Annotated in this window: 51 protein-coding genes and 3 tRNA genes (2 of these 54 running past the window's edge); 32 read left to right on the top strand and 22 right to left on the bottom strand. The window is 71.5% G+C overall.

What is annotated here, in order from left to right; all coding sequences use genetic code 11:
• The 3 genes in view from sdhA to sdhC are tightly spaced (at most 29 nt apart) and all read right to left on the bottom strand, a layout consistent with a single transcriptional unit that may run on beyond the window.
• Window positions 1–608, bottom strand: the 5' end (the start) of a protein-coding gene (gene sdhA, locus C1A17_RS06675) for a succinate dehydrogenase flavoprotein subunit (RefSeq protein WP_101652061.1). Its footprint begins 1,153 nt before the window's first position; 608 of the gene's 1,761 nt are visible here — the first part of the coding sequence; its start codon is at window positions 606–608; its stop codon lies beyond the left edge, outside the window.
• Between the two features lie 29 nt (window positions 609–637).
• Window positions 638–1,090, bottom strand: coding sequence for a succinate dehydrogenase hydrophobic membrane anchor subunit (locus C1A17_RS06670; protein WP_101652059.1), 453 nt, complete (start codon window positions 1,088–1,090; stop codon window positions 638–640).
• Between the two features lie 6 nt (window positions 1,091–1,096).
• Window positions 1,097–1,474 carry a succinate dehydrogenase, cytochrome b556 subunit gene (sdhC, locus tag C1A17_RS06665; protein WP_101652057.1) on the bottom strand — a complete coding sequence of 126 codons (378 nt, stop codon included), beginning with the start codon at window positions 1,472–1,474 and terminating at the stop codon, window positions 1,097–1,099.
• Window positions 1,475–1,780: 306 nt separating this feature from the next.
• Here sdhC and C1A17_RS06660 point away from each other — a divergent pair, with 306 nt between their 5' ends.
• The 5 genes from C1A17_RS06660 (at window position 1,781) to C1A17_RS06635 (ending at window position 7,165) form a co-directional block, all read left to right on the top strand.
• On the top strand, window positions 1,781–2,893 hold the full coding sequence (locus tag C1A17_RS06660; protein WP_425427316.1) for a mannose-1-phosphate guanylyltransferase: 1,113 nt from the start codon (window positions 1,781–1,783) through the stop codon (window positions 2,891–2,893).
• Between the two features lie 133 nt (window positions 2,894–3,026).
• Window positions 3,027–4,196 (top strand): amidohydrolase, encoded by a 1,170-nt coding sequence (locus C1A17_RS06655; RefSeq protein WP_101652053.1) that lies wholly within the window; start codon window positions 3,027–3,029, stop codon window positions 4,194–4,196.
• On the top strand, window positions 4,193–5,395 hold the full coding sequence (locus C1A17_RS06650) for a BMP family lipoprotein (RefSeq protein WP_146000591.1): 1,203 nt from the start codon (window positions 4,193–4,195) through the stop codon (window positions 5,393–5,395). The genes C1A17_RS06655 and C1A17_RS06650 overlap by 4 nt, the downstream gene beginning before the upstream one ends.
• Window positions 5,396–5,513: 118 nt before the next feature.
• Window positions 5,514–6,620: an adenosine deaminase gene (locus tag C1A17_RS06645; RefSeq protein WP_101652049.1), complete on the top strand. Its 1,107-nt coding sequence runs from the start codon at window positions 5,514–5,516 to the stop codon at window positions 6,618–6,620.
• Between the two features lie 68 nt (window positions 6,621–6,688).
• Window positions 6,689–7,165: a hypothetical protein gene (locus C1A17_RS06635; RefSeq protein ID WP_180953238.1), complete on the top strand. Its 477-nt coding sequence runs from the start codon at window positions 6,689–6,691 to the stop codon at window positions 7,163–7,165.
• A 51-nt stretch (window positions 7,166–7,216) separates the two neighbouring features.
• Here C1A17_RS06635 and C1A17_RS06630 read toward each other — a convergent pair whose 3' ends face one another.
• From C1A17_RS06630 to C1A17_RS06620, 3 genes are all read right to left on the bottom strand, one after another.
• A complete protein-coding gene (locus C1A17_RS06630; RefSeq protein ID WP_245873540.1) occupies window positions 7,217–7,927 on the bottom strand; it encodes a hypothetical protein in 711 nt (236 codons plus the stop codon).
• 105 nt (window positions 7,928–8,032) lie between these two features.
• On the bottom strand, window positions 8,033–8,818 hold the full coding sequence (locus C1A17_RS06625; RefSeq protein ID WP_101652039.1) for a tyrosine-protein phosphatase: 786 nt from the start codon (window positions 8,816–8,818) through the stop codon (window positions 8,033–8,035).
• Window positions 8,815–9,309, bottom strand: coding sequence for a MarR family winged helix-turn-helix transcriptional regulator (locus C1A17_RS06620; RefSeq protein WP_101652037.1), 495 nt, complete (start codon window positions 9,307–9,309; stop codon window positions 8,815–8,817). The genes C1A17_RS06625 and C1A17_RS06620 overlap by 4 nt, the downstream gene beginning before the upstream one ends.
• A 595-nt stretch (window positions 9,310–9,904) precedes the next feature.
• Between C1A17_RS06620 and sucC the strand changes: the two genes are divergently transcribed.
• On the top strand, window positions 9,905–11,077 hold the full coding sequence (gene sucC / locus C1A17_RS06610; protein WP_101652033.1) for an ADP-forming succinate--CoA ligase subunit beta: 1,173 nt from the start codon (window positions 9,905–9,907) through the stop codon (window positions 11,075–11,077).
• A 24-nt stretch (window positions 11,078–11,101) separates the two neighbouring features.
• Window positions 11,102–11,998, top strand: a complete 897-nt coding sequence (sucD, locus tag C1A17_RS06605; RefSeq protein ID WP_101652031.1) for a succinate--CoA ligase subunit alpha — start codon at window positions 11,102–11,104, stop codon at window positions 11,996–11,998.
• Window positions 11,999–12,132: 134 nt separating this feature from the next.
• On the opposite strand, the gene C1A17_RS06600 is transcribed toward sucD, so the two are convergent.
• Together C1A17_RS06600 and C1A17_RS06595 are read right to left on the bottom strand one after the other, a co-directional pair.
• On the bottom strand, window positions 12,133–13,137 hold the full coding sequence (locus C1A17_RS06600; protein ID WP_101652029.1) for a PDDEXK family nuclease: 1,005 nt from the start codon (window positions 13,135–13,137) through the stop codon (window positions 12,133–12,135).
• 275 nt (window positions 13,138–13,412) lie between these two features.
• Complete coding sequence (locus tag C1A17_RS06595; RefSeq protein ID WP_101652026.1) at window positions 13,413–13,805, bottom strand: universal stress protein; 393 nt, start codon at window positions 13,803–13,805, stop codon at window positions 13,413–13,415.
• 140 nt (window positions 13,806–13,945) lie between these two features.
• Here C1A17_RS06595 and C1A17_RS06590 point away from each other — a divergent pair, with 140 nt between their 5' ends.
• The 4 genes from C1A17_RS06590 (at window position 13,946) to C1A17_RS06575 (ending at window position 20,815) form a co-directional block, all read left to right on the top strand.
• Window positions 13,946–15,823, top strand: coding sequence for a class I SAM-dependent methyltransferase (locus tag C1A17_RS06590; RefSeq protein ID WP_101652024.1), 1,878 nt, complete (start codon window positions 13,946–13,948; stop codon window positions 15,821–15,823).
• Window positions 15,824–15,870: 47 nt separating this feature from the next.
• Window positions 15,871–17,670: an N-acetylglutaminylglutamine amidotransferase gene (locus tag C1A17_RS06585; protein ID WP_101652022.1), complete on the top strand. Its 1,800-nt coding sequence runs from the start codon at window positions 15,871–15,873 to the stop codon at window positions 17,668–17,670.
• 61 nt (window positions 17,671–17,731) lie between these two features.
• Window positions 17,732–19,426, top strand: coding sequence for an N-acetylglutaminylglutamine synthetase (ngg, locus tag C1A17_RS06580; RefSeq protein WP_101652020.1), 1,695 nt, complete (start codon window positions 17,732–17,734; stop codon window positions 19,424–19,426).
• Window positions 19,427–19,519: 93 nt separating this feature from the next.
• Window positions 19,520–20,815: an osmoprotectant NAGGN system M42 family peptidase gene (locus C1A17_RS06575; protein ID WP_101652018.1), complete on the top strand. Its 1,296-nt coding sequence runs from the start codon at window positions 19,520–19,522 to the stop codon at window positions 20,813–20,815.
• Window positions 20,816–20,941: 126 nt separating this feature from the next.
• Here the strand turns inward: C1A17_RS06575 and C1A17_RS06570 are convergent.
• A tRNA-Leu gene (locus C1A17_RS06570) sits at window positions 20,942–21,023 on the bottom strand.
• A 167-nt stretch (window positions 21,024–21,190) separates the two neighbouring features.
• On the bottom strand, window positions 21,191–21,658 hold the full coding sequence (gene bcp / locus C1A17_RS06565; RefSeq protein ID WP_101652017.1) for a thioredoxin-dependent thiol peroxidase: 468 nt from the start codon (window positions 21,656–21,658) through the stop codon (window positions 21,191–21,193).
• 123 nt (window positions 21,659–21,781) lie between these two features.
• Here bcp and C1A17_RS06560 point away from each other — a divergent pair, with 123 nt between their 5' ends.
• The 3 genes from C1A17_RS06560 to C1A17_RS06550 all read left to right on the top strand — a co-directional run bounded on the left by C1A17_RS06560 (window position 21,782) and on the right by C1A17_RS06550 (window position 22,579).
• A complete protein-coding gene (locus C1A17_RS06560) occupies window positions 21,782–22,069 on the top strand; it encodes a DUF3618 domain-containing protein (protein WP_101652015.1) in 288 nt (95 codons plus the stop codon).
• 22 nt (window positions 22,070–22,091) lie between these two features.
• On the top strand, window positions 22,092–22,385 hold the full coding sequence (locus C1A17_RS06555) for a GroES family chaperonin (RefSeq protein ID WP_180953347.1): 294 nt from the start codon (window positions 22,092–22,094) through the stop codon (window positions 22,383–22,385).
• A gap of 118 nt (window positions 22,386–22,503) precedes the next feature.
• Window positions 22,504–22,579: transfer RNA gene (locus C1A17_RS06550), tRNA-Lys, on the top strand.
• Window positions 22,580–22,767: 188 nt separating this feature from the next.
• On the opposite strand, the gene C1A17_RS06545 is transcribed toward C1A17_RS06550, so the two are convergent.
• Window positions 22,768–23,097, bottom strand: a complete 330-nt coding sequence (locus C1A17_RS06545; protein WP_101652010.1) for a hypothetical protein — start codon at window positions 23,095–23,097, stop codon at window positions 22,768–22,770.
• An 878-nt stretch (window positions 23,098–23,975) separates the two neighbouring features.
• Complete coding sequence (locus C1A17_RS06540) at window positions 23,976–25,421, bottom strand: hypothetical protein (RefSeq protein ID WP_101652009.1); 1,446 nt, start codon at window positions 25,419–25,421, stop codon at window positions 23,976–23,978.
• A 462-nt stretch (window positions 25,422–25,883) separates the two neighbouring features.
• Here C1A17_RS06540 and C1A17_RS06535 point away from each other — a divergent pair.
• Window positions 25,884–25,959, top strand: a tRNA-His gene (locus tag C1A17_RS06535).
• Window positions 25,960–25,995: 36 nt separating this feature from the next.
• Here C1A17_RS06535 and C1A17_RS06530 read toward each other — a convergent pair.
• The 3 genes from C1A17_RS06530 to C1A17_RS06515 form a co-directional block, all read right to left on the bottom strand.
• Entirely contained in the window at window positions 25,996–26,295 is a 300-nt protein-coding gene (locus tag C1A17_RS06530) for a hypothetical protein (RefSeq protein ID WP_101652007.1), read from the bottom strand.
• Window positions 26,296–26,445: 150 nt separating this feature from the next.
• Complete coding sequence (locus C1A17_RS14480; RefSeq protein WP_245873538.1) at window positions 26,446–28,350, bottom strand: metal ABC transporter permease; 1,905 nt, start codon at window positions 28,348–28,350, stop codon at window positions 26,446–26,448.
• Between the two features lie 64 nt (window positions 28,351–28,414).
• A complete protein-coding gene (locus C1A17_RS06515; protein ID WP_245873536.1) occupies window positions 28,415–29,554 on the bottom strand; it encodes a metal ABC transporter substrate-binding protein in 1,140 nt (379 codons plus the stop codon).
• Between the two features lie 205 nt (window positions 29,555–29,759).
• Here C1A17_RS06515 and C1A17_RS06510 point away from each other — a divergent pair, with 205 nt between their 5' ends.
• Together C1A17_RS06510 and C1A17_RS06505 are read left to right on the top strand one after the other, a co-directional pair.
• Complete coding sequence (locus C1A17_RS06510; protein ID WP_101652006.1) at window positions 29,760–30,164, top strand: acyl-CoA thioesterase; 405 nt, start codon at window positions 29,760–29,762, stop codon at window positions 30,162–30,164.
• A gap of 106 nt (window positions 30,165–30,270) precedes the next feature.
• Window positions 30,271–31,227: a phosphotriesterase family protein gene (locus C1A17_RS06505; RefSeq protein ID WP_101652004.1), complete on the top strand. Its 957-nt coding sequence runs from the start codon at window positions 30,271–30,273 to the stop codon at window positions 31,225–31,227.
• 2 nt (window positions 31,228–31,229) lie between these two features.
• On the opposite strand, the gene C1A17_RS06500 is transcribed toward C1A17_RS06505, so the two are convergent.
• A complete protein-coding gene (locus tag C1A17_RS06500) occupies window positions 31,230–32,471 on the bottom strand; it encodes an aminotransferase family protein (RefSeq protein WP_101652002.1) in 1,242 nt (413 codons plus the stop codon).
• A 132-nt stretch (window positions 32,472–32,603) separates the two neighbouring features.
• Here C1A17_RS06500 and C1A17_RS06495 point away from each other — a divergent pair, with 132 nt between their 5' ends.
• Window positions 32,604–33,548 carry an NADP-dependent oxidoreductase gene (locus C1A17_RS06495; protein ID WP_101652000.1) on the top strand — a complete coding sequence of 315 codons (945 nt, stop codon included), beginning with the start codon at window positions 32,604–32,606 and terminating at the stop codon, window positions 33,546–33,548.
• A gap of 98 nt (window positions 33,549–33,646) precedes the next feature.
• On the opposite strand, the gene C1A17_RS06490 is transcribed toward C1A17_RS06495, so the two are convergent.
• Both C1A17_RS06490 and C1A17_RS06485 read right to left on the bottom strand, forming a co-directional pair.
• Window positions 33,647–34,552 (bottom strand): DMT family transporter, encoded by a 906-nt coding sequence (locus tag C1A17_RS06490; protein WP_101651998.1) that lies wholly within the window; start codon window positions 34,550–34,552, stop codon window positions 33,647–33,649.
• Complete coding sequence (locus C1A17_RS06485) at window positions 34,474–36,282, bottom strand: glycosyltransferase family 2 protein (RefSeq protein WP_101651996.1); 1,809 nt, start codon at window positions 36,280–36,282, stop codon at window positions 34,474–34,476. The genes C1A17_RS06490 and C1A17_RS06485 overlap by 79 nt, the downstream gene beginning before the upstream one ends.
• A 185-nt stretch (window positions 36,283–36,467) precedes the next feature.
• Here C1A17_RS06485 and C1A17_RS06480 point away from each other — a divergent pair, with 185 nt between their 5' ends.
• Window positions 36,468–37,406 (top strand): SCO6745 family protein, encoded by a 939-nt coding sequence (locus C1A17_RS06480; RefSeq protein ID WP_101651994.1) that lies wholly within the window; start codon window positions 36,468–36,470, stop codon window positions 37,404–37,406.
• Here the strand turns inward: C1A17_RS06480 and orn are convergent.
• On the bottom strand, window positions 37,390–37,995 hold the full coding sequence (gene orn, locus C1A17_RS06475; protein ID WP_101651992.1) for an oligoribonuclease: 606 nt from the start codon (window positions 37,993–37,995) through the stop codon (window positions 37,390–37,392). The two genes, C1A17_RS06480 and orn, sit on opposite strands and share 17 nt — an antisense overlap.
• A gap of 212 nt (window positions 37,996–38,207) precedes the next feature.
• Between orn and C1A17_RS06470 the strand changes: the two genes are divergently transcribed.
• From C1A17_RS06470 to C1A17_RS06460, 3 genes are read left to right on the top strand one after another with little or no spacing between them, the layout of a single operon-like run.
• Window positions 38,208–39,848 carry a DUF8094 domain-containing protein gene (locus C1A17_RS06470; RefSeq protein ID WP_245873534.1) on the top strand — a complete coding sequence of 547 codons (1,641 nt, stop codon included), beginning with the start codon at window positions 38,208–38,210 and terminating at the stop codon, window positions 39,846–39,848.
• 40 nt (window positions 39,849–39,888) lie between these two features.
• Window positions 39,889–40,848, top strand: coding sequence for a tetratricopeptide repeat protein (locus C1A17_RS06465; RefSeq protein ID WP_245873532.1), 960 nt, complete (start codon window positions 39,889–39,891; stop codon window positions 40,846–40,848).
• An 8-nt stretch (window positions 40,849–40,856) separates the two neighbouring features.
• Window positions 40,857–42,569, top strand: coding sequence for a DUF8094 domain-containing protein (locus C1A17_RS06460; RefSeq protein WP_101651990.1), 1,713 nt, complete (start codon window positions 40,857–40,859; stop codon window positions 42,567–42,569).
• A gap of 37 nt (window positions 42,570–42,606) precedes the next feature.
• On the opposite strand, the gene C1A17_RS06455 is transcribed toward C1A17_RS06460, so the two are convergent.
• Both C1A17_RS06455 and C1A17_RS06450 read right to left on the bottom strand, forming a co-directional pair.
• Window positions 42,607–43,020: a hypothetical protein gene (locus C1A17_RS06455; RefSeq protein WP_101651989.1), complete on the bottom strand. Its 414-nt coding sequence runs from the start codon at window positions 43,018–43,020 to the stop codon at window positions 42,607–42,609.
• A 17-nt stretch (window positions 43,021–43,037) separates the two neighbouring features.
• Entirely contained in the window at window positions 43,038–43,388 is a 351-nt protein-coding gene (locus C1A17_RS06450; RefSeq protein WP_101651987.1) for a hypothetical protein, read from the bottom strand.
• A 194-nt stretch (window positions 43,389–43,582) separates the two neighbouring features.
• Between C1A17_RS06450 and C1A17_RS06445 the strand changes: the two genes are divergently transcribed.
• A complete protein-coding gene (locus C1A17_RS06445; protein WP_101651985.1) occupies window positions 43,583–44,485 on the top strand; it encodes a glutamate ABC transporter substrate-binding protein in 903 nt (300 codons plus the stop codon).
• 19 nt (window positions 44,486–44,504) lie between these two features.
• On the opposite strand, the gene C1A17_RS06440 is transcribed toward C1A17_RS06445, so the two are convergent.
• Window positions 44,505–45,842, bottom strand: a complete 1,338-nt coding sequence (locus C1A17_RS06440) for an MFS transporter (protein ID WP_101651983.1) — start codon at window positions 45,840–45,842, stop codon at window positions 44,505–44,507.
• Between the two features lie 112 nt (window positions 45,843–45,954).
• On the opposite strand from C1A17_RS06440, the gene C1A17_RS06435 reads away from it, so the two are divergent.
• The 9 genes from C1A17_RS06435 to gatB all read left to right on the top strand — a co-directional run.
• Entirely contained in the window at window positions 45,955–47,157 is a 1,203-nt protein-coding gene (locus C1A17_RS06435; RefSeq protein ID WP_101653558.1) for a cysteine desulfurase family protein, read from the top strand.
• On the top strand, window positions 47,154–48,344 hold the full coding sequence (gene mnmA, locus C1A17_RS06430; protein WP_101651981.1) for a tRNA 2-thiouridine(34) synthase MnmA: 1,191 nt from the start codon (window positions 47,154–47,156) through the stop codon (window positions 48,342–48,344). Before C1A17_RS06435 ends, mnmA begins: the two co-directional genes overlap by 4 nt.
• A gap of 77 nt (window positions 48,345–48,421) precedes the next feature.
• Complete coding sequence (locus C1A17_RS06425; RefSeq protein ID WP_101651979.1) at window positions 48,422–50,389, top strand: prolyl oligopeptidase family serine peptidase; 1,968 nt, start codon at window positions 48,422–48,424, stop codon at window positions 50,387–50,389.
• Window positions 50,386–51,447, top strand: a complete 1,062-nt coding sequence (locus tag C1A17_RS06420) for a hypothetical protein (RefSeq protein WP_101651977.1) — start codon at window positions 50,386–50,388, stop codon at window positions 51,445–51,447. The genes C1A17_RS06425 and C1A17_RS06420 overlap by 4 nt, the downstream gene beginning before the upstream one ends.
• A gap of 75 nt (window positions 51,448–51,522) precedes the next feature.
• Window positions 51,523–53,871, top strand: a complete 2,349-nt coding sequence (gene ligA, locus C1A17_RS06415) for an NAD-dependent DNA ligase LigA (RefSeq protein ID WP_101651975.1) — start codon at window positions 51,523–51,525, stop codon at window positions 53,869–53,871.
• A 252-nt stretch (window positions 53,872–54,123) separates the two neighbouring features.
• Complete coding sequence (locus tag C1A17_RS06410) at window positions 54,124–54,552, top strand: magnetosome magnetite crystal formation protein family (protein ID WP_101651973.1); 429 nt, start codon at window positions 54,124–54,126, stop codon at window positions 54,550–54,552.
• A gap of 189 nt (window positions 54,553–54,741) precedes the next feature.
• Window positions 54,742–55,047, top strand: coding sequence for an Asp-tRNA(Asn)/Glu-tRNA(Gln) amidotransferase subunit GatC (gene gatC / locus C1A17_RS06405; protein WP_101651971.1), 306 nt, complete (start codon window positions 54,742–54,744; stop codon window positions 55,045–55,047).
• Between the two features lies 1 nt (window position 55,048).
• Window positions 55,049–56,566, top strand: a complete 1,518-nt coding sequence (gene gatA / locus C1A17_RS06400) for an Asp-tRNA(Asn)/Glu-tRNA(Gln) amidotransferase subunit GatA (protein ID WP_101651969.1) — start codon at window positions 55,049–55,051, stop codon at window positions 56,564–56,566.
• Between the two features lie 8 nt (window positions 56,567–56,574).
• Window positions 56,575–57,007 carry the 5' end (the start) of an Asp-tRNA(Asn)/Glu-tRNA(Gln) amidotransferase subunit GatB gene (gene gatB, locus C1A17_RS06395; protein ID WP_101651966.1) on the top strand. 1,049 nt of this gene lie beyond the right edge of the window, so only the first 433 of its 1,482 coding nucleotides appear in the window; the start codon lies at window positions 56,575–56,577; the stop codon falls past the right edge of the window.

Raw genomic sequence — 57,007 nt, 5'->3', positions numbered from 1 at the left:
CCGGTGGCGAACACCACGGCCTTCGAGCGGAAGACGTGGATCTCTCCGGTGGCGAGCTCGTAGGCGACCACGCCGGCCGGGCGGCGGACCCCGTCGACCTCGGTCATGACGAGATCGAGGACGTAGAACTCGTTGTAGAACTCGACCCCGTGCTTGACGCAGTTCTGGTAGAGGGTCTGGAGGATCATGTGCCCGGTGCGGTCAGCGGCGTAGCACGCGCGGCGCACCGGCGACTTGCCGTGGTCGCGGGTGTGTCCGCCGAACCGGCGCTGGTCGATCCGGCCCTCCGGGGTGCGGTTGAACGGCAGACCCATCTTCTCGAGATCGAGGACGGCGTCGATGGCCTCCTTCGCCATGACCTCGGCGGCGTCCTGGTCGACCAGGTAGTCGCCGCCCTTGATCGTGTCGAAGGTGTGCCACTCCCAATTGTCCTCCTCGACGTTGGCCAGCGCAGCGCACATGCCGCCCTGGGCCGCGCCGGTGTGGGAGCGGGTGGGGTAGAGCTTGGTCAGCACCGCGGTCCGGGCGCGCTGCCCGGACTCGATGGCCGCCCGCATGCCCGCGCCGCCGGCGCCGACGATGACGACGTCGTACTCATGTACCTGCATAGAATTCAGATCTCCTTGTAGGGCCTGCGTCAGCTGGCGGTGCAGAAGGACGCGAGAAGTGACGGGTCGGCGTTGACCGGGCAGGGCTCGAAGGTGAAGATCACCAGGGTGCCGAGCGCGATGATGACGGCCGAGGCGACGTAGAGCACTATCTGGAGCGCGACCCGGGTGCCGGGCTTCTCCGCGTAGTCGGAGATGATCGTGCGCATGCCGTTGGTGCCGTGGATCATCGCGAGCCACAGCATGACGAGATCCCAGATCTGCCAGAACGGGTTGGCCCACTTGCCGGCGACGAAGCCGAAGTCGATGCGGTTGACGCCCTCACCGAGCCACAGGTTGACGAACAGGTGGCCGAAGATCAGCACGACGAGCACGATGCCCGACAGGCGCATGAAGAGCCAGGCGAAGAGCTCGAACTTCGAGCGGGTGGACTTGTGGCGCGAGTAGCCGGTGCGCGGGGCCGGGATGGTCGAAGCAGTCATCTCTCATCAACCTCCGAAGATGTGCATGAGCTGGCGGGGCAGGAAGCCGATCATCACGACGAGCCACAGGATCATGGCGCCCCAGAACAGCTTCTTCTGGTTCTTGGGTCCGCCCTTCCAGAAGTCGACGAGGATGACGCGCAGGCCGTTGAAGGCGTGGTACACGATGGCTGCGACGAGAGCGATCTCACCGATGCCCATGAGGGGGGTCTTGTACGTCGCGATGACGGCGTTGTACGCCTCCGGCGAGACGCGGACGAGGGCTGTGTCGAGCACGTGCACCAGGAGGAAGAAGAAGATGCCGACGCCGGTCACGCGATGTGCGACCCACGACCACATTCCCTCATTCCCTCGGTACAGAGTGCCCGTAGTCGCTTTGGCCACGGGGCATCCTCCAAGTGGATACGAGCAATTGAGTTACCTTCCGAAGTTACGCCGGTTTTCCCACCGGTGCCAATCGAAACGCCCCGCTTCCTGCGAATTCCATGAGCGGAGCCGGGGAGTGCGGTCCACCATCCGGACTCCGCGTGTCCAGGCCCGAATTACGCGACGTCGGCCTGTCGTATTCATGAGTGCGGTCCGGCGGCCTGCGGCGGGTCGATGCGGTCCGCGGGGCCGGTGGCCGGGACAATGGAGGGCGTGACCACCGACGACCTCCATCGCATCCCGCAGACCGCAGCCGTTCCGCTCGTGCCGGGCGCCCGCTTCCACGCCGTGATCCCCGCCGGGGGCTCCGGCACGCGGCTGTGGCCGCTCTCCCGAGCCGGCTCGCCGAAGTTCCTCCACGACGTCCTCGGCGTCGGGCGATCGCTCCTCCAGTCGACATGGGACCGGGTCGAGCCGCTCGTGTCCCCGGAGCGGATCACCGTCGTCACCGGCGCGCAGCACGTGGCCGCGGTGCGGCAGCAGCTCCCGGGGCTGGTCCCCGGACGGATCGTGGCGGAACCGAGCCCCAAGGATTCCGCTGCCGCGATCGGTCTCGCCGCGATGCTCATCGCCGACGAGGACCCCGAGGCGATCATCGGATCCTTCTCCGCCGACCACTCGATCACCAACGTCGACGAGTTCTCCGCGGTCATCGCCCAGGCGTGCGCCGCGGCCGCCGGGGGCGACATCGTCACCGTCGGCATCACCCCGACCTATCCGGCGACCGCCTACGGCTACATCCGCACCGGGCCGCTGCTCGGGCTGTCCGCCGCGCCGACCGCCCGGCGCGCCCTCGCATTCGTCGAGAAGCCCGAGGCCGGGCTCGCCCGCGAGTACACGTACTCGGGCCGGTACCGCTGGAACGCCGGGATGTTCATCGCCCGGGCGTCCGCGCTGCTCGAGGTCATGGCCGAGCAGGCGCCCGATCTCCACGCCGGGCTGCGGACGATCGCGGACGCACCGGTCGGCGCCGAGCGGGAACGGGTCCTCGCCGAGGTCTGGCCCCGGCTGGAGAAGAAGGCCATCGACTACGTCGTCGCCGAGCCCGCCGCGGCGGCCGGGCGCGTCGTCGTCATCCCGGGCGACTTCGGCTGGGACGACGTGGGCGACTTCGACTCGGTGGCGAAGCTCCGCCAGCCCGTGCGCGGCGAGGAGCAGGGGATGTTCACCGTGGGCGAGGACGTCGATGTCGTCGACATCGACGCCTCCGGGGTCGTCGTGTCCGACCAGGGGCGGCTCGTCGCCGTCGTCGGGCTCACCGACGTCATCGTCGTCGACACCGCCGATGCGCTGCTCGTCGCCGACCGTGGCCACGCCCAGGACGTCAAGAGGGCCGTCGAACGGGCTCGCGAGATCGGCCGGGAGGACGTCCTGTGACGTTCGCCGGGCGCACCGCGGGGAGCGGCGGAGCGGGCGGGCTGTCATCTGGCGTCATCTGCCGTCATCCGGTGCCGTTCGGCGGACTAGACTCGGTGACCACGTTGCCGTCCATCCGAAAGCCCGATGCCGCGTGATCCGTACCGCCCTCGCTCCCCACCTCGACGCCCTCATCGGGTTCCGCCGCGACATCCACGCGCACCCCGAGCTGTCCTTCCGGGAGTTCCGCACCACCGACCGGATCGTCGCCGTCCTCGAGGAGGCCGGTCTGCACCCCCGCCGGCTCGAGGGCACCGGCGTCGTGTGCGAGGTCGGTGAGGGACCGCTCGCCGTCGGCCTGCGGGCCGACATCGACGCGCTCCCGCTCGACGACCTCACCGGCACCGACTTCGTCTCGACCACCCCCGGCGTGGCGCACGCCTGCGGACACGACATCCACCTCAGCGCGCTCGTCGGCGCCGGCCTCGCCCTCCACGACATCCACCGCTCGCGGCCGGGCGGTCTCGGCGGGACCGTGCGCCTGATCTTCCAGCCCGCCGAGGAGGTCACCCCCGGCGGCGCCCTCACCGTCATCCAGCAGGGCGTGCTCGCCGACGTGCCGCAGGTGTTCGCGATCCACTGCGATCCCAACGTCGACGTCGGACGCGTCGGCTCGCGGATCGGGGCGATCACCGCAGCCGGGGACACGGTGATCGTGCGGCTACGCGGCCACGGCGGCCACACCTCGCGCCCGCACCTCACCGAGGACCTCGTCTACGCGCTCGGCAAGGTCGCCACCGACCTGCCCGCGACGCTCCACCGGCTCATCGATCCGCGCCATGCGATCTCCCTCGTGTGGGGAGCGATCGAGGCCGGCCACGCCGCGAACGTCGTGCCCAGCGAGGGGTCGATCATGGGCACCCTGCGCTGCCTCGACGTCGACGGCTGGAACCAGGTGGCCGAGGTCCTCCCGGAGCTCGTCGACCGGATCACCGGGCCCTACGGTGTCGAGGTCGAGCTCACCCACCGTCGCGGTGTGCCCCCGGTGGTCAACACCGAGCCCGAGGTCGCGATCATCGAGGCCGCGGTCAAGGAGGAGCTCGGCGAGGACAGCGTGCAGCTGACCCCGCAGTCGATGGGCGGCGAGGACTTCGCCTGGTACCTCACGCACTGCCCCGGTGCGCTCGTGCGACTCGGCACCCGCACGCCGGGCGGCGTGACCTACGACATCCACCAGGGCGACTTCCTCGTCGACGAGGGCGCCCTCGAGATGGGCGCCCGGGTGTTCGCGGCGACCGCGCTCAAGGCGGTCGGCCTCCGGTGAGGCGGATCGGCCGGGCGGCGGGCGCGGTGGCGGCGGCGATGCTGCTCACCGCGTGCGGCGGCCAGCCCCCGGAGACGGCAGAGCCGGTGACGACGAGCGGCTGCATGGTGTCCGCCCCGGCGGGCTTCGCCGACCGGTCGATCGGACAGCTGAGCTTCGGCGAGATGTCGAACGCCCGGTCCGCCGGCTTCCTCGCCTCGACCTCGTCCCAGCGCGTGAGCACGACCGACGGCACCGGCGAGGCGCTCTCCCGGTTCGCCGCCGCCGGCTGTGACCTCGGCGCGCTCGTCGGACCAGGCGGGGCGGACACGCTCTCCGCAGTGGCCGTCGATTCCCCGGACACGGTCTGGCTCGCCGTCGCCACCGGCGGCACCGACTACCCGGACAACGTCGTCACGATCGACTTCGACCTCCGCGAGCCCGCGTTCATCGCCGGGTACTCCGCGGCGGCGAGCTCGGAGACCGGCACCGTCGCGATCTTCGCCTCCCGCGGGTTCGCCGCCGGCGACGCGCTGCTCGCCGCCTTCGACGCCGGGGTCGAGCAGCGCAACGCCGATGCGGGCACCGCGGTCGAGGTGCTGCGCGCCGGATCGACCGAGCGCCGGACGGTGGACGACACGCAGGCGGCCGGTCGGGAGTACACCGAGGACGCGCTCGACGCCGGTGCCGACGTCATCGTGCCGTTCGCCTCGGGAGCGGCGAGCGGCGTGCTCGAGGTGTTCACCGCGTACTACGGGATCGCGGACGCCGACGCGGCGCCGGACCCCACCGCGGTGCCGGACCCGGCCGCCGACGGGGCCGCGGGAGCAGCGGAGGGCGACGCCGCTGAGGAGGAGCCGCCCTTCACCCCGACCCTCGTGTGGTACGGCACCGACGGCTCGCAGACGCTCGGCGGGGTGCTCGGGGACCACGTCATCGCCTCGACCGTGCCGAACGTCGCCGCCGGGTTCCAGTCCACCGTCGCCGGCTGGCCGGAGACCGGGTTCGCCGGTGAGCTCGGGGAGCCGCCGGGCGACGAGCGGACGATCGGCGACATCGCGGTGCGCGCGCCGGAGTACACCGGGACGATGGACAACGGCGGGGTCGAGATCGTCGCCACCGACGGGCTGCTGAGCTCCGTGGCGGGCCTGGGCCGGGACATCGCCGAGGTGCGCGAGCGGATCGCCGAGGGCGAGGTCGAGGTGCCCGGCGCGGACTGAGCCTGATCCGCGGTGCCGGAGTACCTCTCGGGCGCGCGTCCCGGGCGGACCTCCCGGACCGCTCGTGCGCGTCGCTCGCGACGACCGGCGGGCGCGGCCGGTGGCGTATGCTGGTGGGGTGGATCAGACACTCTTTCCGACTCCCCGCGGAGTCGACGCCGACGACCCCGTCCTCCGACTCCCCAAGGTGTCGCTGCACGATCATCTCGACGGGGGGCTGCGGCCCGCGACGATCATCGATCTCGCCCGGGAGATCGGCCACGACCTCCCCGCAGCGGACCCGACGGACCTCGGGGCGTGGTTCTCCGAATCCGCGGACTCCGGGGACCTCACGCGCTACCTCGAGACCTTCGACCACACGATCGCCGTCATGCAGACCGCCGAGGCGCTCACCCGGGTCGCCCGGGAATGGGTGCTCGACCAGGTCGCCGACGGCGTGTTCTACGCCGAGGCGCGCTGGGCCCCCGAGCAGCACCTGCGCGCCGGGCTCGACATGGACGCGGCCGTGATCGCAGTCCAGGCCGGACTCGACGAGGGCGAGGCGATCGCGGCCGAGGCGGGGCGGTTCGTGCGGACCGGCCAGGTCCTCACCGGCATGCGCCACGCCCGGAACTCGCTCGCGGTCGCCGAGCTCGCCATCCGGCACCGGGACACCGGTGTCGTCGGCTTCGACATCGCCGGCGGCGAGGCGGGCAACCCGCCGGCCGAGCACCTCCAGGCCTTCGACTACCTCCATCGTGAGTGCTTCCCGGTCACCATCCACGCGGGCGAGGCGGCCGGTGTGGAATCGATCCTCGAGGCCGTCCAGGTGTGCGGCGCCCAGCGCATCGGCCACGGAGTGCGGATCGTCGAGGACATGGACGTCGTCGACGGCAACGGGACGCTCGGCAGGCTCGCGGCGTGGATCCTCGACCACCAGGTGCCGCTCGAGATGTGCCCCTCGTCGAACCTCCAGACCGGCGCGGCCGGCTCGATCGCCGACCACCCGATCACCGGGCTCAAGGACCTCGGGTTCGCCGTCACCGTCAACCCGGACAACCGGCTGATGTCCGCGACCTCGGTGAGCCGCGAGATGCGCCTCCTCATCGACGAGGCCGGATGGGACCAGGCCGATCTCGAGTGGGCCACCGTCAACGCGCTCGGCTGCGCCTTCATCCCGCTCGACGCCCGCGAGCGGTTCATCGACGAGATCCTCATCCCCGGTTTCGAGCGGATGACCCTGTGACGGACCGCGAGCGGACCTCCGGGGCGGCAGGCTCCGGAGCCGGCGGTTCGGGAGCAGCCGGTTCCGGAGTGGGTGGTTCCGGAGCGGGCGGAGGGACGGCGGCACCCCTGCCGCTGCCGGCCCGCCCCTGGACGCTGTGGGCGGCGATCGCGATGCTCGTCCTCGAGATCGCGGCGCTCGTCGTGTCCGCAGTGTTCTTCGTCACGCTCGCCCGTGCCGGTGAGCCCGCGCTCACCACCTCGCTCCTGTCGCTCGCGGTGATGTTCGCGATCCTCGCGCTCGGACTCGCCGGCGTCGCCGTCGGCCTCCACCGGATGCGCCGCTGGGCCCGGCCGGCCACGGTCGCGTGGCAGGTGCTGCTCATCCTCTTCGGGCTCTCGGTCCTCGGCTCCGGCTGGCTGCTGCCGGTGGCCTCGATCGCGCCCGCGGTGCTCGGGCTCATCGCGCTCTTCGCACCTCCCACCCTGCGCGCCTACGAGACCGCGCTCGCCGTCCACGAGGAGAACGACCGGGCGGCGACTGCGGACGGTGCTCCCGGGCGCTAGGCGCCCCTGGCAGCCGCGCTCCCTGGCAGTCAGGCGGAGCGCGCGGCCTGCTCAGCCGAGGTAGGCGCCGCAGGCCTCGGTGAGGAAGTCGCCGGCGGCCTCGCCCTCGGAATCACCGAGCGTCGCCGCGGTGCGCTGGATGCCCCACCACACCTCGGGCGCGCTGGCCCACAGGAGGCGGAGCTCCTCCCGAGACCCGGGATCGTCGGCGAGCTGCTGCGCGGCCTGCTGGATCCGCTCGTTCGCGTCCTCGGCGGTGCACCGCTCCTCGGTGCTCGGGCCGGTGGGGCGGACCTCGGCGATCTCCTCGGTGTCGACGACCTCGAGCGCATACGCCGAGGAGCCGACCTCCTCGGCGGAGAACGTGCCGAGGATCCGGTAGAACGGAGCGCGCTCGGCGTCGACCGCCTCCGCGGGGAGCGTGATGCTCATGCTGTTCGGGGTCGAGGGGGTGAGCGTGACCTCGCCCTCGTCCCCGGGCTCCTGATAGCTGTGGATGTGGACGTCGAGGTAGGCATCCTCGCCCTGCTCGGCTGCGGTCTGCAGACCGGCCCACACCGGGTCGACCTCGACCGCGCCGCCGGGGGAGACGTCGACGAGCGTGACCGCGGGCGCGGAATCGGGGGTCTCGACCGGAGTTGCGACCTCGGGGCTCACCGAGGGCTCGGGATCGGGCCGCTCGGTGCCCGTGACCTGGCACCCGGTGAGGGCGAGCAGCGCGCACGCGGCGGCTGCGGGAACGGTCAGGAAGCGCTGGCGCACACTCATCACCTTCAGCAGGGGTCGTCGTCTCCACCCGATTCTAGGGGCGCACATCGCCCGGCCCCGGGAGCGACACCGGGCGGCGGCTCAGGCCGGCGGGACGGATCAGGCCGGCGGGGCGGGTGCGAGGAGCCCGCGCAGGGCCGTCGTCTCCTCCGGGGTGAGCCCGAGTGCCGGAAGGGCGGTGCCCGCCGGGTGGGCGCGGAGGAACACGCCGAGCGCGCGGGTGCGGGACTCGGCCCAGGGTTCGAACACCTCGGGCGGCTCGTGCTTCTCCACCGGGTGGTTCGAGGTCCGGTGGTACTCGTTGACCCAGTCGAGCGAGCGGCGGTAGTCGGCGACGATGTCGGCATCCGCGACCCCAGCGAGCTGGAGCAGCCAGGCCGAGACGAGGCCCGTGCGATCGCGCCCGGCCGAGCAGTGGACGTAGACGCCGGCGCCGTCCGCGGTCCCGGCGGTGCGCGCGATCTCCGAGAGCAGGCGCATGACTGCGGCGAGCTCGTCGGGGAAGTGGTCGAGGAGGAGACGGTAGTGCCCGGGATGGTTGAGGTACGGGTGGTCGAGCGCGGCGGTATAGGCGCGGACGCCGAAGTCCTCGACGGGCATCGGGTGGATCTCGAATCCGGCCCATGCCGCCGGGTCGACCCGCGGGTCCGTGTCGCGCCGGCTGACCTCGGCCGGGGTGCGCAGATCGATGACGTGTCCGATCCCGTGGGCGGCGAGCTGCCGCCAGCCGCGGGCGGTCAGGCGCTCCCGGCGCCCGCCGCGCACCACACGGTGGAAGCGGGTGGTGCCGTTCGGGATCGGCAGTCCGCCGAGGTCGCGGAGGTTGAGCGCGCCGTCGACGGCGAGGTCGCGGCCGTCCCCGGGCTCCGAGCGGCTCGAGGTCATTCGTCCTCCGCGTCGAAGCCGCTCGAGAGCTGCCGCAGGAGCTCGCTGAGCTTGCGGCGCTGCGGGGCGGAGAGCTGTCCGAGGAGCTCCGCCTCGAGGACGAGGAGCTCGGCGAGGGAGTCGTCGACCTTCGTCTGGCCGGCCTCGGTGAGACGGACGAGGACGCCGCGGCGGTCGGCCGGGTCGGGATGGCGCGACACCCAGCCGGCGGACACGAGGCGGTCGATCCGGTTCGTCATGGTCCCCGACGTCACCATCATCTCGCCGATGAGCTGGGAGGGGGAGAGCTGATAGGGCGCGCCGGACCGCCGGAGAGCGGACAGCACGTCGAAGGCCCAGACCTCGAGGCCGTGGTTGTGGAAGGTGACCTTGCGCGCCTTGTCGAGCTGCTTGGCGAGCCGGGAGACGCGGGAGAGGACCTCCATCGGGGACACGTCGATGTCGGGGCGCTCGTGGCGCCACGCGGCGACGATCCGGTCGACCTCATCCATGTGTCCATGGTACTTCCGGCGTCAAGATACTTTGGCGAAAAGATTCTTGACGCCAAGCGGCAGCGGGCGGGCGGTGCAGCGGGTCCGGTGCCCCGCAGCCATGCTCGGTGTCGCGACTCCCGTCGGCCGGTCCGTCGACGCGGATGCCGTCCTCCGCGCTGCTGCTCGGCTGGGGGGCGGTGGCCCGGATGAGGACGGCGCCTCGGCCGGGTGCTGCGGCTGGCGCCTCGGTTGAACGCCGAGGTCCAGCATGATGCCGTGGTCGGCGCTTCGGCTGGGTACCGAGGTCCGGCAGGGTCACGGTGCTTGCACCTCGGCCGGGTGGCCTGCCCAGGCACGGTGACCGGGCCGGCGCCTGGGCCGGGTGGCCTGCCCAGGCACGGTGACCGAGCCGGCGCCTCGGCCGGGTGGCCTGCTCCGGCACGGTGACGTGGCCGGCGCCTCGGCTGCGCGGCGGGGCCGGTGTGACCACGCTCGCGGATGGGACTAGGGTGGGAAGCGGTTGATTCGCTTCATACCCACCCGCAAGCGGCGCGCCCGCGCGGTCCTGTTCGATCCGGGCCCGGCGGAGCGCGCACGGACGTTAGGAACACACGTGGATCTTTTCGAGTATCAGGCGCGTGACCTCTTCGAGAAGCACGGCGTGCCCGTGCTCCGCGCTCAGGTCGCCGAAACCCCCGAGGAGGCGCAGGCCGCGGCCGAGGCGCTCGGCGGCGGCACCGTCGTCGTCAAGTCGCAGGTCAAGATCGGCGGCCGCGGCAAGGCCGGCGGCGTCAAGCTCGCCCACAACCCGGCGGAGGCCAAGGAGAAGGCCGAGGAGATCCTCGGCCTCGACATCAAGGGCCACATCACCAAGAAGGTCATGATCGCCGAGGGCGCGGACATCGCGGAGGAGTACTACTTCTCGATCCTCCTCGACCGCGCGAACCGCACCTACCTCGCGATGTGCTCGACCGAGGGCGGCATGGACATCGAGACCCTCGCCGAGGAGCGCCCCGAGGCGCTCGCGAAGGTGCCGGTGTCCCCGCTCACCGGGATCGACGAGGCCAAGGCGAAGGAGATCGTCGAGGCCGCCGGCTTCGAGCAGTCGATCGCCGGCAAGGTCGCCGCAGTGCTGCAGAAGCTGTGGACCGTGTTCGATGCCGAGGACGCGACCCTCGTCGAGGTCAACCCGCTCGTCTCGACCGCGGCCGGCGACGTCATCGCGCTCGACGGCAAGGTCACCCTCGACGGCAACGCCGAGTTCCGCCACGAAGACCACGCGGACCTCCAGGACATCGACGCCGAGGACCCGCTCGAGCTCAAGGCGAAGAAGCTCGACCTCAACTACGTCAAGCTCGACGGCCAGGTCGGCGTCATCGGCAACGGCGCGGGACTCGTCATGTCCACGCTCGACGTCGTCGCCTACGCCGGCGAAGCCCACAACGGCGTCAAGCCCGCGAACTTCCTCGACATCGGCGGCGGCGCCTCGGCCGAGGTCATGGCCAATGGCCTCGACGTCATCCTCGGCGACGAGCAGGTCAAGAGCGTGTTCGTCAACGTGTTCGGCGGCATCACCGCATGCGACGCGGTCGCCAACGGCATCGTCAAGGCCCTCGAGATCCTCGGCGACCAGGCGACCAAGCCGCTCGTCGTGCGCCTCGACGGCAACAACGTGGAGGAGGGCCGAGCGATCCTCGAGAAGGCCGGCCACCCGCTCGTGACCCTCACCGACACGATGGACGGCGGGGCCGACAAGGCCGCTGAACTCGCCGCCGCCGCGAACTGATAGCCCGAAAGGTCCTCAAACACTATGTCGATTTTCCTCAACTCCGAATCGAAGATCATCGTCCAGGGCATCACCGGCGGTGAGGGCACCAAGCACACCGCGCGGATGCTCGCCGCGGGTGCGAACGTCGTCGGCGGTGTCAATGCGCGCAAGGCCGGAACCACCGTGAGCCACACCGACGCCTCCGGCGCCGAGGTCGAGCTGCCGGTGTTCGCGTCCGTCGGCGAGGCCATGGAGGCCACCGGCGCGAACGTCTCCGTCGCCTTCGTCCCGCCGGCCTTCTCCAAGGATGCCGGCTTCGAGGCGATCGATGCGGGCATCGAGCTGCTCGTCATCATCACCGAGGGCATCCCCGTCCAGGACTCCGCCGCGATCTGGGCGCACGCCACCGAGAAGGGCAACGCGACCCGGATCATCGGTCCGAACTGCCCGGGCATCATCTCGCCCGGTGAGTCGCTCGCCGGCATCATCCCGGCGAACATCACGCAGAAGGGCAAGCTCGGGCTGGTCTCGAAGTCCGGCACGCTGACCTACCAGATGATGTACGAGCTGCGGGACCTCGGGTTCACCACCTGCATCGGCATCGGCGGCGACCCGGTCATCGGCACCACCCACATCGATGCGCTCGCCGCATTCGAAGAGGACCCGGAGACCGAGGCCATCGTGATGATCGGCGAGATCGGCGGCGACGCCGAGGAGCGCGCGGCAGAGTTCATCAAGGCCAACGTCACCAAGCCGGTCGTCGGCTACGTCGCCGGCTTCACCGCTCCCGAGGGCAAGACCATGGGCCACGCGGGTGCGATCGTGTCCGGCTCGTCCGGCACCGCCGAGGCGAAGAAGGAGGCCCTCGAGGCCGCCGGCGTCAAGGTCGGCAAGACCCCCTCGGAGACCGCGCAGCTCATGCGCGACCTCCTCAGCTGACACCCGCGCGCCGGTCGTCGGCTGCGTCCGGGTGGGCGTCCTCCGGGCGAGTGCGACGCAAACTGCGGTGGCGGGCACAGACTGTGAAGTCTGTGCCCGCCACCGCAGTTTCCGTTGCATGCAGGCGTCGGATCTCAGGCGGCTGCTCGTGCGAGATGCCGGCGGATCCGGGCGATGATCGTCCGCATCGCCGCGGGATCGAAGAGGTCGCGCCATTCGACCCGGATGACCTCCCACCCCTCGGTCCGGAGCGCCGCTTCGCGCCTGCGCTCCGACTTGAGTGCGGCCCGGCCGTCGGGGTCGTCGAAGAAATACTTGCCGTAGCCGTCGAACTCGATCGCGAGTCGTGCGGCGGGATACGCGAAGTCGACCCGCGCGATGAATCCCTGTGCCCCGAACACCGCGTGCTGCGGTAATGCTCCGTCGAGGAGCCCGGCCCGGTCGAGGCGCACGGCGAGGATCGACTCGCCCGCGCTCTCGTGCAGACCGTCGACCAGGCGGATCAGATCGTCGACTGCGGCGACGCGCCGACGCTCATCCTCCCGCAGGCACGCGGCGAGGTCGCCTCTTTCGAGCAGATCCGACCGCACTGCCGCGTCGGCCATGGGCACAGCCTGGTCGAGGCCCCGCGTCCGGGCGATGTCGATCAGAGTCCTCGGCACCGATGTCGCGGGCGATCCCTGCACCTCCACGATCTGATCGTCCGGGACGGAGAGGGCGCGCAGGTGCGAGTACTCGGAACGGTGGGTCCTGCCCGGCCGGAGCACCTCGACGCGCGGGGGTTCGTCGAGTGCGGGAGCGAGTCCGTGAAGATGTGCGGCGCTGAGGTGGGAGAACACGGCCGCGCCCCTGTCGAGCAGTCCAGCGCCGTGCCGCGATGCGGTGAAGGCCTCGATGAGCAGACCGCGGGCCGCGGCGGCACGGATGTGGGCGTGTGTCGATGCGAGCGCCTCAAGAGTCGCGTGGTCCGAGGGAGCGATCGCCTGTGCCGCGCCCCGGTGCAGCGGTCGGTCGCAGCGCCGATGGATGACGTAGACACCGACGAGCGCACGGATGACGCAGCACCGGATCATCTGGGAGATCGTTCTCCACTGCGTACCGGCGTCGAGCAGCTCCTGATGTGTGACGATGAGAGTCATGTGCACAGCGTTGCGCGCGCCGGGTCGGAGGTGAATGGCCTGAGGGAACCTGTGGACTGCGGTGCGATCTCAGGTCACAGGTGGTTTCGGCGCACCAGGGTGCAACGGAAACTGCGGTGGCGGGCACAGACTTCACAGTCTCCGCCCGCCACCGCAGTTTCCGTTGTCCGAAGGAGGAGGGGACCGCAGTCGGCTGAGAACGGGAGAGACCTCAACCGGCCGGGACGTGGTCGCGGGAGGGGCCGCGGTGGCCCGGAGCGCCGGGGCGGGAGGAGTCAGGACTTGACGGAGATCACGGGGACCGGCGAGCCGAGGATGATGCGCTGTGCGGAGGAACCCATGATGAGCTTGCCGACGACCGAGCGCTTGCGGGAGCCGATGATGATCATCGAGATCTCGGGGGAGGCCTCGGCGAGGGCGAGGATCTCCTCGACAGCGTCGTTGCCGCGGAGGAACTGCTTGGCCTCGTATTTGATCCCGGCGGCCTGGAGCTTCTCGACGACGGCGGCGAGCTCGTTCTTCGTGGCGACACCGCGTTCGTCCTGCGACTCGCCGATCCCGGCGTTGAGCACGAGCAGGGTGTCGTCGAAGGCGCGGGCCTGGCGGATCCCGAACTCCACGGCCGCCATGCCCTCGGGGTTGGGGGCGTAGCCGACGAGTATGGTCATGCGTGCGTCTCCTCGGGTGGGGCGGTCGTCGCTCTCCACTCTAGTCGGCTCCGGTGGGCCTGTGCACAGGGCCACCGAACCTGCGCGATGCACGTAGTGCGCTGGTGAGGTGCGCCCCGGTGCCTCCGTAGACTGGCGCCATGCCCGCCTCGCTGCTGCCTGCTGCGCTCCACCGCTCCGACGGGGAGCTCGCCGCGATCGACGCCTCCCTCGACTGCGGGTTCGCGGGCTGGCCGCACGGCCACCCGGCAGCACGACTCCTCGAGGAGTACCTCCACGGCCGCAGCCGGGGCGTCCTCGACATCTCCGGACGCGCACTTCGAATCGGGCTGACCGACGAGGAATCGGCGGGCCCCGCACCGGGATCACCGGCGAGGTGGGCGGGGGCCGAACCGGCGAGGCCGTCATCGGATCTGCTCTCAGGGCCGATCGGCGTCGAGCCGGAGGGTCCCGTGCCCGGCTCCTCGACCGGGCCGGTCCAGGCAGAACCGGCGAGGGCCGCCCGGTCGGAGCCTCCGCGAAGCACCGGGGTCGCAGGCGTCCCCATCATCTCCTCCGGCACCGCTGCCGAGGTGCCCGTCACCGTTGTGCTCGACGATCCCGACGGCGCCCTCGGCTCCGTCGTCGCGCTCACCGCTCCCGGTCGGGTCTTCGCCTATGCCGATTCCCTCGCCGCCCGCGCCGCGGCCGAGGCGGTCCACCGGGCCCATCCGGACAGTTCCCGGATCGTCCATCTGCCGGTCCGCGTGAATGCGGGATCGGAGCCGTCGGACGAGCGCGCCGGCGATCCAGCCGCAGCCGACGCGATGAGTACGCAGACGGGATCGCGCTCCGCTGCCGACGGTGCGGCGACCTCGGCGGAGGGATCGCGCCAGACCGCGCGAAGAGGTTCGGACGCCGACCAGGGGCATGCCGGTTTCGCGGAGCTGGCCGCTGTGGCCACACAGCCGATCACACGAGTGGTCCTCGCGGCCCCCAAGTCCCTCCGCGTGCTCACTGAGTACCTCGAGATCCTCGCTCCGTCTGCTGCGGAGTTCGTCGTCGTCGGCCGGGCCAAGCACCTGAGCCGCAGCTTCAACACCGAGCTCGCCCGGTTCTACCCGCGCGTCGACGTGTCACCCGGGCAGGCGAAATCGCGGCTCCTCATCGCCTCGGGAGCGCCCTCGCGCGACGGCCGGGAGGCGGATGACGTGGGAGGAGAAGCCTCCGCCGACACCGCCGGGGGAGTTCCCGTCCCATCCATCCCCGCACCCCGAATCGCTCGCGCCGCTGGACTGGTGCCCGAGGTGCCCGCCCTCGAGGTCTCGGCATATGGCGCGTGCTTCGGCGGGCCGTCCGTCGATCCCGGGTCGGCGCTGCTCCTCACCGCGCTGCGCGACCACGTGGTTCCCGGGCGCGCCGAGGGGCAGGATCATGCCGTCGGATCCGGGCCACGCCCCGACGCACTCGGTGAGCGCGCCGGGGGAGCACGGCGGGATGCGACGGGTGTCCCGCTGCGCGTGCTCGACCTCGGCTGCGGCAACGGCTCGCTGCTCGCCGCTCTCGGCCACCTCCTGCCCGAGGCCCGGCTCACCGGGGTCGACGTGTCGCGGGCGGCAGTCGCCTCGGCTCGCGCGACCTGCGGAACCCGGACCGCGGACATCCGGCTCGTCGATGCGACGAATCCGCTGCCCTGGGGTGCGCCCGATGAGCGCGAGTCTGCTCCGATCAGCGCGGGTTCCGTCGACCTCGTCGTCCTCAACCCTCCCTTCCACTCCGGTCATACGATCGAGACGGCGACGGCGCACACGCTGATCCAGCGGGCGCGGGAGCTCCTGGTTCCCGGCGGACGGATGGTGTGCGTGTTCAACTCGTCGCTGCGGTACCGGCCGGTCATCGATCGGGCGTTCGGCAACTCGGAGCAATGGGCGCGCGATCGTCGATTCACCGTCATCGCGGCGCAGGTCCCGCCGCCCACCGCCCCCGCATCCACCCCGCCTCACCCGAGGCAGCCCCGCAGGCATGAAACGATAGGATGAGAATTCGGGAGCCACCGGGCGCCGACGATATGAGGATGTGAAGAGTCATGTGCGGAATCTGTGGTGAGATCGGGACCGTCCACGCGACGGACACCGCCGCCGTCGAGGCGATGAGCGACGTCATGGTGCCGCGCGGCCCGGACGGCCACGGCACGTACACCAAGGACCACGTGGTCTTCGGCCATCGCCGGCTCGCGATCATCGACCTGTCCGAGGCGGGCGCCCAGCCCATGCACGACGCCGATCTGCGCCTGAGCATCGTCTTCAACGGCTGCATCTACAATTACCCCGAGCTCCTCGAGGAGCTTCGCGGCCTCGGCCACACCTTCCGCGGCCATTCCGACACCGAGGTCATCCTCAAGGCCTACGCGCAGTGGGGCGAGGACTTCGTCCACCGGCTCAAGGGCATGTTCGCCTTCGCGCTGTTCGACGAGCGCTCCGGCCGAGTCCTCGTCGGCCGCGACCGCCTGGGCATCAAGCCGTTCTACTACGCCGAGGTCGGCGGCGTGTTCCGATTCGCCTCCTCGCTCCCGGCGATCCTCGCCGGCGGCGGTGTCGACACCCGTGTCGATCCCGTCGCGCTCCACCACTACATGACCTTCCACGCCGTGGTGCCCGCGCCGTACACCATGCTCCAGGGCGTGCGGAAGCTCCCGCCGGCCACCCTCATGTGGATCGAGCCTGACGGCACCCGCACCCAGAAGACCTACTGGGAGCCGATCTACGAGGACGACCCGGCGAAGGCCGACTGGTCCGACACCGACTGGGAGGAGGCGATCCTCGACAGCCTCCGCACCGCCGTGCGCCGCCGTCTCGTCGCCGACGTGCCGGTGGGCGTGCTCCTGTCCGGCGGACTCGATTCGAGCCTCATCGTCGGGCTGCTCTCCGAGGAGGGCCAGCACGGCCTCAACACCTTCTCGATCGGCTTCGAGGCCGCCGGCGGCGAGGAGGGCGACGAGTTCAAGTACTCCGACGTCATCGCCGAGCACTTCGGCACCCGGCACCACCAGATCCGGATCGACACCGCGCGCATGCTCCCCGCCCTCGGCAACGCGATCCACGCGATGTCCGAACCGATGGTCTCCCACGACGCCGTCGCCTTCTACCTCCTCAGCGAGGAGGTCGCCAAGCACGTCAAGGTCGTCCAGTCCGGTCAGGGCGCGGACGAGGTGTTCGCCGGCTACCACTGGTACCCGCCGATGTACGCCGCCGGCACCGACCCGGAGGCCGCGCTCGCGAGCTACCGGGGCGCCTTCTTCGACCGCACCCACGAGGAGATGGCCCAGCTCGTCAGCCCGCGCTTCCTCGCCGGTTCCGACGTGTCCGGCGAATTCGTCGACGCGCACTTCCGCCACCCCGGCGCCTCGAGCGCGATCGACAAGGCGCTGCGCATCGATACCCAGATCATGCTCACCGACGACCCGGTCAAGCGGGTGGACAACATGACGATGGCATGGGGGCTCGAGGCGCGCGTGCCGTTCCTCGACCACGACCTCGTCGAGCTCGCCGCGCAGTGCCCGGCCCGCCTCAAGACCGCCCAGGACGGCAAGGGCGTGCTCAAGGAGGCCGGCCGACGGGTCATCCCGTCCGCGGTCATCGACCGTCCCAAGGGCTACTTCCCGGTGCCGGCGCTCAAGCACCTCGACGGGCCCTACCTCGACATGGTCCGCGACGCGGTCACCGGGCAGTCGGCGCGGGACCGGGGTCTGTTCCAGCAGGGCGCGGTCGAGGAGCTGCTCGCCGATCCCAACGGGAACCTCACCCCGCTGCGCGGCAACCGCCTGTGGCAGATCGCCCTGCTCGAGCTGTGGTTCCAGAGCCACGGCATCACCGGACCGGCCGCCTGACCCGGCGCCCCGCACCCCGGCCGCCCTGCCCGCCCCCGAGGACGACCGCAAGGAGACAGTGATGAGAACCGATGTGATTCAGGAGCTGGGCTGGGGCCGGCTGGTGTTCGGGCAGACGTTCTCCGAGATCGAGGAGATCGGCCGCGTCCTCCGCGACGAGGCCGGCGGCACGCGCGACATCTGCATGTACCTCAAGGACCCGCACGTGCTCGTCGCCCTCCACCCGGAGGAGTACTTCATCGATCCGAGCCACACCTACCGGCTCGACCTCGGCGGGGCGGTCCCGCAGTCGTCCCCGCTCCCCGGCATCGAGATCCGACCGATCCGCTCGAAGGACGAGGCGGAGCGGATGAACCGGATCTACGTGCTCCGGCAGATGGTCCCCGCAGACGTCGAGGTGCTCTGGGACAACCACAACCACAACCCGGCCGTGCAGTACCTCGTCGCCGTCGACACCGAGGACGGCGAGATCATCGGCACGGTCACCGGGGTCGATCACGGCGAGCTGTTCGGCGATCCCGAGCGCGGCTCCTCGCTGTGGTGCCTCGCGGTCGATCCGGCCACCGTGCACGCCGGGCTCGGCAAGCAGCTCGCCATCACGCTGGCCGAGCGGATGCGCGATGCGGGCGCTGCCTACATGGACCTGTCGGTGATGTGGGACAACGAGGGCGCGATCAAGCTCTACGAGCGCCTCGGGTTCGACCGCACCCCCGTCTACGGCATCAAGCGCAAGAACGCGATCAACGAGAAGCTCTACGCGCGGCCCCAGATCGAGGGGCTCGACGAGCTCAACCCGTACTCGCGGATCATCGCCGACGAGGCGATCCGGCGCGGCATCCGCGTCACCGTCCTCGACGCCGACACCGGCTACATGCAGCTCGAGCACGGCGGTCGCACGGTGATCACCCGGGAGTCCCTGTCGCAATACACCTCGGCGGTGGCGATGAGCCGCTGCGAGGACAAGCGGGTGACGCGCAAAATCGTCGAGAAGGCCGGCGTCCGGGTGCCGCAGGGCCGCACCGCGACCTTCGACCAGGGCGACGTCGACTTCCTCGACGAGGTCGGTGCCCTCGTCGTCAAGCCCGTGCGCGGCGAGCAGGGCGCGGGCATCACCATCGGGGTGACCACCGAGAAGCAGCTCAAGGACGCGCTCCGGCGTGCCGGGGGCGAGGGCTCCGAGGTCCTCCTCGAGGAGTTCTGCGAGGGCGACGACCTGCGGATCCTCGTCATCAACGGGCGGGTGTCGGCGGCGGCGATCCGGCGTCCGGCGACCATCGTCGGCGACGGGGAGACCCCGATCCACGAGCTCATCCGCAAGCACTCGAAGCGGCGCGCGGCCGCCACCGGAGGGGAATCGAAGATCCCGCTCGACGAGGCGACCGAGGCGACCGTCAACGAGGGCGGCTACACCTTCGACGACGTGCTCGCCCCCGGTGAGCGCCTCCAGGTGCGACGGACCGCGAACCTCCACACCGGAGGCACGATCCACGATGTCACGGACCGGCTGAGCCCCGCGCTGGCCGAGGCGGCGCTCGCCGCGACCAGGGCGATCGACATCCCGGTGAGCGGCATCGACCTCCTCGTCCCCGACGTCGAGGGCGACGAGTACGTCTTCATCGAGGCGAACGAGCGGCCGGGACTGGCCAATCACGAGCCGCAGCCGGTGCAGGCGGAGTTCATCGACTACCTGTTCCCGAACTCCACCCGGACCCCGTGGACGTGGGAGCCGGAGAAGCCCCGCGACCCGGTGAACTGAGCGCGGCGCACGCCTCATCCGGGTGCGGTGCCGCGGTCACCGCCCGGAGCCGATACTCTTGCCCTGAGCAGTGACATTGCACCAGGAGGCAGGATGAACGACCACACGGATGAGCAGAAGATCGACGTCCAGGAGCTCGGCAAGGCGAATCTCACCGGATTCCTCGATCTCGCGGCAGGGGAGATCGACACCGAGTGGATGATCGACATCCTCTTCCGCCTCCTGCGGACCCCCAGCCCCTCCGGGCGCACCGATGCGGTGATGCAGTACATCGGCGACATCGTCAACGACCTCGACCTCGACTCGACCGTGACCCGCCAGGGCACCCTCGTCGTCGACCTGCCCGGCGAGACGGACACCTGCGACCGGGCGCTCGTCGTCCACGCCGACACCATCGGCTGCATGGTGTCCGCTCTCAAGGACAACGGCCGGCTGTCCGTCGTGCCCGTCGGGACGTTCTCCGCCCGCTTCGCCGAGGGCGCCCGGGTGCAGATCGTCACCGAGTTCCCCGACGTCGTATACACCGGGACGATCCTCCCGCTCAAGACGAGCGGTCATGCCTACGGCGACGAGATCGACACCCAGGGTGTGGGTTGGGAGCACGTCGAGGTGCGCGTCGACGAGCGCGTCTCGACCAAGGAGGGCCTCGAGGAGCTCGGGATCGAGATCGGCAACACCGTCGCGATCATGGCCGGCCCGCAGCGCTCGCGCTCGGGCTACATCAACTCCCGTCACCTCGACGGCAAGGCCGGCGTCGCGATCGCCCTCGCCGCCGCGAAGAGCGCCAAGGAGGGACGCCTCCGGCTGCCCCATCGGACGAGCATCCTCGTGACGATCTTCGAAGAGGTCGGGCACGGCGCATCCTCGGGCGTGTCCGAGGACGTCGCCGAGCTGCTGTCGATCGACAACGCGGTGTGCGCACCCACCCAGAACTCGATCGAGTACGGCATCACCATCCCGCTCAAGGACATGCACGGGCCGTTCGACTACCACCTCACGCGTAAGCTCATCCTCCTCGCGAAGGCGCACGACCTGCCCGTCGCGCGCGACATCTTCCACTTCTACCGCTCGGACGTCGCCGCCGCCCTCGAGGCGGGTGCCGGGGCGCGCGCCGCGCTCGTCGCCTTCGGCCTCGACTCCTCGCACGGCTGGGAGCGGACCCACATCGAGTCGCTCGTGTCGTGCGCGGAGCTCATCACGCTGTGGCTGCAGACGCCGCTCACGCTCGAGGAATGGGACCAGCACAAGACCGGCGACCTTAAGCACTTCCCGTCGCAGCGCCAGCCGGCGATCGAGGAGATGCCGGGCGACACCCAGCACGAGGGGTCGATCACCAATGTCCCGCGCTACCAGCCCGACCACGAGTCGAGCGAGCCCGAGGACGGCTGAACACGGCCCGAGGACGGCAGAACCTCGGCGAACGACGGAGCGGGCCCGGAATCCAGGTGGATTCCGGGCCCGCTCGTCCGATGCCGCGCCCCGCCGGAGCACGAGGTCGCGGCGGGAGGGATCCGGTGCGCGAGGGGGGACTCGAACCCCCACGTCCGAAGACACTGGAACCTAAATCCAGCGCGTCTACCGATTCCGCCACTCGCGCGCGTCGCATCCGCGATCCTATCCCAGAGGCCGGGAGCGCCGGGAGCCCGGGAGCGGCGGGTGCACGGCCCCGGACTGAGCGAGGGGCCACGACCCGGGCCGAGGGACGGGCGACGGCCCGGACCGCACGGCGGGCGCACGGACCGGGCCGTCGCCCGCGGCGGAGGATCAGTCGAGGCCGAGCTGCTTCCGCAGCCGGCCGACGTGGCCGGTCGCCTTGACGTTGTACTGTGCGAGCTCGACGGTGCCGTCGGCGTCGACGACGACGGTCGAGCGGATGACCCCCTGGACGACCTTGCCGTAGTTCTTCTTCTCGCCGAAGGCTCCCCACTCCTTCATCGTCGCCTTGTCGTGGTCGGACAGGAGCGGGAACGTCAGCCCCTCCTTCTCGACGAACTTCGCGAGCTTCTCAGGGGAGTCCGGGGAGATGCCGAGCACGGTGAGGCCGGCGCCGCGCAGCGACGCGAGCGAGTCGCGGAAGTCGCATGCCTGGGTGGTGCATCCCGGGGTCATGGCGGCCGGGTAAAAGTACACGATGACGCGCTCACCCCGGTGGTCGGACAGGGTCACCGGGGTTCCGGTGGAATCGGTCAGAGTGAAGTCGGGGGCGGTGTCGCCGATCTCGAGCCTGGGCACGGTGGGTCCTTTCGCACGGGGTCTGTCCGTTCAACCTTAGCCGCCGGTATTCGGTAAGCTCGGAGGCGAAGGACACGGTGCTGAACGTGCGCCGCCCCACCATCCGATCTTGAGGACATCACCATGAGCAGCAATGTCTACACCTCCGACGTCACGGTCGACTCCGCCAATAAGGATCAGCTCATCGAGTCGATCCGCCTGCGCGAACAGCGCCTCGCCGCGAACGTCGACGAGCTCATGGGCCGGGTGCATCCCTCGGCCCTGGCGAACCGCGCCGCGGACAACGCGAAGTCGATCGTCGTGAGCGACGACGGCTCGGTGAAGTCGGACAAGGTCGCGCTCATCGGCGGAGTGGTCCTCGGCGTCGCAGCTCTCATCACCTTCCTCGCCGTCCGCCGCTCGCGTGGCTGATCCGACAGGACTCCCCATCCGGATGCTGCACGACCGGATCCTCGTGCAGCCGGACAAGGAGGCGGGGGAGCGCACCTCGCGCGCCGGGATCGTCATCCCCGCCACCGCCGCCGTCGGCCGCCGTCTCGCCTGGGGGGAGGTCGTGGCGGCCGGGCCGCACGTCCGCCAGGTCGGGCTGGGCGACATGATCCTGTTCGACCCCGAGGACCGGGCGGAGGTCGAGCTCGAGGGCAGTGCCTACATGCTCCTGCGCGAGCGCGACGTCCACGCGATCAGCGAGTCGGCGGGAGACGAATCGACGGGTCTGTACCTCTGACCGGAGGCCGGGACCGGGCGCTGGATCGCGATCCGAGTGAAACGCGCCACATTCGCCCGATCGGGCGGATTCGAGTTCTCACGGCCGTCGGAGTGAGTGTATAGTGGTGTCTCGTTGCGCACCTCTAGCTCAATTGGTAGAGCAACTGACTCTTAATCAGTGGGTTCCGGGTTCGAGTCCCGGGGGGTGTACCACTCCGAAACGTCCGTCCAGGTCAGATGACCTGGACGGACGTTTTTCGTATCCATGGGTGCGGATCTGTGGGCGCACCGTGTCGGCGCGGCCCGTGGGAATCGCTCGACGCGGCCAGCGCCGGAACGCGTCAGCGATCCTCAACGCATGTCAGCGATCCTCAGCGCGGGCCAACGATCCTCAGCGCATGTCAGCGATCCTCTGAGCGCCGGCCCACGACGAACGCGATGAGCGCGAGGCTGAGCAGGCCGATCGAGATCAGCGCGGCGAGCGGCCAGCTGAAGCCGAATCCGCCGGTGTCTCCCGATGCGTCGAGGTCCGCGTTCTCGTCGGCGCGGAGATCGTCGTTATCGAAGTCCCCGCCGCTGATCGCGTCGGGGTCCTGCTGCTCGCCCGGAGCCTGGGGAACGGGGTCCGAATAGTCATGGGCGGGCCCCTGTCCCGCGCCACCCGCGCTCGGCAGCCAGTCGCGGCCGGCCTGGCCCGGGACATCGCCCGCCGCAGAGCCGGTCCCGGTCACCGGGTCTCCGGTTCGCTGCCGCGGGGCGGAGTCGCCGGATTCCTCCCGGTCCTCGCCGTCGCGGGGCGAGCCGGAATCGCCGGTTCCCGGTCGGTCGTCGTCCCGGGCACCGTCGGTGCCTTCGTCCTGCTGGCCGCCGCCGGTGCCCTCGTCGCCGGAGTCGTCCTGCCCGGGGTCATCGTCACCGGGAGGCGGGGATCCGGGATCCGGGTCCGGCGACGAGGAGGGGTCCGGGGACGGCGATGGCGTCGGTGTGGGCGACGGGGATGTCGGCTCCGGGTCCGGCGTCTCGTCGGGCGTCTCGGAACCGTCGGTGGGCTCCGGTGTCGCGACGGGGACTCCGACGCCGTGGGCGCGGGGGTCGGATCGGCAGTGGGGTCCGAGGTCGGTTCGACAGTCGGTGCGGTCGTGGGGTCGATCGGGCCGATGTCGGAATCGTCGCCGGGCACCTCGGCGTCAGGCGATTCGGCTCCCGGTGCTGCGGTCGTCGACGGCGGACCCGGGATTCCGGCGGGACCCGGAACCGGTGTGGTGGCTGCGGGAGCCGGTGTCTCGCCCGTGCCGCGGGTCGGCAGGTCCTGTCCCGACGCGCCGGTCGCCGAGCCTCCGGCGAGCAGGACGGCGACACCGATCGCCGCGGCGCTGCGGCGGATCCTCGGGTGGTGTCGCACGGGATGTCCTCGGGGTCGACGTCGATGGCGGACGCGGAACGCTGTCCGGCACGCTGCCGAGGTGCGAGGACGCGGTGCGTCCTCGAGCGCCGGCCGGGTGCGGGGATCGGACGCGACGTTCCTCGGCCCATGGTAACGACTACAGGCTGTAGAAGCCGAAAGGCTCTCTTACAGAATGACCGCAAGTCGCGGCGACGGAGCGGAGCCCTATTCCGCGGGGAGCCCGACGACCCGGTCGGCGCTCTGCCGGATCACCGCGTGCCCGCCGGTGTCGGTGACGGCGAGGAGATCCGCACCGGAGCGCCAGACGGTGTTCGTGCGGAGGAGGTAGCGGGTGTTGTCGATCGTCGTCGGCACGATCTCGCCGCGGGGCTCGGTCATGCGCAGGTGATCGGGTGCGCCGTTCCGGACGAGGAGCCCGTCGTCGATGGTGAAGAGGTACGGGCCGATGACTGCGAGGCGGTAGCCCTGACCGCGCACCCAGGTCTCCTCGCCCACGGCATCGGTCGTCGTCGAGACCGTCGAGGCGATGCGGCCGTCCTCGGCGGAGTGAACGACGAGCTGCACCCGGTGCCCGCTCGTCGTCGTCGCGCCCGCCTCGCCCCACAGCGAGACGATCTTGCCGTGGCCGGCGGTGACCCAGCGGAAGATCTCGAGATCGTCGGCGGGCGTCTCGAGGAGCAGCTCGGACGTCGAGACCTCGTCGATGTCGGTGAGCGTGACGGCGCCGCCGAACTCCGCGCTGATGAGCGTCGTGCCATCGAGCGCCATCGGCGTGTAGCCGGGGTCGGGGGTGGGGATCTCGGTGAGCCCTTCGCGGGTAAAGGTCGACAGCGAGTTGCCGTCCTTGACGAGCACGTTCGTGCCTGCCGAGGACATCCGGGCGTTCGCGGGGATCCGGTAGTCGATCGTCGTGCTCTCGCCGTCGAACAGGGCGTGGGCGCTGTCCCCGGTGCGCCAGAGCAGTGCGCGCTCGCCGTCGATCTCGGTGTCCACGGCGAACCCGATGGAGGTCTCGATGTCGGTCTCGTAGCGCGGCTGTCCCGTGGTCGGGTCGAGGACGGAGAGCCGATTGCCGTCGACGACGAGGACCCCGCGGCCGGTGGCGGTCACCGAGGCGGTCGCGGGCACCGCGGCCTCCCATGCCGGCTGGGCGGCGAAGCCCGGCACCGGGGTCGGGGAGTTCTCGAGCGTGAGGGACTCCTCCGAGGCCATCTGGCTGTCTGCCGGGATGCTCTGCGGGCCCGCGCTGTCGGGGGACCCGATGATCGTCGGCAGGAAATAGGCCGCGAGTGCGATGACGAGCAGGACCGCGAGGACGAGGGATGGCACGGTGAGCCCGCCGAGGCGGGAGCGGCGCGGGGCTGAGCTCGGGCGGTGCGCGGTGCCGGGTGCCCAGCGGCGACCGGGAGCGCGCTTCCGGTCCGTCCGCCCCACCGGGGCGGCGGGTCCCGAGTACGGGGTGCCGATCGGGTAGCCCTCGGCGGTGCTCGGGCGCGGCTCGGGGGCGTCCGACGCCGACGGCGTCGCGCCGTCGCTCGGATCCGACAGCCCCTGCGCCGGCGGGTCGGCAGGCGGGGGGACCCGCAGCGGGGTCCGGCCGGGGTGCGGCCGGAGCGGGATGGAGGGCGACGCGTCCTGCAGCGTCGACATGGAGCAGGCGGACCGCGCCGGAGTCGTGGATCTCGATCGATACCGGTTCCTGCCGTTCGCGGGCGAGCGCCGTCAGCCGGGCCATCGCGCTGCCGAGGTCGGGATGGTGCGTCGTGGCACCGTCCACCGTGAGGGCAGCCGCCTTGTCGGCATCGACGTGCACCTGGGCGATGGACATGGAGTGGGGAACCTCGGGTCGGGGGACGGGAATCGTGGGCGTGGTCTGGACGCCGGTGCAAGCATACGAACCGCGTCGCGCGGATGCGCCGTCCGAGTCCGAAAAGTTACCCCGCGGCGACCCAATCGTTGCCTTTCTCGGCGAACGTCCAGCCCGTGCCGTGCAGGCTCGCAGGCAGGCGCTTGCGGAGCGGCGACCGAAGGAGGCGGAGGTCACACGAATGCCGGTTTGCCCCCGGCCGGGCCGCGTCCTAGAATGGTCGATGCTGCCTGCTGGCAGCGATGGTGGCTATAGCTCAGCTGGTAGAGCACCGCGTTGTGGTCGCGGGGGTCGCGGGTTCAAGTCCCGTTAGCCACCCCATCCCGTCTGAGCCGCGGCATCGATCGATGCCGCGGCTCAGACGTTCTCCGGGGTCGTCGGCGACGTGCTGCGCCCCTGAGCGCGGAGGACGCCCGCACCCACCGCGAACACGAATCCGGTGACGATCTCGAGGACCAGGCCGAGCCGGTCGAGGTCCATCGCATAGGCCGCGAACGCCGCGACGAGCGTGACCGCACCGCTCACGACGATCGCCGCCGACCGTTCGAGGAGGCCGTAGAGCACGAAGCACGCGCCGATCATCAGCCATGAGGCGATCGCGCGGGTGCCGGGGATCATTCCGAGCACGGTGCCGCCGGCGATGAGGAGGACGACCACTCCGATGTACCCCCACCGGGGTCCGGACAGGCGAGGCGGAGGGCGATGTCGTCATAGTCGTCGAGCCTAGCGAGCGACCGGCGGCGGCATCCATTCCGGCGGCAGGTCACCCTGCCCGGACGAGACGGGCTTCCGCGCCGCCGCGACGGATCACCGCGGCGAGGGATCGCTCGGGTCGTCGTGTGAGCCGTGGACGGGGTCGGGGAGCACCTCGGGCAGTTCGCCGTCGTGATCGTCCGACTCGCGATGGAGCGCGCCGAGCCCGTAGGCGATCTCGAGGTTGCGCCGGGTGAGCGCCCGCTCGGGCGGACCCGAGGCGAGCACCCGGCCCGAGGTCAGCAGCACGTGGTCGGCCGCGCGCGCCTCCTCGAGGTCGTGGGTCGTCATGACGACCGAGTGGCCGTGCTCCTGCTCGGCATGGATGATCCGGTCGATGGTCCGCGCGGAGACGAGGTCGAGCCCGGTGAGCGGCTCGTCGAGGAGGAGTGCGATGTGGTCCTGCGCGAGCGCCTGGGCGACGTACACCCGCTGGCGCTGACCGCCGGAGAGCTCGGAGAGATGCCGGTGGGCGAGGTCGGTGATCGCGAGCTCGTCCATCGCCCACCGCACGCGCTGCCGGTCGTGGCGCCGGAACGGCCGGAACCAGCCGAGGGTCGAGTAGCGGCCCATCGCGACGACCTCGCGGACGGTGAGCGGGATCCCGGCCGGCACCTCGACGGCCTGCATGACGTAGGCGACCTTCCTCCAGCCGTTCGCAGGCTTCGCGCCGAGCACCCGCAGGCGCCCGGACCGGGGTGCCATGAGGCCGGCGATCGCGTGGAGGAGCGTCGACTTGCCCGAGCCGTTGGGTCCGATGATCGCGACCACGTGCCCCTGCCGGAGCGCGAAGGTCGAGCGGGTGGTCGCCACGTGCTGGCCGTAGGCGAGGACGATGTCGTCCGCCTCGGCGAGCGGCACCTCGGCCGGGGTGATGACGTGGTCGGCGTCCTCGAACGCCGTGTGCACGTGGGGGTCGCCAGCGCCGTGGCCGAGCGCGGTCGCGCCGTCCCCGGCCGCCTCGTCCGTCCCGGCCGCCGGCAGTCGGTGATCCGGGACGTGCGGGCCGAGGACGGAGGTCCCGGGGGAGCGGCCCTCGGGAGCGTCTGCAGGATCGAGCGCGGAGGAGGTCGTGCCGTTCGCCGGGGCGCCGGGCGCCGGCGCGGGAGCGTCCGGATCCGCGTCGCCGACCCCGCGGTGACGGACGGCGAGGACGATCTGTCGCCCGCTCAGGGTGAGGAAGAACAGCACGATCGGGACGAGCGCCATCGTCGCCGAGCCCGCGGTTCCGAGGTGGAAGCTCAGGAGCAGCCCGGACCACACGGCGAACACCGCGATGCCGATGGACCACGCGAACATCTGCGGGACCGTGCGCGACAGCAGGGAGGCGGTCGCCGGCGGGCCGACGAGCAGGCCGAACACGAGCATGGTGCCCACGGACCGGAAGCCAACGATGACGGCGGCCGCGATGAGCACGAGGAGGAGCGCGTGGATGAGCTTCGGCCGCAGACCGAGGGAGCGGGCCTTGCTCTGGGAGAAGGCGAGCGCGAGGAGGGGCCGGTAGAGCACGGCGGAGGCGATGAGCACGATCACCGCGGGGGCGATCATCCCGCGGAGCACCTCGGGCGTGATGCCGAGCGCGTCGCCGAACAGGATGCCGGTGAGATCCCCGGTGTAGGAGTCCATCGTCGAGATGATGACCACGCCGAGCGCCATCATCGCGACGAACAGCAGCCCGATCCCGGTGTCCTCGTGGAGCGGCGTCGCGCGGTGGATCCACTCGACGAGCGCGACCATGCCGACGACCGCCGCCGCGGCGCCGAGGGCGGGGGAGACGTCGAGGAGCATCGCCACGGCGATGCCGGGCAGGATGCCGTGGGCGAACGCATCGCCGAAGAAGCTCATGCCGCGCAGCACCAGCCACACCCCGACGACGGAGGCCATGATCGCGGAGATCAGACCGCCCAGGAGGGCGCGCTGCTGGAAGCCCAGCGCGAAGGGCTCGGTGAACCATTCCATGCGGTCGTCGTCCTCGGGGCTCGGGTCGCCGGCGTGCGGCGGGATGCGGTGGGAGCGGGCGGTGTCAGCCGAGGGCCTCGGCGACCGCCCGGGCGTTCTCGACCATCATGCCCTGATATGTGCCCGCCTCGGAATCCTCCGGTCCCACGCTGCCCACGTGGAGCTCGACGACCTCGACCGCGGTGCCGGCCTCGGCGGCCACGGCGTCGACGAGCGAGGTCGAGACCGCGGTGTTGGAGAAGATCACCGGAACCCCGGTCTCATCGATGACCGCGGTGAGCTCGGCGAGCTCGGCGGAAGAGGGTTCGGCATCGGTCGAACCGCCGGGGACCACGACCCCGGCGATCTCGAAGTCGTAGGCGTCGGCGAAGTAGCCGAACGCCTCGTGGTCGGTGATGAGCACCCGCTTCTCCTCCGGGATGCCGGCGAGGAGCTCGCGGACCTCGGCGTCGGTGTCGGTGAGCTCCTGCTCGATCTGCGCACCGCAGTCTCCGTAGGCGTCGTCGCCCGTCTGCTCGGCGAGCGCGTCGCCGATGACGTGCGCCGCCGCGGCCATCCGGCTCACGTCCATCCAGAAGTGCGGGTCCTCGTCGCCGTGGTCGTGCCCCGCGTGCGGGTCGACGGCGCCGCCGGGCTGCGCCGTGTCCTCGTCGTGGGCGTGGTCGTGCTCGTCGGTCCCGTGGTCGTGCCCGTCGTGGTCGTCGGCGGGGGCCCCGGAGGTTCCGCTCCCCGAGGTCGGCTCGTCGCCGTGGTCGTACTCCTCGTCGCCGTGATCGTCCGTGCCGGCGTCGTCGGCATGATCGTGGCCGTCGTGGTCGTCCGCGGCGGCGCCCCAGGGGAGCGGGTCGACCTCGGGCGCGACCTCGAGCACCGTCGCGCCGTCCTGCTCCGCGTTCGCGAGGGCGGACTCGAGACCGCCCTCGAGGTCGAGGCCGTTGGCGACGACGAGCTCGGCCCCGGCGAGCTCGGCCATCTGCGCGGACGACGGCTGGAAGGTGTGCGGATCGTCGCCCGGGCCCATGAGGGACGACGATGCGGTCCCCGCGCACTCGGTGATCTGGCCGAGCACGCTGCCGAGCACGCTCGTGGTGGCGACTGCGACCGGGGTGTCGGATCCCGACGCCGAGGTCCCGCCTCCGCTGCACGCGGCGAGGGTGACGAGGGGGAGGGTGAGGACTGCGGGGAGCAGGCGGCGAGATCGCATGATCGATTCTTTCTGTTTCGGACAGATCCCGATAGAAGGGGCTTGATGGTGAATATAGACCTCGGCGGAACCGCGCAAAAATAGTGAGATAGAGATATGCGCATCCGTTCCCCGGCGGGCGGGACGTGTGAGGATGGAGGCGCGGTGGCGCCTCTCCTCTGGGGTTCGGCGCCGACCCCGACGATGATGCGAAGGAGCCCTCGGGATGAATCCGATCGACGTGCCGCTGCGGTGGCGCGACCTCGACACCAACGGCCACGTCTACCACGGCACGTACCTCACCCTCCTCGACGAGGCGCGCTCGCGCTGGCTGCGCAGCGGGCTCGGTCTGACGTGCGCCGACAGCCACCTCATCGCCCGCCTCGAGATCGACTACGTCTCCGAGCTCACCGCGGACGCGGAGTCGGTGGCCGTCGACTGTGCGATCGAGCACCTGGGGAACACGAGCCTGCGCACCGCGGAGACCATGCGCACCCCCGATGGCACAGTGGTGGCGCGCTCTGCCGCCGTCGTCGTGTTCTGGGACCGCGAGACCCGGAAGAGCGCGGCCCCTCCCGCCGAGGACCGCGCCCGACTCGAATCCGCGCTCGCCGCTCAGCAGGGCTCCTGACGCGGGGACGGTGCCACGGACCTGGAACGCGACGCCCATCCGTGATGTGATGTGAATCACCAGCGGCGCCGGAGCGGCTGCCGCGCGATCTCGACGAGGAGACGGCATGGCACAGGTGCAGACGGCGACGGGACCGATCGACAGCGCTGACCTCGGGCGGACGCTCGTCCACGAGCACGTCTTCGTGCTCGGCGAGGAGTACCGGGTCAACTACGAAGCGTGGGACGAGGAGGCGCAGGTCGTGCGGGCGCAGCAGGAGCTGCAGGGGCTCAAGGAGCTCGGGATCGACACGATCCTCGACCCCACGGTGCTCGGGCTGGGCCGCTACATCCCGCGCATCCAGCGGGTCGCCGAGGGGACCGATCTGCAGATCGTCGTGGCCACCGGCCTCTACACGTACAACGAGATCCCGTTCCAGTTCCACTACACCGGCCCGGGCCTGATGTTCGACGTCCCCGAGCCGCTCGTCGAGCTCTTCGTCCGCGACCTCACCGAGGGCATCGCCGACACCGGGGTGCGCGCGGCATTCCTCAAGTGCGCGATCGAGGAGCAGGGCCTGACCCCGGGCGTCGAGCGCGTCATGCGCGCGGTCGGCGAGGCGTCGGTCCGGACGGGGGCGCCGATCACCGTCCACACGAATCCGCACACGGAGTCCGGACTCGTCGCCCAGCGCGTGCTCGCGGAGACGGGCGCGGACCTGACGAAGGTCGTCATCGGCCACTCCGGGGACTCGACGGACCTCGACTACCTCATGCGCCTCGCGGACGCGGGTTCGCTGCTCGGCATGGACCGGTTCGGCCTCGATGTGCTGCTGCCGTTCGAGCAGCGGGTCGACACCGTCGCCGAGCTCGTCCGCCGCGGGTACGCCGACCGGGTCGTGCTCGCCCACGACGCCGCGTGCTTCATCGACTGGTTCGACCCCGAGGCCAAGGCGCAGGCGGTGCCGAAGTGGAACTACCGGCACATCAGCGAGGACGTGCTCCCCGCGCTGCGGGAGCGCGGGGTGTCCGACGCGGATATCGACACGATGCTCGCGGCGAATCCGCGCCGGATGTTCGAGTAGGCTCAGCCCTCCTCGACGGCCTCGCGGATCGCCGTCGCGGTGTGCGCGAGGTCCTCGGGCTCGGCGACGAACGGCGGGGAGATCTGCAGGGCGTTGCCCGGCAGTGCGCGGAGGATCACTCCGCGGTCCTCGACCCGGCGCACGATCGTCTCGTTGACGATGCCCTCGGCGAAGGCGACGGCGCCGAGGAACCCGGCGCGCGAGCGCACCTCGACGATCCCGTCGACGTCGCGGAGCGCGTCGAGCTCGTCAGCGAGGACGTCCTCGAGCTTGCCGGCGCGCTCGACGAGGTCCTCCCGCTCGAGCACGTCGAGGTTCGCATGCGCGACGGCGCAGGCCGTGGCGTGGCCGGAGTACGTCACGCCGTGGCGGAAGGCCGGGGCGTCCTTGCCGCCGGTGAAGAACGGCTCCCACACCCGCTCGGCGATCTGGATGCCGCCCAGCGGGGCGTAGCCGGAGGTGAGGCCCTTGGCCATGGTGTGGATGTCGGGATCGAGGGAGTAGCGCTCGGAGGCGAACATCTTCCCGGTGCGGCCGAATCCGGTGATGACCTCGTCGGCGATGAAGAGGAATCCGTGCTCCTTCGCCAGGCGCTGCACCGTCTCGAAGTAGCCGTCGGCCGGACCGATGACGCCGCCGGCGCCGATCACCGGCTCCGCGACGAACGCCGCGATGCGCTCCGGGCCGAGCGCGAGGATCTGCTCCTCGAGCTTCGCCGGATCGTTCGCCGACACGCGCGCGGTGTCGGGCACGAGCGATTCCGTGCCGTAGCCCTCGCGGTTGGGCTCGAGTCCGGCGATCGCCGTGCCGAAGGCGTGGAGCCCGTGGTACGAGGTGTCGCGCGAGACGATGACCGTGCGCTCGGTGTGGCCGACCGCCTGCCAGTACCGCCGCGCGAGCTTGCACGCGACGTCGATGGCATCGGAGCCGCCGGAGTTGAAGATGACCTTGGGGTTCTCGATCGGGGACATCGCCGCGAGCCGGTCGGCCAGGGTGCGCGCCGGCTCGTTGATGAAGCGTCCGAACGTGTGGTAGGTCTCGAGCTCGAGCATCTGCCGGTGCGCGGCCTCGGCCAGCTCCTTCCGGCCGTGGCCGATGTTCGCGTGCCACAGGCTGGCCGAGCCGTCGAAGTACTTCTTCCCCTGGGAATCCCAGACATAGGCGCCCTCGCCCCTGACGATCTCGATCTGGGAATCCATGACCGAGGGCATGTGCGCCTGCCCGTTCCATACCCGATGCACCATTGCTCGTCCCTCCTCGACGCGGTTGTCTCTGACCGTCCAGTCTGGTGTGCGCCGATCGGCGGGTCAATCCTGACATGTGATACGCCTCACGAGAGCGGGAATGGATGCCGCTCCGGCGGGGTTGGGCGAAGCATGAAGGTCATCGGAGTAGAAGAGTTCGGAGGGCCCGAGGCCCTCGCCGTCCACGAGGTCCCCCAGCCGCAGCCGGGTCCCGGTGAGGTCCGCATCCGCGTCCACGCGGCGGCGGTGAATCCCACCGACACGACGTTCCGCTCGGGCGTCCAGGACGTGTCGAGCCTGAAGTCGCCCTATGTCCCCGGGATGGATGCCGCCGGCATCGTCGACGCCGTGGGGGAGGGCAGCTCCTGGCAGGTCGGGGACGAGGTCATGGCGATGGCGGTCCCGGTGAGCGAGCACGGCGGCGCCTACGCCCAGTACCTCGTCGCCGCAGACGATGCGGTCGCCCGGATCCCGGCGGGGGTGAGCCTCCAGCAGGCGGCGACCCTGCCGATGAACGGCCTCACCGCGCTCCAGGCGCTCGCCAAGCTCGACCTCGCGCCCGGACAGACCCTCGCCGTCACCGGTGCCGCCGGCACCCTCGGGCAGTACTCCGTGCGCCTCGCGAAGCGCGCAGGCCTCACCGTCATCGCGGACTCCTCGGAGGAGGACCGCGCCCTCGTCGAATCGGCCGGACCGGACCATGTGGTCGAGCGCGGGGACGACGTCGCGGAGAGGATCCGCGCGCTCGTGCCCGACGGGGTCGACGGCCTCATCGACGCCGCGGTGATGGACGAGAAGGCGGTGCCGGCCGTGCGCGACGGCGGCGCCTATGCGGCGGTGCGGTTCTGGAAGGGCACCGGCGAGCGCGACATCCGGTTCCGCCGGACCGCGGTCGTCACCGAGTACGGCTCGCGCGCGATGCTCGAGGACCTGCGGACCGCCGTCGAGGACGGCACGCTCGAGCTGACCGTCGCCGACGTCTACCCGCCGGAGGAGGCCGCTGCCGCGCACACCCGGTTCGAGCAGGGCGGCGTGCGCGGGCGCCTCGTCCTCGATCTCGCCGCCTGGGACGACTGACGCCGCCCGGCAGGTCCGGCGCACCGCGCCGGGTGCTCGATCCGCGATGATCCGGGTTCGCCGGGACGCAGATCGGCCGCCCTCCGCGCATCGGTGCCTCAGTCGGGGGAGCGGGCCGGCACCGGCGGCGTTCGGTGCGCGGCCCCGGGCCGACGCGAGGTGAGGACAACGCCTGCGACGATGAGCACCCCGCCGAGCACCTGGATCCACGTGATCGGGTCGCCGATGACGAGGCCGATGATCGCGGTGAAGAACGGCACGAGGTTGAGGTAGACCCCGGCGCGCGCCGCCCCGATCCCGCGCACCGCGAGGTTCCACATGAGGTACGACAGCGCGGACGGGAAGATCCCGATGAAGGCGATCCCGAGCCAGGTCATCCCGTCCGCCGGGCCGGGTGCACCGAGCACCAGGGTCGTCGGCACGAGCACCGCCGAGGCGATGAGCGCCTGGACGGCGGTGGCCGACACCGGCGGGGAGGACAGGAACCGGCCGAGCACGGTGTAGACGACGAACACGCTCACCGCGATGAGCATGAACAGGGTGCCGACGCCGAGGTCGAGTCCGATCCCGCCGCCGTCGAAGCGGGCGAGCACGGTCACCGCGCCGATCAGGGAGAGTGCGAGCCCGAGCACCGCCGTCCTGCTCAGCCGCTCCCGGGCGAGGAGGACTGCGACGACCGCGATGAGTGCCGGTCCCACCGAATTCAGCAGCGAGGCCGATACTGGGGACGTGTGCGCGAGCGCCAGATAGGTGAAGAGCGCATAGCCGGTGAGCCCGAGGCAGCTGAGCAGGATGTGGAGCCGCCACTCGGCGAACACCGCCCGCCAGTCCGGCTTCTCGATGAGCGCGGCGAGGACGAACAGCGGGACGGTCGCGAGCACCCAGCGGACCATGGTGAGGAAGAGCGGGGAGACGGAGTCGGCGATCAGCCCGCCGACGACGAAGTTGCCCGCCCAGAACGCGTTGGCGAGGACGAGGAAGAGATGGTATCGGGCATCGCGCACAGCCCCACTGTACCCAGCCGCACCGACCCGTCCCGGGAGATCCCGCCGCCGGCTCCGGCGACCTTCTCGGTGACCTCGAAGCGCTCCCGGTACCGGCCCAGCAGCAGCCGGGTCTGCGAGTACAGCGCGGTGGTCGCGTTGTAGCCGAGGATCGTCGCGGGGTAGAGGAGCCACTGCGCGAGCATCGCGAAGCTCCGCCCCCGCCCGTAGCGCACGGGCCGCGGCGGCAGAAGGTTCCAGAACACGACGAGCGAGATGAGCAGGCTGATCATGGCGATCTGCTGGATCAGCCCGACGAGGAAGGGCATCTGGCTCACGAGCGCATCGGCGCCCCCGGTCCGGTGCATGATGAGGAACGGGGTCCAGCCGCCGAGCGCGATGATCACCGACACGCAGGCGAGCGTCACGTGGCCCTCGAGCAGGGTGAGGAAGTGGAGCGTGCTCCGCAGCAGCGGGACCCGGCGCTGTGCGCCGAACACGCCTGCGGCCACGTAGGCGACGTCGGAGGCGCCGTAGGACCAGCGGCTCAGCTGCCGGAACTGGGCGACCATGGTGTCCCGCAGACCGCCGGCCATGACCGCGTCCTGGTAGATCGGGACGTGGATCGGCACGACGGAGTAGTCGCCCTCGAAGTGGAAGTACGAGCGCCAGAACTGGTGGCCGTCCTCGACGATCGTGCGGGTGGACCAGAACCCCATCTCGATGAGCGCATCGAGAGGCTGCGTGTGCGAGGCGAAGTTCCGCAGTGCGAACGGCCGCACGGTGCAGGTGAGATTCCAGAAGCAGTTGGCCGAGGCGATGACGCGGGTCACGGCCGGCGCATCCCAGATGTTGCTGAGATAGAGGCTGATCGGCTGGAAGGAACGCCGCTTCCGCTCGAGACAGGTGATGTATTCGTAGGCGACGTAGTCGAAGTAGCTCTCGTAGGGCTTGTTGTCGCAGTCGAGGGTGGTGACGAGCACGGACTCCGCGGCGACTCCGCGCCGCACCGCGAGCGCCTGCAGATGCTGACCGGCGTACGTGATGTTCGCACCCTTGCCCGCGATCTCACCGGGCAGGTCCCGCGGGTGCCGGACGAGCTCGAAGGCCGCGAAGCGGTGCCCGAACTCTGCGCGCAGCCGCTGTGCGGTGCGCTCCATCTCCGCCCCGCCCCGCTCTTCGTAGGCGAACACGATCCACATCTGCGAACCCGGGGTGGTGCTCCACGCCAGGGTCCGCAGCGTCGGGGCGATGACCGAGTACGACTCGTTGTACGCGGCGACGACGACGGCATGGACGAGCGATGTCGGGTGGGGGTAACGCCCCGGATGCTCCGCGACCTGGGTGAGGAGTGCGCGGTGGCGGTCGGCGCGGAACGCGTGCGGCGGGCTCGCCGGCACCCGGCGGCCCTCGAGGGCGCACGCGATGTCGCGGAGCCGGGCCGCCCAGTCCACGCGGGCCGAGGTGCGGAACCGCCCGTAGCCGCGGGCGAGGTCGACCGAGCCGCGGATCGCACGGAGGAACATCACGCCCACGACGCACAGGACGTAGACCGCGCCGGCCCGCGGCGAGATGAACGGCACGACGAACACGAGGACGATCGCGGCGATGCTCACGACCCCGGGCAGGATCTCGAACGCACGATAGAGGCGGCTGCGGCGTCCGAGCGGGATCTCCAGGTCGGCGGGACCCGCCTGCGTGCTGGGTGCGGCGGGGAATCCGGTCCGGGTGCGGGGGGGCAGGACGGTCATGGACACAGCATCGGACCGTCGGCGGTGCGGACGGTGGCGCGCTCGTGCCGAACAGGTGAAATCTCTCTGTACGATCAGTTCTCCGGGGACCGCGAGCGGGCGATCGCCTGCGGCACGCCCCGGCGGCGGACGGATCCCCGGCAAGCGCCCTGGTGACGGCGGTCACACCTCGGTAGGGTGGGGCCATGGTTGATGCACATCGTCGTGAACTCATCCGGCGCCTGACGAAGCGCCTCGAATCCGTCCATTCGGCCACCTACTTCGCCCGCCCGGTCGCCGAGGCGATCGCGGGCACCGGGGTGACGCACCCCTCGGCGATCTACTTCGCCGGCCGGGCGGCTCCGCTCGGACGGGTGCCGGCCTCGGTGGTCGCGGCGACCTTCTACAGCTTCAACCCCGCCGCCATCCGGAAGTTCGTCCCGGACTGCTGGGACGCCGCGGCACCGGAGACCGTCCACGCCGCGCGCCTCTCAGGGGTCGAGACGTTCCTCGCCGAGTCCTTCGGGCCGGACGCCGGGGGCGGGCACTCCGCGGAGCTCCCGGCGCTCGCGCGGCACCTCGTCGACTCCCTGCAGCCGGTGCTCGGTGCGCTCCTGCCCGACGGCCGGACGCTCTTCGCCGCCCACCAGGAGGCGCTCGCCGCCGGCGTTCCCACCGCGGACCCCGGGCTCCAGCCGCTCATGGACCTCTGGGTCGCGGCGACGCTGCTGCGGGAGTACCGCGGCGACGGGCACATCGGAGCGCTGCTCACCCATGATCTGTCCGGTCTCGAGGCCGTGGTCCTCCACTGCCTCACCGGCACCTCGTTCCGCCCGTCCGCGGCCCGGAAGAGCCGCGGCTGGTCCGACGAGGAATGGGACGGGGCCGTGACCTCGCTCCGCGAGCGCGGCCTCGTCACTGGGGCCGGCGACGACGCGCAGATCACCGAGCGGGCGGCGGCGCTGCGCGAGGACATCGAGCAGGCGACCGACGACTCCGTCACCCTCTCGTGGTCGGCCCTGTCCGACGAGGCGCTGAGCGAGCTCGACGGGCAGGCGAAGGACTTCGCGAAGATCCTCGTCGCTCAGGGGGCGTTCCCGCAGAAGCTGTTCTCCGCCGGCTCCGGGCTCACCGAGCGTCGGTAGGCGCGATCGCCCGGGCGGCCGCGGCGGCTTCGTCGCTCGACGGCCCCTCGGTGCGGAACACGATGCTCCGGTAGTACGCGAGCTCGGTGATCGAGTCCCGGATATCGCCGAGGGCGCGGTGGCCGCCGGTCTTGGGCGGCGCGTTGAAGTAGGCCTTGGGGAACCAGCGCTTCGCGAGCTCCTTGATCGAGGACACGTCGATGATCCGGTAGTGGAGGTGGTCGACGAGCGCGGGCATCTGGGCGGCGAGGAACGCCTTGTCGGTGCCTACCGAGTTGCCGCCGAGCGGCGCCTTCCCGGGCTCCTTGACGTGCGACCGGATGTAGTCGAGGACCGCATCCTGCGCCTCGTCCACGGTGGCTCCGTCGTCGAGCAGGGGGAGCAGCCCGGACGTCGTGTGCATGCCGGTGACGAACGCGTTCATGTTCTCCAGCGCGCGCTGCGAGGGTCGGATGACGACATCGACCCCCTCGTCGACGATCGCGAGGTCGAAGTCCGTCACCAGACAGGCGACCTCGATGAGCTCATCGGTGCCGACCTCGAGGCCGGTCATCTCACAGTCGATCCATACGATTCTGTCCTTAGCCACGGATCGATCCTACGTCGGATGGACCGCGCGGAGCGGACCGCGCCTGCGGTGTGAGACGCGCCACCGGCCCCTTCATAGGATCCTCAGCTTGGGCCGGTACCGTCGTCCGCTGTCCTCCCGTGCCGTGAACCGCGATGATCGGCACCGGGTCGACTAGACTGAACCCTGCGCCCGCGGCGACCGCCCGGCGCGGGAACGACGAAGGGAATCGCGTGCGCTACCTTGTCTCCGGGCTGCTCATCGTCGCCGGACTGATCGTCGGTGCGATCGGGGTCCTGCAGCAGACGATCTGGGCTCCCGAGGAGTCGATCACCGCGTCCGCGACCCTCGACGACCCGGGCACGCTGCTCGTCATCGAGCCCGGCGTGCTCAATCTCCACGACACCCCGGCCACCCTCACCGTCGAGGGCGAGGGCGAGCTCACCGTGTCGCAGGCCTCGGCGGAGAACATCGACATGTGGGTGGGGACGACGACGCACTCGCGCATCACCGGCCTCGCCGACGAGTCGACGCTCGCGGTGGAGAAGGCCGAGGGCGACGGCGAGACCGCGGATCCCCGCGGCGGCGACCTGTTCGAGGCGCAGACGGAGGGCGAGGGCGAGGTGGTCCTCGAGTGGGACTCCGAGCCGGCCCGCACCGCGTTCCTCATCGCCTCCGACGGCGAGGCGCCGGCCGCGTCCGCGGTCGAGATCCGCTGGCCGAACCAGGCCGACACCCCGTGGGCGCTGCCGCTCATGCTCATCGGTGGCATCCTCGTTGCCCTCGGCCTCGTCCTCGGGTTCATGGACTACCGCCGGGCGCAGAAGGAGAGGCAGCGCCGCGCCGCCCGGCAGGAGCGGCGTCGGAAGCTCGCCGAGACCGGTGCCGCCTTCGCGATCGTGCCCGTCATCGCGCTCGCCGGCTGCGGCGGACCGGCTGAGCTGCCGAGCCCCGAGCCGTCCGATCCGCCCGCGTCCGCGCCTGCGGTCGTCACCGATGCCCAGCTCGAGCGGATCGTCGGCGAGATCGCGCGCTCGGTCCAGGCCGCCGACGAGCAGCTCCACGGCGGGGCGCTCGGCGCCCGCGCGACGGGCCCCTTCCTCGAGCAGCGGACCTCGGCCTATGCCGTCAAGGAGGAGTCCGAGGACTACGCGCTGCCGCCGGCGGTCGCCGCCGACGACATCGTCGTGAACTTCACCTCGGCGACCGACCAGTGGCCCCGGGTGACGAGCGCGATCGCCTCCGACAGCGAATCGGGCCAGTCCCAGCTCCTCGTCCTCGCGCAGGAGAACGCGCGCGCTGACTACCGCCTGTGGTCGCAGAGCATCCTGCTGCCCGGCGCTGCGATCCCGGAGATCAACGACTCCCGACAGGGCTCCCCGCTCCTCGCTCCCGACGAGAGCGGACTGCGGAAGACCCCCGAGGACACTCTGGGCCACTACGCCGACGTCCTCCAGCACGGCGCCGACTCCCGCTTCGCCGGCGACTTCACCGAGGACGCGTTCCGCCAGCAGGTCACCCGCGCCCAGGAGTCGCAGCGCGAGGCGCTCGCGGAGGGCAACGGCACCATCGAGTTCGAGTACGCGCCCGCTGAGGGCACCCAGCTCGTCGCCCAGCAGACCGCCGACGGCGGTGCGGTCGTCACCGGCCTCATCGAGGTCACCACGACGATCGCCCCGGAGTCCGTCGAGGGTCGGACGGGCACGCTGACGATCCCCGAGCCGCAGGCCTCGGTCGTCGGCGACAGCTCGACGAGCCGGGACCTCGTGACGAAGAACCTCCAGGTCGTCTCCTTCACCGTCCCGGCCGGTGAGGACGGCGAGATCGCCCTCGTCGGTGTGTCCGACGTGCTCGCCGACGCCGAGCTCGGCTGACGACCCGCCGAACGCACCCGATCCACCGAAAGGACACCCCGTGACGCACCCGCCGCAGCCCACGCATCCGCAGCCGTCCGCCGACGGCGAGCAGGGCCTCGACCTGTCCGCCGTCCGCTCCCGGCGCGAGCCCGCACCGCAGGCCGAGGCGGCGCCGGGCCAGGGCGCGGGCGCCCTGCCGGACAACGCGGTCGAGGTGCCCGCACTCGTGTTCGACGCGAACGAGGAGACGTTCAACGACGTCATCCTGCTGTCGAAGGACGTCCCCGTCGTCGTCGACCTCTGGGCCGAGTGGTGCGGCCCGTGCAAGCAGCTCTCCCCGGTGCTCGACCGGGTCGTCGCCGACCTCGGGGGCCGGGTCGTGCTCGCCAAGGTCGACGTCGACGCGAACCCGCGCATCCAGCAGATGTTCCAGGTCCAGTCCATCCCGACCGTCGTCGCGATCATCCAGGGCCAGCCCGTCCCGCTGTTCCAGGGCGCCCAGCCGGAGCCGCAGGTCCGCCAGGTGTTCGATCAGCTCCTCCAGGCCGCCGCGCAGTCCGGCATGACGAAGATCGCGGTGCCCGCCGGGCAGGCCGCCCCGGAGCCGGCTCCCGCTCACCCGGAGGCGCTCGCCGCCCTCGAGGCCGGCGATCTCGAGACCGCGGCCGAGGTCTACCGCCGGGCGCTCGCCGAGGCGCCGGCCGACGCCGACGCAGCCGTCGGGCTCGCGCGCGTTGGCCTCCTCCGACGCACGCGCGACCTCGATGCGCAGGCGGTCCGCGAGCGGGCAGCCGCCGAACCGCGCTCCGTCGAGGCCGCGCTCGACTGCGCCGACCTCGACCTCGCCGGGGGCCACGTCGACGACGCCTTCTCCCGTCTCCTCACCGTGCTCACGACGAGCGCCGGGGAGGAGAGGGAAGCGGTGCGGGTGCGGCTCCTCGAGCTGTTCGAGGTCGTCGGCTCGACCGATCCGCGCGTCGTCAAGGCCCGTGCCCGCCTCATGCGGGCACTGTTCTAGAGGACCGGATGTTCCGGATCATCCTCGCGGTCCTCTGCGCGATCATCGGCCTCGCCGCCGCCGCGCTCGCGGTGTCGGCGGTCACCGTGGTCGGAGCCGACGACGTCACCGAGGCCGAGACCTTCACCGTCGCCGACGGCGCCTACGCCGTCGTCCTCGACGAGCAGCTCGTGCCCTTCTCCGGGACGACCGCCTCGATCACCGCGGACGGCGACGAGGAGCTGTTCATCGGCACCGCGAGCGGGGTCGACGTCGAGAACTACCTCACCGGGGTCGCCCACGAGACGATCACCCGGGTCGACTTCCCGGGAGTGCCCGAGCACAGGCTCGTGCCGGGGGAGCCGCACCCGGTGACCGCTGCGCCGACCCGCGACTGGTGGACCGCCTCCGACTCCGGCGCCACGGTGACCCACCGGTTCGACCTCGATGCCGAACCGCAGGTCGTCGTCGTCGCCCCGGCCGACCCGGAGGGCACTCTCGACGGGGTGCGCGTCACCCTCGCGATGGACGCCCACGGGGTGTTCGGGTTCAGCTTCCTCGGCTTCGCCCTCGCCGTGGCCGCCCTCGGGCTCGCCGCGTTCCTCCTCCTCCGGTGGTGGAACTCGCGACTGCGCCCGCCGTCCAAGTTCCCCCGCGGGAAGCGCACCGGGCGCCGCACGAACGGGACGACCGACCGGGCCGCCCGGACGGCCGGGTCGCCTCGCCGCACCCGGGCAGGCGTCGCCGACCGCTCCCGCGGCGGCGTGCTCGGCCGGCGCAGCGGTGTCCTCGCCGGCGCCTCGGCGATGGCGCTCGCGCTGTCCGGCTGCACTGCGCTGCCGATCGCGCAGCCGGCCACCGTGGAGCTCACCCCCTACGAACGACCGGCGCTCCGGGACGGCGACGCCGGCCGATTCATGACGGACTACACCGAATCGCTCGACGCCGCACTCGACGGCGAGCTCGAGACGCTCGACCTCATCCAGACCGGACCGCTGCTCGACCGGACGCGTGCCGAGGTGCTCATCGCCCGCGCCGATGAGCAGACGCTCTCGGCGGTGAACTTCACCGAGGTCGTGGCCGGCGGTCCGATGTTCTCCGAGTACCCGATGTGGTTCATCGGGTTCGGGGACCCCGGAGAGGGCGACTCGGTGCAGGCGATGCTCGTCACCCGCGAATCGGCGAGCCAGGAGTGGAAGGTCGCGCAGTCACTGTTCGTCCCGCGCGACGCGGTGCCGACCCTGCTCGCCGCCGGCGACGGTGCCGTGCCGGTGGCTCCGGACGCCCACCAGGACGTCGCCGCGGCGGCCGCGACCCAGCTCGACGGCTTCCTCGAGACCGGTGAGCTGCCCGAGAGCCCCGTCGAGCTCACCTACCCGACCGAGGCCTTCAGCGGGTTCCGGGAGTACGTCGACCAGTTCACCGACGGCGACAACGCCTTCGAGGACGTCACCGTGACGTGCGAGCCGTACACCGGCGCACCGCTGTCGGGGTACGCGCTCGAGACCGAGGTCGGCGCGGTGTCGTTCGGCGAGGCGCGGTGCACCATCGCCCTCTCCGTGCCCGAGGACTTCTCCATCGACATGGGGACCGCGGTCGAGGCCGTGATGACTAGCGAAGGCGAAGGCAACGCGGTGCAGATCGAGGCCTCCGTGCCCTACATGCTCACGAGCGCCGGTGCGGAGAACACGGTCTACGGCTCCGACTGGTTCCTCCTGTCCTCGCAGACGACCGAGGAGTGATGCCGGTTCGCGGCTGACGGAGCGGTGCTCGTGCCCGTCAGCCGTGAGGGCTCGCGCCCGCCGACGGACGCACGGCCCTGCCGACCCGCCGGAGCCACCACAGGCCCACGACCGGGAGGACGAGCGGGATGAAGCCGTAGCCGATCCCGAAGCCCGACCACACACTCGGCGCGCCGAACACCTCCGGGTGGGTGAGGCTGAGAATGCCGACGACGAGCACGCCGACGAGCTCGATGAGGCACGACACGACAGCGATCCGATGGGTCGTGCGATTGCCGATGACGAGGCAGATCGTCGCGATGATGTAGACGCCGGCGGCGACCGCGGACAGGGTGTAGGCGAGCGGGGCGTCGTCGAACTCGCGGATGATCTGGTAGCCGGCCCGGGCGCTCGCGGCGAGCGCGAACACCCCGTAGACGGCGGTGAGCGCGCGCCCCGGGCCGGAGTGCATGGCGGAGTAACCGGGGTTCACAGCCAAATCTGATCCATCCTCTCGATCATGACGAACACGGTGATCCCCGCGGCGGCGACCACCGCCGGACCCCAGCGGCTGAGCTCGGCGAAGGCCCAGAACCCGGCGAGCGGCACGAGCAGCATCGCGGTGAGGAGATAGCCGAAGAACAGCAGCGGGTCGGTGTCCGCTGAGCGCCCCCAAAGGACGATCGACACGATGAGCTGGACGACGAGGAGGGCGAGCATCCCGGCGGTCGCTCCGAGGAGCCACGGACCCGCGGCGGTGTTGCGGATCGCGAGGACGAGCCCCCAGACGGTGAGCACGGCGGAATAGGCGAAGAGGACGAAGGTCAGGGCGGTGAGCACCCGAACAGTGTAGCGAGGCCGGAACCGGCCTCATCACGAAGGGACAACGATCCCGGCGACGCGACGGCAACCGGGTGTGCCGGATGTCACACTGCTGGCAGATGTGCCGTCCCGCGCGCTCGGAACGGCCCGCGCGGCGCATCCGGATCAGCACGCGGACCGGGACGGACCCGGCACGGACCACAGGAGACGACATGGCCAGGACACGATGGATGGCGGCGCTCGCCGCGACCGGCGCGCTCGCACTCGCCGGGTGCGGTCAGTCGGGCACCCCCGGCGGCGGGGAGTCGGGCGGGTCCGAGGGCGGAGCGGAGGCGCCGGAGTACACGGTCGCCGAGGACTTCGCGCTCGAGGGGTCGCCGACCTGGTCGGAGGCGAACGAGCGCGGCACCCTGCGGATCGGCGTCAAGTACGACCAGCCGGGGCTGGCGAACGTCGAGGTCGGCTCGGACATCCCCGAGGGCTTCGACGTCGAGATCGCGAAGCTCGTCGCCGCCGGCATCGGATTCGCCCCCGAGGACATCGAGTTCATCGAGACCGTGACGCCGAACCGCGAGCCCTTCCTCCAGCAGCGGACCGTCGACCTCGTCGTCGCGAGCTACACGATCAACGACGAGCGCAAGCAGGTCATCGACTTCGCCGGGCCGTACTACATGGCCGGTCAGGATCTCCTCGTGCTCGCGGACTCGGAGATCAACGGGCCCGACGACCTCGCCGGCACCACGGTGTGCTCGGCGGACGCCTCGACGACGGCGATGCGCATCGAGACGGACTACCCCGAGGCCGATCTCGTCACCTACGACGCCTACCCCAAGTGCATCAACGACCTGCAGGCGGGCAATGTCGACGCGGTGACCACCGACGACTCGATCCTCCGCGGGTACGCCGCGCAGTACGGGGACGAGATGCGCGTCGTCGGCGAGCCGTTCTCTGAGGAGCCCTACGGCATCGGGATGCCCAAGGACGAGAAGGAGCTGCGGACCGCGATCAACGAGATCCTCGAGCAGGCGCGGGAGGACGGCACCTGGGTCGAGGCCTTCGAGCACACGCTCGGGGACAGCTCCGGGGTGGAGCAGCCCGCGACCGAGGACTACTGAGCGAGCGGCCCCACCGGTCTCAGGATCGCGCGGGCGCGGTAGGCGGCTGGTCCCCCTGCTGCGCCCGCGCGATGCGCTGTCTGCCGAGGGCGAGGCCGATGAGCGCGAGCACCCCGCCGCCGACGAGGTACACCGAGATCGGCCAAGTCGCGCCGTCGAAGGTGCGGAGCAGCCACGTCGACACCGTGGGCGAGAGCCCTCCGCCGAGCACGGCGCCCACCTGGAACGACACCGACACTCCGGAGTAGCGGAAGCGCGGTGCGAAGAGCGCGGTGAACCAGTAGGCCATCGGCCCCCAGAGCACGCCGGCCGCCGCATAGCCGCCGACGATCGCGATCGTCGCGCCGAGGGCGGTGCCGGAGGAGAAGAACCAGAAGAACGGGAACGCCCAGAGGATGAGGAGACCGGCGCCGACCGTCATGACCTTCGTCATCCCGATCCGGTCGCCGAGATACGCCGCAGTCAGGCACGTGACGAGGTGGACCGCGGAGCCGATGAGGCCGGCGGTGAGGATCGTCGAGCGCTCCATCCCGAGCGCCTCGGTGCCGAACGCCATCGAGAAGGTGTTGACGATGAAGATCGTGAGATTGAAGCCCATATTGAGGAGCAGGCCGGCGAGGACGAACAGGCCAGCGGTGCGCATGACCTCGACGAGCGGGGCCGCGGCGGTCGCATCGGAGCGCTCGAGGGCGGTGAACTCCGGGGATTCGTCGAGCCGCAGGCGGATGTAGAGGCCGACGAGCACGAGGAGCGCCGACGCGAAGAACGGCAGCCGCCAGCCCCAGTCGAGGAACGCGTCCCCGGTGGCCGAGGCGGCGAGCGTGAACGCGAGCGTGCCGAGGATCGAGCCGAGCGGGGAGCCGCCGGTGGCCCAGCCGCCGTAGAAGGACTTCGTGCCGTGCGGGGCGTGCTCGGTCACCATGACGAACGCCCCTCCCTGCTCGCCGCCCATGAAGAAGCCCTGGAGCAGGCGCAGCGCGAGGACGAGGAACGGAGCGATGAGGCCCACCTGCTCCGTCGGCGGCACGAGTCCGATGAGGAAGGTGCACACGCCGGTGGCGGTGAGGGTGATGACGAGCATCGACTTCCGGCCCAGCCGATCGCCGAAGTGGCCGAACACGAGCCCGCCGAGCGGCCGGGAGAGGAACCCGGCGCCCATGGTGAGGAAGGCGATGAGCGTGCCGACGAGCGGATCCTCGGTGACGAAGAACACCTGGTTGAAGACGATCGCCGAGGCGAGGCCGTAGATGATGAAGTCGTAGAGCTCGATCGCGTTGCCGATGCCGGAGGCGAGCGCGACGCGGCGCACGGCCGAGCGCGGGGCAGGCGAGGTCGTCTGCGCGGGGCTGGAGGTCATGAGGGGTACTGTACGACCGACCCGGGCGGCGCATGGCACCGGGCCGGAACGTGGACGCGGGGCGGGTGCCGGGGCGGTGGACTCTCCCTGCCACCGGCGTAGAATCAGGGTGGTGCGCACCTATTTCGATCATGCCGCCACCTCGCCCATGACGCCGTCGGTGCTCGCGGCCTACACCGCAGAGCTCGAACGGGTCGCGAACCCGTCGTCGCTCCATGCCGAGGGCCAGGCCGCCCGGATGCGGCTCGAGTCCGCCCGCGAGGACATCGCCCGGGCCGTCGGCGCGACCTCGCCCGCCGAGGTCGTCCTCACCTCCGGCGGCACCGAGGCGGACAACCTCGCGATCAAGGGCCTGTGGCGGCTGCGCGGCGCCGACGCCCCGCGCCCGCGCATCCTCATCTCGACGATCGAGCACCCGGCGGTCGCCGAGGCCGCCGACTCGCTCACCCGTCTCGGCGCCGAGGTCGTCCGGGTGCCGGTCGATGCCGAGGGGCGCCTCGACCTCGCCGCGTTCGAGACCGCGCTCGCGAGCGACCCGGGGCGCACCGCCCTCGTGTCGGTGATGACTGCGAACAACGAGATCGGCACGGTGCAGCCGATCGCCGAGATCGTCGACCTCGCCCACGCCCGCGGCGTGCCCGTCCATACCGATGCGGTCCAGGCGTTCGGGCAGCTGCCGCTCGATTTCGCTGCGCTCGGCGTCGACGCGATGACGGTGACCGCCCACAAGATCGGCGGTCCGGGGGGGATCGGCGCTCTCGTGCTCAGCCGGGACCTCGCACCCGAGCCGGAGCTCCACGGCGGCGGGCAGGAGCGCTCCGTTCGCTCCGGGACCCTCGACGTCGCCGGCGCCGTCGCCTTCGCAGCGGCCGCGCGGGACGCGACCGCCGACCTCCCGGCGCGGGCCGGGCGCCTCGCGGAGCTGCGCGACCGGCTCATCGCCGGGATCGAGTCCGCCGTCCCGGACGCGGAGCTCTCCGGTCCGCGCGGCGACGGGCGGCTGCCGAACAACGTCCACATGGTGTTCCCCGGCTGCGAGGGCGACACACTGATCTTCGGCTTCGACGCCGCCGGCTTCGCGACCTCGGCCGGTTCGGCGTGCTCGGCAGGCGTGTCCCGGCCCTCGGAGGTCCTGCTCGCCTGCGGGCGGGACGAGGCGACCGCGCGCGCCTGCCAGCGCTTCACCCTGGGCCCGGAGACCACTGAGGACGACGTCGACCGACTCCTCGCCGCGGTCCCGGACGTCGTCGCGCGCGCCCGCCGGGCCGGTATGGCCTCGGGGGAGCGACCCGCGGAGACGGGCGTGCAGTCATGAGGGTCCTCGCCGCGATGTCCGGGGGAGTCGACTCCGCCGTCGCCGCAGCGCGCGCCGTCGACGCCGGGCACGAGGTCGTCGGCGTCCACCTGGCGCTCTCGCGCATGCCCGGTACCCTGCGCACCGGTTCGCGCGGCTGCTGCACGATCGAGGACTCCCGGGACGCCCACCGGGTGGCGGGCATGCTCGGCATCCCGTTCTACGTCTGGGACTTCTCCGAGCGGTTCAAGGCCGATGTCGTCGACGACTTCGTCGCGGAGTACTCCCAGGGGCGCACCCCGAACCCGTGCATGCGGTGCAACGAGAAGATCAAGTTCGCCGCGCTCCTCGACCGGGCGATCGCGCTCGGCTTCGACGCGGTGGCCACCGGCCACTACGCGGAGATCGCCCGGGACGGCGACGGCGAGCCCGAGCTCCACCGCGGGCTCGACCTCAACAAGGACCAGTCCTACGTGCTCGGGGTGCTCACCCAGGAGCAGCTGCGGCACTGCCTGTTCCCGATCGGGGCGTCGGCGTCGAAGGCCGAGGTCCGCGCGGAGGCCCGCGAGCGCGGCTTCCCGGTCGCCGACAAGCCCGACTCCTACGACATCTGCTTCATCCCCGACGGGGACACGAAGGCATGGCTGTCCGACAAGATCCCCATGCGCCCCGGCCTCATCACCGACGCCGACGGGCACGTGCTCGGTGAGCACGAGGGCGCGATGACGTACACCGTCGGCCAGCGCCGGGGCCTCCGCATCGAGCGCCCGGCGGACGACGGGAAGCCGCGCTACGTCCTCGCGGTCGATCCGCGCGAGAACACCGTGACCGTGGGGCCGCGGAAGGCGCTGTCCGTCGACCGCCTCGACGGGATCCGCACCTCGTGGTGCGGGGCGCCGCCGGCCGACGTCGGCTATGCGGAGTCCGCCGCGATCGACTGCGAGGTGCAGATCCGCGCCCACGCCGACCCGGTGCCGGCCCGGATGTGGCTCGGCGAGCACATCGCCGAGGCGGAGGACGCCGAGGCGACCGATCCCGAGGGCATCACTCCGCCCCGCTCCCGGCCGCCCGGCCGGCTCATGCACGTCGCCACCGCGCTGCCCCTGTCCGGGGTCGCCCCGGGACAGACCATGGTGATCTACCGCGGCTCCCGGGTGCTCGGCCAGTCGACGATCGACCGCACCCACCGGAGCGCCGCCGCGGTCTGACGGGCCGCCGCTCCTGCCGTGCCGCAGTGGGGCGGGGGCGGCGGACCGGTGTCCGTTCCACTCGCTACTGTGGAACCATGAGCACCGCACCGTTCGGATCCTGGGAGTCCCCGATCACCGCCGCGCACGTGGCCGCGGGGTCCGAACCGATCCAGCGCGCCCGGTTCGTCGGCGACGCGGTCTGGTACTCCCGGCGTCTGTCCTCCGAGGAGGGGCGGACGGGGATCTTCGTGTCCCGCACCGGTCGGTTCGACGACGACGCGCTCGTCCTCCCGTGCGGCTACAACGCCCGCAGCCGCGTCCACGAGTACGGGGGCGGGGCCTGGGAGATCGACCCCGGCTCGGGCATGCTCTATTTCGTCAACGCGACCGATCAGCGCATCCACGGCCTCGACACCCGGGACCCGGACGCCCGGCCCGTCCCGCTCACCCCGGCGTCCCGGTCGGCCGTGCGCTACGGCGATCTCGTGCACACCGGCGGCCGGCTGCTCGCCGTCCGGGAGAGTCATCGCGATCCCGGCAGGGTGCAGCGCTCCATCGTCGCGCCGGTCGAGGACGGCGGGCCGGTCACGCTCGCGCAGGGGCCCCACTTCCTCGCGTGGCCGCGGATCTCCCCGGACGGCCGCTTCCTGTCCTTCATCGGCTGGGACCACCCGCACATGCCCTGGGACGAGACCCGGGTGTTCGTCCAGGAGCTCACCGAGGGGCGCCCGGTCGGGCCGGCCGTCGCGATCTTCGGACGGAGCGAGGAGTCGGTGCTGCAGCCGGAATGGCTCGGCAGCACGACGCTCGTCGTCAGCGCCGACCGGACCGGCTGGTGGGAGCTCTACCGCCTCGACGTCCCCGCCTTCCTCGCCCGCAGCCGGGGCGAGGCCGGGGTCGGCCCGGCCGAGGAGGTGTCGCTGCTGCGTACCGACGGGGAGATCGGCGGTCCGCTGTGGTCGCTCGGCGACCGCTGGCACCTTCCGGTGGAGCGCGGCAACCGGATCCTCGCGGAGAGCCGGTACGGGACGTCGTCCCTCGTGTGGGCCGACGTCCATACCGGCGAGCACCGGCTCCTCGACTGCGGGCTGACGAGCTTCTCGATCCAGGACTACCGGGCCGGGACGGCCCTCCTCATCGGCGGCAGCGCGCAGCGCGTGAACGGGCTCTACACCTTCGACCTCGCCTCCCGCGAGCTCCTGCCGGTGGCGCTGTCGAACTCGCGCCTCGCCCACGTCGACCACTACCCGAACGCCGAGCTGCGGGAGTTCGACGGGATCCCGGCCGTCGTGTATCCGCCGCGCAGCCCCCGCTTCTCCGGACCCGCCGGCGAGGCGCCCCCATATGTCGCCTTCGTCCACGGCGGGCCCACCGGCCAGGCGGTGCCCATGGTCTCGGCCCACCACGCCTACTTCACCTCGCGCGGGATCGGCGTCGTCGACGTCAACTACGGCGGCTCCACCGGGTACGGGCGCGCCTATCGCGACCGGCTGCGCGGGCAGTGGGGGATCGTCGACGTCGCGGACACCGTGACCGTGCTCCGCGGCCTCGCCGCCGCCGGTGAGGCCGACGCGGACCGGTTCGCGATCAGCGGCGGCTCCGCCGGCGGGTGGACCGTCCTCAATGCGCTCACCACGACGAGCGACTTCGCGTGCGGGACCTCGTACTACGGGGTCGCGGAGCTCACCCGGTTCGTCACCGAGACCCACGACTTCGAATCGCACTACATCGGCACGCTCGTCGGTCCGCTGCCGGAGTCCGCGGCGATCTACGAGGAGCGCGCTCCGCTCAACCGGCTCGACGCCCTGTCCGCCCCCGTGGCGGTGTTCCACGGCGAGCTCGACCCGGTGGTGCCGCAGAGCCAGACGGACCGGCTCGTCGCCGCCCTCGAACGGCTCGACCTGCCCTACGTCGCGAAGATCTACCCGCGCGAATCGCACGGCTTCGTCCGGACGGAGACCCTCATCGACTCTCTCGAGACCGAGCTCGGCTTCTACGGCCGCATCATGGGCTTCGACACCCCGGGCATCCGCCGGGTCATCCTCCGCGGACGCGGCCGATGAGCCGCGATTCCGCCCAGCGCTCCTTCTCGACCACCGGGGTGTGGCCGGGAGAGGACCCCCGGGAGGGCACCTCGGCGGTGTTCGAGGACCTCGCCGCCGGCTATCCGGCGATCGCGCACACCGGTGTCCCGGCGCAGGGCGGCACCCGATGGGCCGTCGACGGGATCGGGGCCGCGGTGCGCCTGCTCGCCGAACTGCCCGTCGACCTCGGCTCCTTCGGCTGGCGCCTGAGCCGCGGCGAGGGACGGGACCAGCGGGTCGAGGATTCGCGGTTCGGCCGCACCCTCGACGCCCTCGGGGAGTACGGCGAGGGGTACGCCGGTCGCACGCTGGTGACGCTGCCGGGTCCGTGGACGCTGATCCGGGCGCTCAGCCTGCCGAGCGGCGCGCCGGTGCTCGGCGACCGCGGAGCGGTGCGCGACGTCGCCGCGGACTACGCCGCCGGAATCGCCGCGGAGCTCGACCGCTGCGAGCGGCTGCTCGGGGCCCGGCCGCGGGTCCGGCTGTGGGAGCCGTCCCTCGACGCGATCCTCAGCGGAGCGGTGCCCACGGTCTCGGGATTCCGCACCCTGCCGGCGCTCGCCGAGCAGACGGTCACCGCGGTGCTCGCCGCGCTCCTCCGCCGGACCGGTCCGGACACGATCCTCGGTCTGCCGGCGCTCGGCCACGTGCGGATCCGCGGCGCGGCCGTCCCCCACCGGCGCCTCCTCGCCGACGCCGGGGCGAGGGCGTTGAGCGTCCCGCTCGAATCGCTCGGCGACCGCGGGTGGGAGGAGGTCGCCGAAGCCGTCGACACCGGGACCGAGGTATGGCTGCGCCTGCCCGCCCGCGCCGGACAGCGGCCGGACGCGGTCACGCAGTGGGTGGGCGCGCTCGCCGAACCGTGGGAGCGCATCGGGATGAGCCGGTCGACCCTGGCCGGGTTCGGTATCCTCACCGGGTGGGAGCTGCCGGTCGGACTCCCGCCGCTGCTCCCGGCCGACGCCTCGGTGCGGACCGCGCTCGGGAACACCGCGCTCGCGGCCCGGCTCGCCGACGCGCTCGCGGAGGAGTCGTGACCGCCGGGCGAGGCGGTCGGGACGGGGCGGGCGTGCGCGGCACGACCGGAGGACGACGATGATGCGGGAGGACCGATGACACGCGCGGAGGATGCGGTGAGCGAGGAGCCGGGCGGGGAGCAGTCGACCGGCGGGACGCCGGGCCCGGCCGACCCCCGAACCGGCGATGTCGCCGAGGTCGATCTCAGCGACGCCTCGGCCCGCGCCCGGTACGCCCAGGAGCTCAGCGCGACGATCGAAGCGCACCGCGAAGCGTACTTCGAGCGCGATGCGCCGACGGTGTCGGATGCGGAGTACGACCGGCTCATGGTGGCCCTGCGGGAGCTCGAGGAGCGCTTCCCCGAGCTCGCCGACGACTCCTCGCCGACGCAGACCGTGGGCGGAGCCGTCGACACCTCGACCTTCGCGGAGGTCCGGCACCTGTCGCGGATGTACAGCCTCGACAACGTCTTCTCGATCGAGGAGCTGCGGGCGTGGCGGGCGCGCACCGACAAGTCCGTGCCCGCCGGCACCCGGTTCCTGTGCGAGCTCAAGATCGACGGACTCGCGGTCAACCTCCTCTATCACGACGGAGAGCTCGTGCGGGCCGCGACCCGCGGCGACGGCCGCACCGGCGAGGACATCACCGCGAACGTGCGGACGATCGCGGACATCCCGGCCCGGCTCGCCGCGGAGTTCCCGCCGGCGGAGGTCGAGATCCGCGGTGAGGTGTTCTTCCCCATCGAGCGCTTCACCGAGCTCAACGCCGCTCTCGTCGAGGCGGGGAAGGCGCCGTTCGCCAACCCGCGCAATGCCGCGGCCGGATCGCTGCGCCAGAAGGACCCGCAGGTCACCGCCTCGCGCCCGCTCCACATGCTCGTCCACGGGATCGCCGCCTGGACCCCTGCGGACCCGGACCACCCGGAGCCGTCGGCGCAGTCGGAGGTCTACGAGCAGCTGCGGGAGTGGGGACTGCCGATCAGCGAGTACTACGCGGTGCGCACGACGGAGGCCGAGGTCGAGGACTTCATCGCGCACGCCGGCGAGCACCGCCACGACGTGATCCACGAGATCGACGGGGTGGTCGTCAAGGTCGACGACATCGGTATGCAGGAGGAGCTCGGCTACACCTCCCGCGCACCGCGCTGGGCGATCGCCTACAAGTACCCGCCCGAGGAGGTCACCACCCGGCTGCTCGACATCCAGGTGCAGGTCGGCCGGACGGGGCGGGTGACCCCGTTCGCAGTGATGGAGCCGGTGACCGTCGCGGGCTCCACGGTGAGCAAGGCGACGCTCCACAACGCGCACGAGGTCAGGCGCAAGGGCGTGCTCATCGGCGACGTGGTGACGATCCGGAAGGCGGGGGACGTCATCCCCGAGGTGCTCGGGCCGGTGGCCGCAGCGCGCACCGGGGACGAACGGGAGTTCGTCATGCCCGCCGAGTGCCCCTCGTGCGGCACCGGGCTGCGCGAGATGCGCGAGGGCGACAAGGACATCCGGTGCCCGAACGCCCGGTCGTGCCCGTCCCAGGTGGCGAACCGGCTGTTCTACCTCGCTTCCCGCGCCGCGCTCGACATCGAGGCGCTGGGGGAGGAGGCCGCCCTCGCGCTCACGCAGCCCGTCGCCCCCGAGGAGCCGCCGCTGAGGAGCGAGGCGCAGCTGTTCGACCTCACCGCCGAGGACCTCGCCGACGTCGAGATCGAGCGGGAGAGGCGGGTCAAGGGGGAGCCGACCGGCGAGATCGAGCGGGTGAAGTACTTCTACACGAAGCCGGAGTTCTACGTCCGCGGGGAGAAGGCCGGTGAGCTCAAGAAGCCGTCCGTGCCGCGGGCGAACACCGTGACGATGCTCGAGGAGATCGCCGCGGCCAGGACCCGCCCGCTCTGGCGCGTGCTCGTCGCGCTGTCGATCCGGCACGTCGGGCCGACTGCGGCCCGGGCCCTCGCCGAGCGGTTCCGGTCGATGGAGGCGCTGCGCGGCGCCTCGGTCGAGGAGCTCGCCGAGGTCGAAGGGGTGGGTCCGACGATCGCGGAGAGCGTCGTCGAATGGTTCGCCGTGGACTGGCACCGGGAGATCGTCGACACCTGGGAGCGTGCCGGGGTCGCCATGGCCGACCCGGAGCCCGAGGCCACCGGCGTGCCCCAGACGCTCGCGGGACTGACGATCGTCGCCACCGGCAGCCTCGAGGGGTTCACCCGGGACGGGATCAAGGAGACGATCACCGCGGCCGGCGGGAAGGCGGCCGGTTCGGTGTCGAAGAGGACGGACTACGTCGTCGCCGGGGAGAATGCCGGCTCGAAGCTCGAGAAGGCCGAATCCCTCGGGATCCCCGTGCTCGACGAGACCGCGTTCGTCGCACTCCTCGCCGAGGGGCCGTCCGCGGCCGGGGACGGTCGGTCCGGCGACGCGGACGAGGACGGGGAACGAGACGGCTCTGCGCCGTGACCCGTGTTCCGGCACACTGGTGCGGACGACGTCGCACCCCCGGGGACGCGCACGAAGCATGAGAACGGAACCACGATGAACGATCCCCAGCAGCCGCACGGTCGCCCTGCTCCGGGCGCTCCCGCCCCCCATCCGCCGTCCTCTGGCAGCGGGTGGCCGGCGAACCCCACAGCGGGTCAGCCCGATCCCACAGCGGCGCAGCCCGGCAGCGGGTGGCCGGCCCACCCCGCGGCGGGCCCGCCCGCAGGGGGAGTGCAGCATCCGGCCGGGCACGCATCGGGGAGGACCGGGGCGCTCGGGTGGTGGCTCGGCCTCATCAGCCTGTTCGGCTTCTTCATCCTCGGCAACATCTTCGGCATCATCGCCACGGCGATCGTGCACAACACCCACGCGCGCGACTCGCTGACCGCCCGGCTCAACACCCGGAACGCCCTCAACTGGTCGATCAGCTTCGGCCTCTACACGCTCGTGCTCGTGGGCGTGCACATCCTCCTGCTCTACCTCCTGGGCGACGAGCCGCAGTACAACGGACAGTTCTTCCCCATCGGGGTCGCCATGGTCACCTGGTCGGTGATCGGCATCTATCACGTCATCGGATCGATCGTCTGCGCCGTGAGGGCAGGTCAGGGGAAGGTCGCGATGCTCCCCGGTGCCCTGCCCTTCGTGCGCCGTCCCCGCTGACGCCCGGCCGTTCCCGCTGACATGCGCCCGGCCGTCCGTCTCTGCTGACACACACCCGACCGTTCCCGCCGACCGTCCGCGGGCCATCGGCCCCGGCGGCTCCGGCACCCCGTGCGGGGACGGCGGAACCGGCCGCGCGGGAACCACTAGACTCGTCCCCGTAGATCACACGTCAACGAAAGGGTGCAGATGTCGGAGAAGTCCGCTCTCACTTCCGCGGAGGTCGCCCACCTGGCCGATCTCTCCCGGATCGCGATGAGCGAGGACGAGCTCACGCGCATGGCCGGCGACCTCAACTCGATCCTCACCCACGTGGCCCGCGTGTCCGAGGTCGCCACCCCCGAGGTCCCGGCCACGTCCCACCCCATCGCGCTGTCCAACGTCCTCCGCGAGGACGTCGTCGGGGAGACCCTGACGAACGAGCAGGCGCTGTCCGGAGCACCGGAGTCGCAGGACGCGAAGTTCCTCGTCCCTCAGATCCTCGGGGAGGACTGACATGGCCGACACCACCGCCGACCTCACGCGCCGCACCGCCGTCGAGCTCGCCGCCGGCCTCCGCGCCGGCGAGTTCTCCTCGACCGAGGTCACCCGCGCCCACCTCGACCGCATCGAGCAGGTCGAGGGGACCGTCCACTCCTTCATCACCGTCACCGGCGACGTGGCGCTGGCGACCGCCGCCGAGGTCGACCGCAAGCGGGCGGCCGGCGAGGACCTCCACCCGTTCGCGGGGGTCCCGGTCACCCACAAGGACCTCGTCGTCACCTCCGGGATCACGACGACCGCCGGGTCGAAGATCCTCGCTGACTGGGTGCCGCCCTACGACGGCACGGTCTACCGCCGGACGAAGGAGGCCGGACTCCCGCTCCTCGGCAAGACCAACCTCGACGAGTTCGCCATGGGCTCCTCGACGGAGCACTCGGCCTTCGGCAACACGACGAACCCCTGGGACACCACCAAGGTGCCGGGCGGCTCCTCCGGCGGTGCCGCGGCCTCCGTCGCCGCCTTCGAGACCCCGTTCTCCGTCGGCACCGACACCGGCGGGTCCGTCCGGCAGCCCGCCGCCTTCACCGGCACCGTGGGCGTCAAGCCGACCTACGGCTCGGTCTCCCGCTACGGCGTCATCGCGATGGCCTCGAGCCTCGACCAGGTGGGCCCCGTCGCGCGCACCGTCGCCGACGCGGCCGCCCTCCACCAGATCCTCGCCGGCCACGACCCGCACGACTCGACGTCGCTGCCCGGCGACGTGCCCGACTTCCTCGGCGCCGCTCAGCAGGGAGCCTCCGGCGGTGCGCTCTCCGGCGTGCGCCTCGGCGTCATCCGGCAGCTCGCCGGCGACGGCTACCAGGAGGGAGTGAGCGCCGAGTTCCGCGCCGCCCTCGACCTCGCCGCATCCCAGGGCGCCGAGATCGTCGAGGTCGACTGCCCGTCGATCGGCTACGCCCTCGACGCGTACTACCTCATCATGCCCTCGGAGGTGTCCTCGAACCTCGCCCGCTACGACGGCATGCGCTTCGGCCTGCGCGTCGAGCCGGACGCCGGTCCGGTCACCGCCGAGACCGTCATGGCCGCCACCCGTGCGGCCGGGTTCGGGGCGGAGGTCAAGCGCCGCATCATCCTCGGCACCTACGCGCTGTCGGCGGGCTACTACGACGCCTACTACGGCTCGGCGCAGAAGGTCCGCACGCTCGTACAGCGCGACTTCGCCGCCGCGTTCGAGCAGGCCGATGTGCTCGTCTCGCCCACGGCCCCGACCACGGCGTTCGGGTTCGGCGCGGAGAAGAGCCCCGACCCCATGGCGCTCTACCTCGGCGACGTCGCGACGATCCCGGCGAACCTCGCCGGCATCCCGGGGATGTCGCTGCCCGCCGGGCTCTCCGACGGCCTGCCCGTGGGGTTCCAGCTCCTCGCCCCCGCCCACGAGGACGTCCGCCTCTACCGGATCGGCGCCGCTCTCGAATCCGCCCTCGACTCCGCCCGCGGCCACACTCTGCTCGCGCAGGCACCGGAACTGTGAGGAACACGATGAAGTACGCAGACGCAATCGCGAAATACGATCCGGTCATCGGCATCGAGGTCCACGTCGAGCTCGGCACCGCGACCAAGATGTTCGACGCCGCCCCCAACACCTTCGGCGGGGGACCGAACACCAACGTCACCCCGGTGTCCCTCGGCCTGCCCGGAGCGCTGCCGGCGGTCAACGGCCGGGCGGTGGAGTACGCGGTGAGGATCGGCCTCGCGCTCGGCTGCGAGATCGCCGAATCGTGCCGCTTCGCCCGGAAGAACTACTTCTACCCGGACGTGCCGAAGAACTTCCAGACCTCCCAGTACGACGAGCCGATCGCGTTCGACGGCGAGGTCGAGGTCGAGCTCGCCGACGGCGAGCTCGTCACCGTGCCCATCGAGCGCGCGCACATGGAGGAGGACGCCGGCAAGAACACCCACGTCGGCGGTTCGG

The organism is Brevibacterium ihuae (assembly GCF_900184225.1).
Lineage (GTDB): Bacteria > Actinomycetota > Actinomycetes > Actinomycetales > Brevibacteriaceae > Brevibacterium > Brevibacterium ihuae.
The sequence above is the reverse complement of the archived record's forward strand: the minus strand, read 5'-3'. Positions and strand labels throughout refer to the sequence as shown.

What these genes read in the sequence shown, in the direction of transcription:
- C1A17_RS06670 (WP_101652059.1), bottom strand. Translation starts at nt 1,090, where the DNA reads ATGACTGCTTCGACCATCCCGGCCCCGCGCACCGGCTACTCGCGCCAC.
- C1A17_RS06625 (WP_101652039.1), bottom strand. Translation starts at nt 8,818, where the DNA reads ATGACCTCGAGCCGCTCGGAGCCCGGGGACGGCCGCGACCTCGCCGTC.
- C1A17_RS06620 (WP_101652037.1), bottom strand. Translation starts at nt 9,309, where the DNA reads ATGGATGAGGTCGACCGGATCGTCGCCGCGTGGCGCCACGAGCGCCCC.
- sucD (WP_101652031.1), top strand. Translation starts at nt 11,102, where the DNA reads ATGTCGATTTTCCTCAACTCCGAATCGAAGATCATCGTCCAGGGCATC.
- C1A17_RS06600 (WP_101652029.1), bottom strand. Translation starts at nt 13,137, where the DNA reads ATGACTCTCATCGTCACACATCAGGAGCTGCTCGACGCCGGTACGCAG.
- C1A17_RS06595 (WP_101652026.1), bottom strand. Translation starts at nt 13,805, where the DNA reads ATGACCATACTCGTCGGCTACGCCCCCAACCCCGAGGGCATGGCGGCC.
- C1A17_RS06590 (WP_101652024.1), top strand. Translation starts at nt 13,946, where the DNA reads ATGCCCGCCTCGCTGCTGCCTGCTGCGCTCCACCGCTCCGACGGGGAG.
- C1A17_RS06585 (WP_101652022.1), top strand. Translation starts at nt 15,871, where the DNA reads ATGTGCGGAATCTGTGGTGAGATCGGGACCGTCCACGCGACGGACACC.
- ngg (WP_101652020.1), top strand. Translation starts at nt 17,732, where the DNA reads ATGAGAACCGATGTGATTCAGGAGCTGGGCTGGGGCCGGCTGGTGTTC.
- C1A17_RS06575 (WP_101652018.1), top strand. Translation starts at nt 19,520, where the DNA reads ATGAACGACCACACGGATGAGCAGAAGATCGACGTCCAGGAGCTCGGC.
- C1A17_RS06560 (WP_101652015.1), top strand. Translation starts at nt 21,782, where the DNA reads ATGAGCAGCAATGTCTACACCTCCGACGTCACGGTCGACTCCGCCAAT.
- C1A17_RS06555 (WP_180953347.1), top strand. Translation starts at nt 22,092, where the DNA reads ATGCTGCACGACCGGATCCTCGTGCAGCCGGACAAGGAGGCGGGGGAG.
- C1A17_RS06540 (WP_101652009.1), bottom strand. Translation starts at nt 25,421, where the DNA reads ATGTCGACGCTGCAGGACGCGTCGCCCTCCATCCCGCTCCGGCCGCAC.
- C1A17_RS14480 (WP_245873538.1), bottom strand. Translation starts at nt 28,350, where the DNA reads ATGGAATGGTTCACCGAGCCCTTCGCGCTGGGCTTCCAGCAGCGCGCC.
- C1A17_RS06515 (WP_245873536.1), bottom strand. Translation starts at nt 29,554, where the DNA reads ATGCGATCTCGCCGCCTGCTCCCCGCAGTCCTCACCCTCCCCCTCGTC.
- C1A17_RS06510 (WP_101652006.1), top strand. Translation starts at nt 29,760, where the DNA reads ATGAATCCGATCGACGTGCCGCTGCGGTGGCGCGACCTCGACACCAAC.
- C1A17_RS06505 (WP_101652004.1), top strand. Translation starts at nt 30,271, where the DNA reads ATGGCACAGGTGCAGACGGCGACGGGACCGATCGACAGCGCTGACCTC.
- C1A17_RS06500 (WP_101652002.1), bottom strand. Translation starts at nt 32,471, where the DNA reads ATGGTGCATCGGGTATGGAACGGGCAGGCGCACATGCCCTCGGTCATG.
- C1A17_RS06495 (WP_101652000.1), top strand. Translation starts at nt 32,604, where the DNA reads ATGAAGGTCATCGGAGTAGAAGAGTTCGGAGGGCCCGAGGCCCTCGCC.
- C1A17_RS06485 (WP_101651996.1), bottom strand. Translation starts at nt 36,282, where the DNA reads ATGACCGTCCTGCCCCCCCGCACCCGGACCGGATTCCCCGCCGCACCC.
- C1A17_RS06480 (WP_101651994.1), top strand. Translation starts at nt 36,468, where the DNA reads ATGGTTGATGCACATCGTCGTGAACTCATCCGGCGCCTGACGAAGCGC.
- C1A17_RS06460 (WP_101651990.1), top strand. Translation starts at nt 40,857, where the DNA reads ATGTTCCGGATCATCCTCGCGGTCCTCTGCGCGATCATCGGCCTCGCC.
- C1A17_RS06455 (WP_101651989.1), bottom strand. Translation starts at nt 43,020, where the DNA reads ATGCACTCCGGCCCGGGGCGCGCGCTCACCGCCGTCTACGGGGTGTTC.
- C1A17_RS06445 (WP_101651985.1), top strand. Translation starts at nt 43,583, where the DNA reads ATGGCCAGGACACGATGGATGGCGGCGCTCGCCGCGACCGGCGCGCTC.
- C1A17_RS06440 (WP_101651983.1), bottom strand. Translation starts at nt 45,842, where the DNA reads ATGACCTCCAGCCCCGCGCAGACGACCTCGCCTGCCCCGCGCTCGGCC.
- mnmA (WP_101651981.1), top strand. Translation starts at nt 47,154, where the DNA reads ATGAGGGTCCTCGCCGCGATGTCCGGGGGAGTCGACTCCGCCGTCGCC.
- C1A17_RS06425 (WP_101651979.1), top strand. Translation starts at nt 48,422, where the DNA reads ATGAGCACCGCACCGTTCGGATCCTGGGAGTCCCCGATCACCGCCGCG.
- C1A17_RS06420 (WP_101651977.1), top strand. Translation starts at nt 50,386, where the DNA reads ATGAGCCGCGATTCCGCCCAGCGCTCCTTCTCGACCACCGGGGTGTGG.
- ligA (WP_101651975.1), top strand. Translation starts at nt 51,523, where the DNA reads ATGACACGCGCGGAGGATGCGGTGAGCGAGGAGCCGGGCGGGGAGCAG.
- gatC (WP_101651971.1), top strand. Translation starts at nt 54,742, where the DNA reads ATGTCGGAGAAGTCCGCTCTCACTTCCGCGGAGGTCGCCCACCTGGCC.
- gatA (WP_101651969.1), top strand. Translation starts at nt 55,049, where the DNA reads ATGGCCGACACCACCGCCGACCTCACGCGCCGCACCGCCGTCGAGCTC.